This window comes from Streptomyces sp. RLA123 (assembly GCF_056270165.1).
The window spans coordinates 2,697,055-2,754,725 of the sequence record NZ_JBWDOR010000003.1; the positions used below are offsets into that span (position 1 = coordinate 2,697,055).

The window sequence follows — 57,671 nt, forward strand, 5'->3', positions numbered from 1 at the left end:
GCATCAGCGTGCTCTTGCCGCCGCCGGGGAGCCCGGAGACGATCAGGATGTCGCCGGCCGGGTAGCGCAGCCGCCGTACCCGGGCCTGGCCCGCCCGCAGGTCGACCAGCCTGCGCGGGCGCACGGAGTGCCCGGCGCGGACCGCGCCGCGGGGAGGGACCGCCGGCCGGACGGCCACCGGACGGGGAGCGGCCGGTGCCCCGGCCGTCGCATACGCACTCTGCCACCGCACAGTCGCCCTCCCGGTATGACTTTCAAGAAATGGTAAATCCTCGGTATGCGTCTACCCAGGGAAGCAACGCGGTGACGACACGATCGGGACCCGACCGGGACATCGGGGACACGGCCGAGACAAGGCGGAGCGGCCGTGCAATGATGGCGACCTCAATCACATATCGGCCGTTCGAGGCCGCGCGGGAGAGTTCCCCGCTCCCGCCGTGGCGGGCGGGGCGCCGAAGGAGCAAGTCCTCCCTTGAATCTCTCAGGCACAGATACCGCGCGTCCGAGGCACATCTGAAAAGCGGGCGAGCCCTCCCGGTCCGGGGCGGCCGCCCCACCCAAGGTGCAAACCGGGGCTCCTCCGCACGGAGGGTCCAGGTGAACCTCTCAGGTTCCGATGACAGATGGGGAGGGCAAGCCCCCCTCCTGTCATCGCCCGACCTGTCTTTCCATGTCCTTGGGAGCCCGCCCGATGAGTGAACCCCGCCGTACCGCGCTGGACGCCCTGCACCGGTCCCTCGGTGCCACCATGACCGACTTCGCGGGCTGGGACATGCCGCTGCGGTACGCCAGCGAGCGCGACGAGCACACCGCCGTACGGACCCGGGCCGGTCTCTTCGACCTGTCCCACATGGGCGAGATCACGGTCACCGGCCCCGCCGCGGGCGAGGCCCTGGACCACGCGCTGGTCGGCCACATCTCCGCGCTGGCCGTCGGCCGCGCGCGCTACACGATGATCTGTTCGCCCGACGGCGGCATCCTGGACGACCTGATCGTCTACCGCCTCGGTGACCAGGAGTACATGGTCGTCGCCAACGCCTCCAACGCGCAGGTGGTCCTGGACGCCGTGACCGAGCGCGCGGCCGGCTTCGACGCCGCCGTGCGCGACGACCGGGACGCCTACGCGCTGATCGCCGTCCAGGGACCGCAGTCCCCCGGCATCCTGAAGTCGCTGACCGACGCCGACCTCGACGGCCTGAAGTACTACGCCGGGCTGCCCGGCACGGTCGCCGGCGTCTCCGCGCTGATCGCCCGCACGGGGTACACCGGAGAGGACGGCTTCGAGCTGTTCGTCGACCCGGCCGACGCCGAGAAGCTGTGGCAGGCGCTGACCGACGCGGGTGTGGACGCCGGCCTGGTGCCGTGCGGCCTGTCCTGCCGGGACACGCTGCGCCTGGAAGCGGGCATGCCGCTGTACGGGAACGAACTGACCACCGCCCTCACCCCGTTCGACGCCGGCCTCGGCCGGGTCGTGAAGTTCGACAAGCCCGGTGACTTCGTCGGCCGGCAGGCGCTGGCCGCCGCCGCGGAGCGCGCCGCGGCCGAGCCGCCGCGCAAGCTGGTCGGCCTGGTCGCCGAGGGCCGCCGGGTCCCGCGGGCGGGCTACCCGGTGGTGGCCGGCGGCGCCGTGATCGGTGAGGTCACCTCGGGCGCCCCGTCCCCGACCCTGGGCAAGCCGATCGCCATGGCGTACGTGGACGCCGCGCACGCCGCGCCGGGCACCTCCGGTGTGGGCGTGGACATCCGCGGTACGCATGAGCCGTACGAGGTGGTGGCCCTGCCGTTCTACAAGCGGCAGCGCTGAGGTTCCCGCCCGCACACCGGGCACAGCCGTCCCACCTGTCAAGACAGCCGTTCATCAGCACATTCCGTCATCCAGGAGAATTCACGTCATGAGCAACCCCCAGCAGCTGCGCTACAGCAAGGAGCACGAGTGGCTGTCGGCCGCGGACGCGGACGGCGTGTCCTCGGTGGGCATCACCGAGCACGCGGCGAACGCCCTCGGCGACGTCGTCTACGTCCAGCTCCCGGCGGTCGGCGACTCGGTGTCCGCGGGCGAGACCTGCGGCGAGCTGGAGTCGACCAAGTCGGTCAGCGACCTGTACTCCCCCGTCTCCGGTGAGGTCACCGAGGTCAACGAGGACGTCGTCAACGACCCCTCCCTGGTGAACTCGGCCTCCTTCGAGGGCGGCTGGCTGTTCAAGGTGAAGGTGTCCGAGGAGCCCGCCGACCTGCTCTCGGCGGACGAGTACACCGCCTTCACCGGCAGCTGACGCCGCCGCGGCGCCCCCGCCGCCCCGACCTGCCCACCCCGACCTCCGGACGGATGACCCCCCAGATGTCGCTTCTCAACAGCTCCCTGCACGAGCTCGACCCCGACGTCGCCGCAGCCGTCGACGCCGAACTGCACCGCCAGCAGTCCACCCTGGAGATGATCGCCTCGGAGAACTTCGCTCCGGTCGCGGTCCTCCAGGCCCAGGGCTCGGTGCTGACCAACAAGTACGCCGAGGGCTACCCCGGCCGCCGTTACTACGGCGGCTGCGAGCATGTCGACGTCGTCGAGCAGCTCGCCATCGACCGGGTCAAGGCGCTGTTCGGCGCCGAGCACGCCAACGTCCAGCCGCACTCGGGCGCGCAGGCCAACGCCGCCGCGATGTTCGCGCTGCTGAACCCCGGCGACACGATCCTGGGCCTGAACCTCGCCCACGGCGGGCACCTGACCCACGGCATGAAGATCAACTTCTCCGGCAAGCTCTACAACGTGGTCGCCTACCACGTGGACGCCGAGACCGGCCAGGTCGACATGGCCGAGGTCGAGCGCCTCGCCAAGGAGTCCCGCCCGAAGCTGATCATCGCCGGCTGGTCCGCGTACCCGCGGCAGCTGGACTTCGCGGCCTTCCGGCGGATCGCCGACGAGGTCGGCGCCTACCTGATGGTCGACATGGCGCACTTCGCCGGCCTGGTCGCGGCGGGTCTCCACCCCTCCCCCGTGCCGCACGCGGACGTCGTCACCACGACCACGCACAAGACTCTGGGCGGCCCGCGCGGCGGCGTCATCCTGAGCAAGGCGGAGTTCGCCAAGAAGATCAACTCGGCGGTCTTCCCCGGCCAGCAGGGCGGCCCGCTGGAGCACGTCATCGCGGCGAAGGCGGTGGCCTTCAAGGTCGCTGCGAGCGAGGAGTTCAAGGACCGCCAGGTCCGCACCCTGGAGGGCGCGAAGATCCTCGCCGAGCGGCTGACGCAGGCCGACGTCACGGCGGCGGGCGTCTCGGTGCTGTCCGGCGGCACGGACGTGCATCTGGTCCTGGTCGACCTGCGCGACAGCGAGCTGGACGGGCAGCAGGCCGAGGACCGCCTCCACGAGATCGGCATCACGGTCAACCGCAACGCCGTCCCGAACGACCCGCGCCCGCCGATGGTCACCTCGGGTCTGCGCATCGGCACGCCCGCGCTGGCCACCCGCGGCTTCGGCACCGAGGACTTCCGCGAGGTCGCCGACATCATCGCCGAGGCCCTCAAGCCGGGCTTCGACCCGGAGAGCGCCAAGGCGCTCGGCGCCCGGGTCGCCGCACTCGCCGAGAAGCACCCGCTGTACCCCGGCCTGAAGTAACGGCCGTCACCCGGTGTGCGGGACCGCCCGGGCGGGCGGTCCCGCACACTGGACCTTGCGCGCCACACCCGCGCGCGCCATCCGCACCACCCGGCGGCGATCCCGCCGGCCACCCACGGACAACGGGGTCCGTGAACCCGAGGAGTTCTTCACCGTGGCCATTTCCGTCTTCGACCTCTTCTCGATCGGCATAGGCCCGTCCAGTTCGCACACCGTGGGCCCGATGCGCGCCGCCCGGATGTTCGCCCAGCGACTGAAGAACGACGGACTGCTGGTCGGCGTCGCCTCCGTGCGCGCCGAACTCTTCGGGTCCCTCGGCGCCACCGGACACGGCCACGGCACCCCCAAGGCGGTCCTGCTGGGCCTGGAGGGCGACTCCCCCCGCACCGTCGACGTGGACACCGCCGACGAGCGTGTCGAGCTCATCCGCAGCAGCGGCCGCATCAACCTGCTCGGCGCCCACGAGATCCCCTTCTCCGTCGACAACGACCTGGTCCTGCACCGGCGCCGTTCGCTGCCGTACCACGCCAACGGCATGACCCTCTTCGCCTACGACGAGGCCGGCGTGCCCGTGCTGGAGAAGACCTACTACTCGGTCGGCGGCGGCTTCGTCGTCGACGAGGACGCGGTCGGCGAGGACCGCATCAAGCTCGACGACACCGTGCTGAAGTACCCCTTCCGCACCGGCGACGAGCTGCTGCGCCTCACCCGGGAGACCGGCCTTTCCATCTCCGGCCTGATGCTGGAGAACGAGAAGGCCTGGCGCTCCGAGGCCGAGATCCGCACGGGACTGCTGGAGATCTGGGGCGTCATGCAGACATGCGTGAACGCCGGCCTCACCCGCGAGGGCATCCTCCCCGGCGGCCTGAAGGTGCGCCGCCGCGCCTCCGCCACCGCCCGTCAGCTGCGGGCCGAGGGCAGCACCGCGGCGCACGCGATGGAGTGGGTCACCCTCTACGCGATGGCCGTCAACGAGGAGAACGCCGCCGGCGGCCGCGTCGTCACCGCCCCCACCAACGGCGCCGCCGGGATCATCCCGGCCGTGCTCCACTACTACGTCAACTTCGTCGCCCAGGCGTCGACGGAGGCCGAACGGGAGGACGGCGTCGTCCGCTTCCTGCTCGCCGCCGGTGCGATCGGCATGCTCTTCAAGGAGAACGCCTCCATCTCCGGCGCCGAGGTCGGCTGCCAGGGCGAGGTCGGCTCCGCCTGCTCCATGGCCGCGGGCGGCCTCGCCGAGGTCCTCGGCGGCGGCCCGGAGAAGGTCGAGAACGCCGCCGAGATCGGCATGGAGCACAACCTCGGCCTCACCTGCGACCCCGTCGGCGGCCTCGTCCAGATCCCCTGCATCGAGCGCAACGGCATGGCCGCGGTCAAGGCCGTCACGGCGGCCCGGATGGCGATGCGCGGCGACGGACGGCACCACGTCTCCCTCGACAAGGTCATCAAGACCATGAAGGAGACCGGGGCCGACATGAAGGTCAAGTACAAGGAGACGGCGCGGGGCGGGCTCGCGGTCAACGTCATCGAGTGCTAGGGGAACAGGCCCTGACCTGCGAAGTTTCATCTTTCGCAGCTGTCAGGGCCTTCCCTGTTTGCACTGCGGGAAGTCCCCGGTAAGTCCCTCGGGCAGAGCTGAAAGTCCCTGAGGTCCCCAGGAAATCCCTGCACGAGACCTTCCGGCCGGCAGTCAAGGGCACCTCAGTGAGCTCAGCGGCGCACGCGGCACCGCCGGCCTCGATTGGAGCGGCCGGAGTCCGTGCAGTCCACGCAGCCCGAGGTCTCGGCCTAGCACGCACATGCGCGCAAGACCGACATGTCGCGATCGGCGCGACCCTGCGCCGGCAGGGGAAACGGCGCGAGGCGCCCGTACCAGGACCGGGCTCACACGACTCCGGTCGGTCGGCGACAATCTCCGTCGGCAGGGTCGCCCAGGGGGCTGTTCTCCCGGAAGCAGCCTGTCGTCAACCGTCCGACCACGTTGACGACGGACTCCGGGGGCAACCTGGCCGCGACTCACCGCGGTGAGTCATGGGGAGCGAGCGGAACGACGAAGCGCGGGGAACGCCGTCGTCCACGGTGGGGGCGACATCGCGGTCATCACCTGCCAGGGCGGGGACGGAGCAAGGGTGACATTCGCGGGTCACGGCGAAGAGGGGGGCCTGCCGCGGCGGAGAGCGCGATCGCGTCGGACGGGTGCCGCGGGCACCACCACCGCGTGCGGTGCGGCGCACGGCACGCCGACGGACGGCGCCCCCGGTTGCCGGCGAAGCGTGCGCACACCCCGTGATCGCATGGCGGGCGCAGCCGCTGCTGCCCCGGCACCCGCGAGTGCCCTGGTGGAGATCCGGTCGCGGCGACGTCGGCGCGAGCGTTTTCGGTGAATCGGTATGTGTAGGACAAGGAAGGCCCCATGAGCCGCTGGCGCGAGACGTTGGCCAGGCGAGGCGCCGGCGCGAGCGTTCCGCCGCGCAGGCAACCCGCGAGTCGGCCCGGTGACGACCCCGCCCCCCAGGTGCTCGTCGAGGACCACGGCGGACTGCTGGTGCTGCGGACACCCACCGACGACAGCCTGGACCCGGCCGACGTCAGTGACCTGGCCCGCACCATGGCGTCGCCGGACGGCACGGCCACGATCGTCGTCGCCGTGGAGCCGGCCGCGCACAGCGGGCTGTGGCCACGACTCCGCGAGGTACTGGACACCCTCCAGGCGGACGGCACCCGGACCGTGCGTCTGGTGCTCGCCGGGGCCGGCGACGACCGCCCCGGCCGCGCCGCCACGGCCCGGCGTATCGCCGACGCCTGGAACATGACGGTCGAGGCTCCCGACGGACCGGTGGTGGTGGTGCCGGGTGGTTCGGCGTTCGTGCCGCCCGGCACCGGCGGGTGGCGGCGCTTCGTACCGGGGCGGGCGCCGGTGCCGCTCGGGCCGCGCACGCCGACTCCCCGGTGGCAGACCGCGCTTCGCCGGATCTCCGCGACCGCGGTCAGCGGCTGCGTGGTGGACCAGGTTCCGGCAGGTCTGCTGATCCGCCCCGCGGGTTCGGCCGCACCGCGCCCGGGTGACCTCTTCCACACCGTCCCGGTCGATCCCCGGCGGGCCGCCGTGATCGTCGGCGTCCCCTTCGGTGAGGACATCGCGGCATCGGACGTCGTCACCCTGCTGGAGGCCGTGCCGGCCGAGGAGTGCAGCGTGCGCCTCGTGCCAGGAGGGAGAGCCGATCTGCTGCCCCTGGCCCAGTCGGTCGCCTCGACGCTGGGCATCGAGGTCGAGGTCACCACGGGCCTCCCCCTGTTCGCCTCCGACGGACCCATGGGGCGCTATGGAGTGCGCTCGGCGATGGTCGACCCCGACGAGGTGCCGCGGTGGCTGCCGTACGTCGACGCGGTCGTCTGCGCTCCCGCGGGCACGGCGGACCGCCCGCGCCCGCCGCGGCTGCTGCGCTGGTTCGCACCCGAGGGGATCGTCGGGCCCCGCACCGTGGACGGCCCCGCCGCGAACGGGGAGTTCCTCCTGTCTCCCGAGTGGCGTGTCGTGGTCACCAGGGCCGGACTGTGGGTCGGCCCCACCGGTGGCACCCCGGTCCCGCACAGCGACCGGCCGGTGAACCACGACGGTCCCGTGATCGACATCGGTCGCCCCGGCGACCGTCTCACGGCGACGCTGTGGCCCGCCGTGTCCCGTGTGCTCGCGGCGGTGAATCCCGGCGTCCGCGCCCTCACCACGCTCCACGTCCACGCCGCCCCGTCCGACGGCGGCCTTGCGCTGCGGGCCCTGGCGGCGGAGCACAGCCTGCGCGTCATCCGCTTCTCCCCCACCCGAGAGGTACGTCCACCCGCCCCCGGGGAGTCCGGGACCCCTGGGACGCATGTGGGCCCGGCCGCGGAGAGCGCGAGCAGCCCCCAGGGCACACCGCCGAAGCCGCCCCGGCCCCTGGACGAGCGCGGCCCGCTGGGGGCCGCCGAGCACCGCAGGGGCCCCTCACCCGCCCCCCGCGGCACGGCCCCGGCGGCGCCCCTGCCCGGCCCCGCCGCCCCGCCGCCGCGGGCGACGGGGACACCGAGCCGTCCGCCAACCCCGCACGCCCCGCAGGAGGCCGGACACGCCGCCAGGGGCCCCGTCCCGATGTCGCCGCGCCACCGCAGCACGCCCGAAGAACGCAGCGCCTTCCGCGGCTTCGCCGGTGCGGCGTGGGAGCGGCACAGCTCCGCCGTACGCCGGGCGATGACCGAACTGCCCGTACCTCAGGGGCAGGAGAAGAACGCCGTCCACGACGATCTCGTCGCCGTCCGCATGTACCTGGAGCAGACCGACAGTCCGCATCGCCACGCCGAGCTGCGGGAGGCGCTGCGTTCGGGCGAGCCCCGGTCGCTGTCCTGGCTCGCCTGCCTGACTTCCGGGCTGCAGTGGCTCCCGCCCCACCGCGGAGCGGTCCTGCGCGGGGCACCCCACCTCGGCACCGGCCGTATCCCGCGCCCCGGCCAGATGCTCTACGGTGCGGCCCCGGTGGGTGGTCTGCCGATCGGTCAGGCCGATACCGTCACGGGGGCGCCGGCGGCGTACGCGATCTGGTCCCTCATGGGCCGCGCAGCGGGCCCGCTGCGCGAGGGAGCTAACGAGATCGTGTTCGCTCCGGGAACGAAGTACCGGGTGCTCGACGTACGTAGGCGGGACGGCGAGCCACTGGTCCTCCTCCGCCAATTGCCCGACCGGCCCACGGCCGGGACCGCCGACGCTCTGGAGGACGCCGACGAGACCGCGCTGACCCGTCTCGAACAGGCGCTGACGGAGCTGACCTGGGGCACCGGTCCATGGCCGGCGTGCTGCAGCGGAGGCATCGGCGACCACTGAGAGCAGGCACAACCACGTAGCAACGGGCCGGCCGCGTCGGGGCGCCTGGCCGTCCCCGAGTCCCCGGCACACAACGACATACAGGAGCCCGTCCTTGCAGCACCAGAAGTCACCCGCTTCGGCCAAGGCTCCGGCGGTGACCACGCGTAAAGCCACCTCGCTTCCGGTCGTCGACACCGAGGCCGACTCGCTCTTCGCGCCCTCCTCCGTCACGCCGGCGCCCAAGCCGACGTCCGAGCCCAAGCCCGAGCCCAAGCCCGAGCCCAAGCCGACGTCCGAGCCCAAGCCCAAGCCCGAGCCCGAGCCCGAGCCCGAGCCCAAGCCGACGTCCGAGCCCAAGCCCGCGCCCAGGCCCAAGCCCGCGCCCGCGCCCGGGCGCACGCCGGCGCCGGAGCCCACTTCCGCGACCGCGCCCAAGCCCGCGCCTACGCCTACGCCCATATCCTCGTCCTCTGCCGTCCGGTCCGGACCGCCCGCGGACTCAGCCGCCCCAGCCGTGCACCACATCGCCGACAGGGCCGCCGCCGAGCTGAAGTCGGTGCGTGACGACGCGAGGTGGCCGACGTCCGACCAGGATCAGGTCGAGCCCGCGCAACCTGCCGATGCCAAGTCGGCTCGCGCGGCGGAGTCCCGGCCCGGTGCCAGGGCGGCGCGCGTCCCGGAGACGCGGACGGATGCCGGGGCGGCACGTGCGGCGGAAGCTCCCGCCGACGCCCATCCCGCGGTGAGACCCGCACCACCGCAAGGTGACTCGCCGACGGTGTCGGTCGAGGCGGCCGTGCACGCCGCGCTGCGGCGCAAGGCGTCGAGGGAGACTTCCGTCAGGTCGGTGACATCCAGGCTCCCGCAGCGGACGGGACCGGAGCAGCCCGGACCCGGGCACACCGGTCCGACGGGGCCAAAGGCCGCCCGCCCGGGCAGCAGCGCACTGCGCGGGTTGGCCATCGTCGTCTGCGGCGCCGTCGCGGTGGCGACGTTCCTCACACTGCAACGCACCGTCGGCGGTGACGCGAGCCCGCCGCCCGTCGGGTCCCTGGCGGACGGCTCGGCGGGACCGGAGGCTTCACCTCTCCTCGACGCCGGGGCAAGCCCGCTTGCCGGCCGCACTCCGGAAACGAAGCCGTCCCCGTCCGGCGGCACCTCCTCCCCGCACAAGAAGCCCAACGTGCCGGCGTCACCGAGCCACTCCTCGAAGGCGGGAAAACCCACGGCCTCGGCGACACACAGTACCTCTGGCGGTGGCAAGACCGAGCCGCCGACGCCGGGCGAGGTGTCGCCGACGGCCACGGCCACGGCCAAGCCGCCGGCGCCGTTGACGGTGTCGGCCACCAGAGTGCTCAACCGGGGGCAGTCCATCGTCAATGGTCCGACAGCGCTGACGATGAACTCCGGCGGCAACCTCGTTCTGACGTACCGCGGTGCGGTCACATGGGCGAGCGGGACGACGGGGCGCGGCAACACCACGGTGTTCCAGGCCGACGGCAACTTCGTCGTCTACGGCGCGGACACCAGCCCGGCCTGGTCGACCAGGACCGACGGCCACGACGGCGCCGTCCTCGTGATCACGGGCTCGGGCGAGCTCTACATCAGCTACGAGGGCAAGAGGCTGTGGCAAGCGTGACCTTCCGCCCCGGCACGGCGGACAGGGGTTCCGCGAGGGACGTCACGGCCTGGCCGGACCGGCCGCGAGAAGGTCCCGCGAACCGGCCGCCGTGGGGCGTGCGCGGTCAGCCCAGGGCCACCATCAGCGGGGCGTCGCGGCGGTGAGCGTCGCCGGGCAGGTCCCGGTCCCCGAGCACCATCAAGGTGTTGGGGAAGACGGGTGCGACGCCGTGCTCCGCGGCCCAGTCGTTCGTCAAGGGGAGGCCTGCCTTCGGTCTCGCCGAGGAGGATCTCGATCGTGACGGCGTCGGGCGCGATCCTCGAACTGCGTGCGACAGGACGCCGGATACCCGACGACGTCGCCGTCATCGGCTTCGACGACTCGCTCGTGGCACGCCACACCGATCCCCCGCTGACCAGTGTGCGCCAGCCCATCGAGGAGATGGGCCACACCATGGCGACACTGCACCTGGACGAGATCGCCCAGTTCGGCAAGGGCCGCCGGGAAGTCGTCCTGCCCACGCAGCTGGCGGTGCGGCAGTCGGCGTGAGCGCTCCCGGGCGGTGAGTCCGGGCGCGCCGCGACGTGCCGGCCGCGGGCCCGCGGCCGCGCCGCCGGCGGCGCGGCCACCAGGAGGACCCGGACCCTCGCGCGGCACGCGCCGGGCCCCCGCCCGCCCTCGCGGGGAGGCGGGTGCGGAACCCTCCGGCGGCGCACCGCCGCGCTCAGTCCACGATCTTGCGCGGGTTGAAGTTGCCGCCGGGGTCGGCGGCCTCGAAGAGGCCCGACATGACCGCGACGCCCTGCGCCGAGATGTCCTCCTCCAGCCACGCCGCGTGCTCCAGGCCCACCCCGTGGTGGTGCGAGATCGTGCCGCCGGCGTCGATGAACGCCTGCTGGATCGCTTGCTTGACCGTGTCGTACTCGCCGAGCGGGTCGTCGTCGCCGAACACGAAGGCGAAGGTGAAGTAGAGGCACGCACCCGAGTGGTACGAGTGCGACATGTGCGACATCGTGAAGCCCCTGCGGCCGATCTTCTCGTAGGCGCGGTCGGCCGCCTCGTGGACCGCCGCGTGGATGCCGCGCAGCTTCGACCACGGGCCCGCGGTCTCGCTCACGTCGCCGGCGGCGCCGCGGTCGAGCAGGAAGTCCCGAATGTAGGGCGTGTCGAACTTCTTCTGGTCGTAGAGCGCACCGGGCCCCTTGCCGACGCCGATGCCGTGATGCTTGCGCACGATCCGGTCGACGAGCGACTTCTGCAGCTTCGCGTGCGCCTTGCTGCCCTCGAAGCCGATGAAGGACAGGCACATCTCGTCGAGGTTCCAGCCGCGCCTCTTGAGATACGCCATGAGACCGGCCTGAGCGGTCTTCTTGAGGCCCTTGGACTCCTTGCCCGTCGCCAGGGAGAAGCCCGTCTCGTGCGCGTCCGAGATACGGGTGACCGAGGGCGAGGCATCGCTCTCGGCGATCTCCCGCATCGCGGCGAGGCCGTGGTCGAAGTTCTTGAAGAAGTAGGCGTGAATGGCGCGCCTTTCGGGGAGCCGGTGCACCTGCACGGTGACCTCGGTGATGACGCCGAGCCGCCCCTCGGAGCCCACCACCATCTCCCGCACGCTCGGCCCGGTCGACGCGCTCGGGACGGCACGGATGACCAGGACCCCACCGGGCCGCACGACCCGCAGTCCCTTGACCATGTCCGCGATGTCGCCGTACTTGTCCGACTGCATGCCGGACGAGCGCGTGGCGACCCATCCGCCGAGCGAGGAGTGGGTGAATGAGTCGGGGAAGTGCCCCATCGTCCAGCCCTGCCGGTTGAGTTGGGCCTCCAGATCGGGTCCCAGCGCCCCGGCCTGGATGCGCGCCAGGCCGGCGTCGGTGTCGATCTCCAGCACCCGGCCCAGTCGGCCGAGGTCGAGCGAGACGACCGTCCGGGACTCGTCCCGGTGCGGCTCCAGGCTGCCCGCGATGTTGCTGCCGCCCCCGAAGGGGATGATGACGGCGTCCGCCCCGACCGCCGCGTCGACGAGGCCCTGCACCTCCGCCTCGTCGGCCGGGTAGACGACCACGTCGGGACAGCGCGCGATCTCACCGGCACGCAGGCGGACCAGGTCACGCAGGCTCTTGCCGTACGTGTGGACCACCCGGGACAGGTCGTCGACGACGGCGTTCCCGGGTCCGACGATGTCGGTCAAGGCCGTGAGGAGCTCCTGCGGCGCCGTCGGGGCCGGCACCTTCAGCTGCGCGAAGTCGGGCCGCTCGGTGCCCTGGCCCGCCCGCAGATCGAGACCGACGGCGTGGTGCACGAACGGCGCGAAACCGGGCTTGTCCTCGTGATGGAAGCCGACGCCTTCCACGCCCCAGCCCCACCACTTCATGTGCTTCACCTCACCGGTGCGCGGTGCGTCGGTGCGGCGGGCGGTGTCGGTCACGGACGGTCTCCTTGGGATATGCGACGTGGGATGGCGTGCGCGCCGAGGATCCGGTCGGAGTTCTCCTCGGCCAGGATGGCGATCGCCGAGCGGACGCGTTCGCTGAACTCGTTCACCGACTCTCCGGGATGAGTGGTGAGCGGTGCGCCGAAGACGACGCCGACGGGCAGGCGGCCCGGCTGCGGCCAGTTCGATCCGCGGGGATGCGCCGCGTGCGCGCCGATGACCGCGACGGGGAGCACCGGCACCTCGGCCGACGAGGCGAGCGCCGCCGCCCCGGGTTTGAACGCCCCGAGCGATCCGTCGCGCGAGCGGGTGCCCTCGGGAAAGATCAGGAGCGGCACTCCCCGGTTCAGCAACGACCTGGCGCTCACCCGGCGCGTGTTCGCTCCGGTGCGGTCGACCGGGAAGGCGTTGAAGAACAGGGCCGTGAGGCCCCGCCGCCGCCACACGTCGAAGAAGTAGTCCGCGGCCGCTCCCACCGCGAGGTAGCGCGCCAGCCGGCGGGGCAGCGCGCCCATGATGAGTGGCGTGTCGAGGTGCGAGGTGTGGTTGGCGACGACGACATACGTGTCCTCGACGTTCTCCAGGCGCTCGCGCCCGAGTACCGTGACGCTGGTCACGCTCCACACGACGGGCTTCAGCAGCCCCCGCTGCGCGACGAAACGCGCGGCGGCGTGAGAGCGTGAGGTGAAACGGTCGCGCATCGTCGCGGGCATCCGCTTCCTTCCGGTGCGGGCTCGCCGCACTGCTTCTTTCAGTGGGTGGGACTGTCGTTGCGGCCGGACGAGATCTGTCGCGAGACCCACCGCACCGTGCCGCGCGGGAGATGACGCGTGCACCAGATGAGCAGCCGGTACCGAAAACTCGGCATGGAGATCACCCGTCCACGCCGAACGTCGCGAAGAGCCGTCTCCACGAGCCGATCGGCGTCGAGCCAGAGGAATCCGGGAATGCCGGACGACCGGATTCCGGCCCGGGCGTGGAATTCCGTGCGGACCCAGCCGGGACAGAGCGCGGTCACGGTGACGCCCGTTCCGTGCAGTTCGTTCGCGAGTCCCTCGGTGAGCGAGGTCACGAAGGCCTTGACGGCCGAATAGCTCCCCATCGTGACGAAGCCGGCCGTGCTCGACACATTGACGATCGCACCGTGCCCGCGCTCGCGCATGGCCCGTCCGGCGGCGCCGGCGAGCACCAGCACCGTGCGCGCCATGACCTCGATCGCCCGGTCGTGCGGAGCGGTGTCGGTCGAGGTGATCGATGCGTGCACGCCGAACCCGGCGTTGTTCACCAGCATGCCGACCGGACGGGCGGGGTCCTCCAGCCGCGCGGCGACCCGCCGGACATCGGCGCGGTCGGACAGGTCGGCGGGCAGCACCTCGACGGCACGGCCGCGGGATCCGAGCTCGGCCGCCATCCGGCCGAGCCGCTCCCTGTCGCGCGCCACCAGGACAAGGTCCCATCCGCGGTCTGCCAGGGCGCGCGCGAACGCCGCTCCGATCCCCGAGGTGGCACCGGTGACGAGCGCGACTCCCGTACCGCTCAACATGGTTTCACAGGGCATCTGCTCGGCATACGAACTCCCCGCTCTCGGCTGTCACTCGGGGTGGCAAGCGGGTCCGCGCCGTCGAGTCCGGCACCGGCCTTTCGAGCCACCTGGTTGGCAAGCCGGAAAGCGGGCATGACGCACCCTTCCTTCCCGGCTCACTTCGTCCGACCGGGCTCACGCCGATCCTGTGACACGCGTTCTCGCGCACTTTCCTGCGGAAAAGGGAATCGGCGCCCACGTGTCACACATCCGCCGGTTGCCCGGTCGCACGTAACGGCCCCCGTACGTTCCGGGAGCCTGTGCAGGATTCCCCCCACCCCGGCCCCAGAAAGCCCGCGCATGAACTCACACGACGAGGCGACGACCGCGCCGCCCGGGACAGCGGGCTTCGACGTGCGGGAGTTCGCCCGTACGGCACACGGCAGCCACCGCGCAACCCTCGACCTCGAATCGCTCGCCCGGCAGCCGCTCGACGCCGAATCCGCCCGGCTCGTCCGCGCGTTGCGCGACATGGAACGGTCCACACTGCACCGCGTGCGCGACCTGCTCGTGACGGCGACGCACAAGGACGCCCGGGTCACCGCGTTCCTCACCACATGGATATTCGAGAGGTTCTGGATCGCCGACGCCCTCGACGCCGTCCTGGATACCTCTCCCGCCGCCCGCGGCCTCCCTTCGAGCGCCGGCCGGGCGCGGTGGGCGCCGGCGGAGCGCCGTGAGCGCCGTGGCCCGATCCGGCGTTCCCTGGTCGCCGGCGTCACCGGTACGCAGATCGTCGCCGAGCACGTGACGACGAGTCTCGTCGACGAATGGATCACGCGGGCGGCCCACCGTCGGCTGGCCGGGGTGTCCCCCGCCATGGCGTCGATCGTCGACCCCGTGGTGGAGATCAAGCAGCGGCACATCCGCTTCCTCGCCGAGGAGGCGGAGCTGCGGCTCGGCGGCTCGGTCCGCGCCCAGCGCCTCACCCGTCGCGCCCTGCGGCACTCCGCCTGGCCGCTCGGCTCGGTCGACCGCTCGCGGCACGAGCGCACCTTCTTCGAACGCCATGTCTTCGGCGATCAGCGCGGAAGGGCCGAGGCGGGACGTATCCGCGCCATGGTCGAGGCGCTCCCCGGCATCGGTCCCGGTGTCGCGTCCACCGTGGAATCGAGGCTCCTTCCGTGATCCCGCACCGTGCGAAGTCCGAACTCGGCACCGCGCACGTCCTGCTCACCGGCGCGACCGGCTTCGTCGGGCAGGCCGTGCTCGAGCGGCTGCTCGCCGATCACCCCGCCACCCACATCTGGCTGCTCGTGCGCGGAAAGGGCAGACAGACCGGGCAGGACCGGCTCCGGCACCTCCTGCGCAAACCCGTGTTCCGGCGCTGGCGGGACGCCGTGGGGGCCGAGGAGGCCGAACGGGTCGTCCGTGAGCGGATCACCGTGCTCGACGGCAGCATGACCGAGATTCCCGAACTGCCCTCCCGCCTCGACGTCGTGATCCACTCGGCGTCGGTGGTCTCGTTCGACCCGCCCGTCCACGAGGCGTTCGACACGAACGTGGGCGGCGCCGTGAGCCTCTACCAGGCCCTGCTCGCCTCCGGGTCGGACCCGCACGTCGTCCATGTGTCGACCTGCTACGTCGGGGGGCTGCGTCGCGGTGTGGTGGCCGAGGCCAGACTCCAGCACGATGCCGACTGGCGCGCCGAGTGGACCTCGGCGGCACAGGCCCACGAGCGCACCGAGCTCACCTCCCGGGAACCGGCGCAGCTGGAGCGGTTCATGTCCCGCGCCCGCGGCGACCACGGCAAGGAGGGCCCGATCGCGGCGGCCCGGGCGAGCGAGGACGCCCGGCGCGAGTGGGTGCGTTCCCACCTCGTCGACGCCGGACGGCGGCGCGCCCAGAGCCTGGGGTGGACCGACGTCTACACGCTGACGAAGGCACTCGCGGAACGTGCCGCGGAAGACCTCTGGGGCGAGGCCGGACACCGGCTTTCCGTGGTCCGGCCCGCGATCATCGAGAGCGCCCTGCGGCATCCGTTCCCCGGCTGGATCGACGGCTTCAAGGTCGCCGATCCGCTGATCTTCGCCTACGGCCGCGGCCAGCTGCCGGACTTCCCCGGGCTGCCCGACTCGATCCTCGATGTCATCCCCGTCGACTTCGTCGTCAACGCCATCATCGCCGCGGCGGCCGACCCGGCCCCCGCCGACGAGCCGGCGTACTTCCACATCGCCTCGGGCGCGTCGAATCCGCTGCCCTTCCACCGCATGTACGAGAACGTGCGCGCCTACTACCTGCAGCACCCGCTGCCCAAGGACGACGGTTTTGTCGAGGTCCCGACCTGGAAGTTCGGGGGCGAGCGCAAGTTCAACCGGCGTCTCGCGCTGGCGAGGAGAAAGGCCGACCTGTGGGACGCCGGTCTGCGGCTGATGCCGAACGACGAGCGCAAGCGCGCTCTCGCCGCCGAGAACGCCAGGCTGCGCGCCGGCATCGCGACCCTCGGCAACTTCACGGACCTCTACCGCGCGTATGTGCGGACCGAGATCATCTTCGACGACCGCAACGCCCGCGCGCTGAACGACGCCCTGCCGGCGGAGGTGCGCGAGGACCGTGGCTTCGATGTGGCGCGGATCGACTGGGAGGAGTACCTGCAGAAGGTGCACCTGCCGTCCCTGGGCGAGCTGACGGCGGTCTACCGCCGCCGCAAGGCCGCGGCCGCCCGGCCGGCGAACGCCCGCGCGAAACCAGGGCTGCCGCGGCGTACCGACGTGCTCGCGGTCTTCGACCTCGAACGGACCGTGGTCGACTCCAACATCGTCGAGCAGTACCTGTGGGTGCGTACCACGGGCTTCCGCAAGGCGGCCTGGCCGAAGGAGGTCGCGGACCTGCTCACCTCGCTGCCCGGCTACCTCCGCGCGGAGAGGCGCGACCGCGGCGAGTTCATCCGCGCCTTCCTGCGCCGCTACCGCGGCATGCCCGTCGCCCGTCTCGAGGAGGTCGTGCGGCGCGGCTACGCCGACACGATGCTGCGGCACACCAGCGCGGACGCCCTGGCGCGCATCCGCGAGCACCGCGCTGCCGGTCACCGCACCGTCCTGGTCACCGGTTCCGTCGGCCTGCTCGCCGCTCCGCTCGCCGGCCTCTTCGACGAGGTCGTCGGGAGCGCCATGCACGTGAAGGACGGTGTGCTCACCGGCTTCCTCGACAGGCCACCGCTCGTCGACGAGGCGCGGGCCGCGTGGCTGCTGCGGTACGCCGAGGAGGGCGGCTACGACCTCGCGGCCTCCTACGGCTACGGCGACAGCCACTGCGACCTGCCGTGGCTGTCGCTGCTGGGCAAGCCCTCGGCGATCAACCCCGACGCCGAACTGGCCCGCGAGTCGCACAGGAGGAACTGGGACATCCACCGCTGGAAGAGCGGCGGTTCGGGGGTACGCAGCGAGATCGTCGCTGCCCGGGGGGCGGTTCCGGCGCGTACCGACGAGAAGAGTGACTGATGGCATTCGACATAGACAAGTACACGAAGAACTCCACGGCGGTGCAGTGGGCCGACCTCGACTTCGGCGAGTTCGAGCGCGACCCGCTGCCCGAGGGGACGCTGCGCACGCTGCGCTACATGTGCGACATCGAGTACCACACGGTCTGCTACATGCGTGATCTGCTGACGACCCCTTCCCACAACGAGCCCGCGGTGGGCGCCTTCATGACGATGTGGAACCGCGAGGAGTTCTGGCACGGCGAAGCGCTCGCGGCGGTGCTCGAACGCCACGGCGTCCGGGTCGACTTCGACGCGCTCAAGGCGACCCGTCTGAAGCTCGGCTGGAAGGACCGTCTGGGGACGGTGAAGCAGACGGCGATGAGCCGCCTCATCGGAAACGACTTCGTCGCCGTGCACATGGCGTGGGGAGCGGCGAACGAGTGGTCGGCGACCGCGGCGTACCACCGGCTGGCCGCGCTGGAGAGCCACCCGGTGCTGGTACCGCTGCTGAAGCGGATCGCACAGCAGGAGACGAAGCACGTCGCGTTCTACGCCTCGCAGGCGCGTGAACGGCTCGCGGCGAGCAAGAAGGCCCGCGTGTTCGCCCGGTTCGCGCTGGAGAAGGCCTGGGGCCCGGTCGGCTCGGGCGTCATGGCCGAGAGCGAGGTCACATACGTCATGACCCACCTCTTCGCGGGCGCCGAGGGCCGCAGGCTGATCCGCGACATCGACTCGCACATCGCGAAGCTGCCGGGCATGGACGGGCTGCGCATCGTCGAGGACTCCCTGGACCAGCGCGGCATCGCTTCCTGACGCCGTCGCCGGACGGCGCCGCCCTCACGCCGAAGGCCCCTCCGGGTGAACAGCGGTGTTCACCCGGAGGGGCCGGTCCCGGTCGGAGGCGCGCCTCCGGGAATCAGCGGGATCCGGCCGCGGCCCCACGGGCCGCGGCCGGTCCGGCGGTCACATCGCGCTCTGTGCCCCCGGGATCCACATGGGCTCCGACCACTCCGTGCCCGGCGTCCAGAATCCGGCGCCGCCGAGGAAGTCCGCTCCGTGGCCTCCCTCGTGGCCCCAGGTGCCGGAGGAGGGCCAGTGGTCCGATCCTCCGTCGTCGCCGTTGCCGTTGCCGCCGGCCGCGACCGGCCGGTGGTCGCGGCCGGTGGGCTGGAAGCCGACCGTCCAGGTCCGGGTGACCGCACCGTCGGCCGAGGTCACCTTGATGGTGCGGGTGGTGAACCGGTGCCCGCCCGAGAGGACCTGGCTGCCGTCGGTGACCTTCACCCGCGCCCCGGACTGGTCCGGCACGGCGGAGACGGCCGGGATCTTCTTGTTCTTCGGCCAGTCGACGACGTAGGTGGAGACCTCCGGGTCGAACCCGTCGATCGCGGTGCCCCCGACGGTGATCGCCTTGGCGTCGGCGTCGGCGGCCTTGGTGGCGTCCGAGTGGTTCGTCACCTTGACCGAGCCGTCAGAGCGCACGACCACCTGCGCCGCCATCGCCGCCGCCAGGTTGATCCGCTGCCAGCTCGCCCGGCCGTCCGCGGTGAGGTCGAGCGGATAGCCCGAGTCCGTCGCGGTCTGCTCGATGATCTGCGTGCGCTGCCCGGCGGTGAGGTCCGGGAAGGCCGTGATCAGCAGGGCCGCCGCGTCGGACGGTGCCTTGAGCGTCTGCCCGGCCTTGCCCACCTGGGGGAACCCGTAGGTCAGGCGCTGCGTGTACAGGTCGACGTCCTGCGCCGCGCTCAGACCGGCGTAGGGATCACCCGCGCAGGCCGCGAGGGTGTCGCCGTAGCCCTCCTTCGCGCACTGCGCCAACAGCACGTTCTCCATCTCGGTGTGGGCCTGCGTCAGCAGGTTCGCGAAGTCGGGGTCGGCCCACCGGTGGGCCACGGTGGCCTGTCCGGAGATGCGGCCGCCCATGACGTCGAGCGGGTAGTGGAACCCGAGCACGATGCGGTTGTTCCCGTACTCCGAGGTGCGCGCCAGGATCGACGGCGCCAGCTCCGGCAGGAGCGTGGCCAGGATGGTCCCGGCCTCGTAACCGCCGTAGGTGTGGCCGCTGGGGTACGAGCCGCTGGTGGTGAGGCTGCCGTAGGAGCCGTCCTGCGACTCGTAGATGTCGCCGCCGTCGCCGACGAACCCGAGCCGCACGTACGGACGCAGGTAGCCGAAGTGGTCCTTCGCCGAGCCGCCCTTGTCGAGGCCCTGCGTGACACGGGAGAACAGCGCGCCTGTCTTGGGCAGCCGGCCGCCGTTCAGGGCGTCGAGGTAGATCTGGCCGAGCCGGGACCCGAGGCCGTCGGCCATCGTGACGGTGGAGCTGTTCGTCGCGTCGACCTCGGCCCGGTCCACCTCCTTCTGCGTCGCCGCGTTGTTGATGCGCACGGCGATCCGGTCGTTCTCAGCGGTGAGCGGGGTGCCCGAGGGCACCTTGGTGTTCGCGGCGAGGATGCCGGAGTCGAGGTCGCCGATGCCGCCCAGGAGACCGTAGAAGTAGTCGGTCCCGTCGCCGGTCCCCGGCCAGGTGTCCGAGGCGTAGCTCGCCTTGAGCGTCTCGTCCGGGAAGGGCGACGGCTCGTACGCCGGGTCGGTGGCGTCCGCGGCAGGGGTGGTGACCGCCGAGGGGGACCCCTCCGAGTCGTCCGAGGTACCGGCCAGGGTGACCGCGGTGACGGTGGCGGTGTGCGCCTTCGCCTTCCCCGTGGTCGTGAGCAGCGCCGTGTCCGCCGTGGCGGGCAGGTGCGCGGTGGTCCCGTCGGCGAGGGCCACGGTGTAGCCGACGATCGGGAATCCGCCGTCGCCGGCCGCCCGCCAGGTCACGCGGACCTGCTTGCCGTCGGTGAGGACACCGGTCACGGCAGGCCGCTGCGGCTTGCCGCCGTCGGCCACCACAGGTGCCGTGGCGGCACTCGGGCGCGAGGCGCCGAACGCGTTCACGGCCTTGACGCGTGCCGAGTACGACCTGCCGGAACGCAGCCAGGTGAAGGTCGTGCTCCGGACGGCCGGGTCGTCGATCTCGACCCGGTGGCCGTCGCTGAGGGTGATCTTCCAGCCGGTGACCGGGGAGCCCCCGTCGTCCTCGGGTGCGGACCAGGCGACCGTCACGCTCGTGCCGGACGAGGTCGCCGACACGGCGTCGGGCGCTGCCGGCACCGTCCTGGGCTTCGTGGTGAGCGCGGCCATGGCGCGGCCCAGCGCGTCGTACCGGGCGGTGAGGGCCTGGTCCGTGGACGTGTCGTCCGCGACCGCGGCCTTCGCCGCGGCGAGGGCGTTGGTGAACGCCTTCCACGACGCGTCCGTGTAGCGGGTGTTGTCGAGGGCCGACGCGGTCGCGGCCAGGGCTTCCAGCTTCAGCCTCGGCAGAGGGATCAGCTGGCCCGCGGCGAGGGTGAGGCTGCGCGTCTGTCCGTCGACCTCGGGCTGCGTCGTGCCGTCGGCGCCGACGAGGGCGCGTGCGGCCTCGAGTTCACGCAGGTACACGCCGAAGTCGACCGTGTCGTAGCGCCCCGCGTCGCCGGAGAGCCCCCCGAACTGGTCGATCGCCTTCAGCAGGGCGGACTTGTCCGTGACGGCGGGCGTGTCGACGTGGTCGAAGGTGATCCGGCCCAGGTTCGCGACGTACGGGTGCGAGGAGTCCGGGTTCGTCGTCAGCCGCAGATAGACGGTGTGCGTGCCGGTGATCGCCTTGGGCAGCGTGAGGCTCGTCGTCCCTCCCGACGACCACGCGCTTCCCGTCACCGGCAGCGACATGGTCGCGTACGGCGTGCCGGGGTTGGCCGCGTCGAAGGAGTCCAGGTACAGCTGGACGGCCGAACCGGTGCCGCAGCGAGCGGAGTTGTTGACGTAGGTGATCGTGACGGTGCTCTTCGCGGAGCTGCCGAAGTCGATGTCCCCGTAGTTGAGCCAGGCTCCGTTGTAGGTGCCGCCGAGGTCGGTGGCCGAGCCCGCGCCGGTCCAGCCGACCGGCTCGCTCTTGAGCCCGCCGCCGCTGTTGGAGCGGAACGCTGTGGCGTCGAAGCCCACGGGGGCGTCGGCCCTGCGCGACAGGGTCAGCGAGTGGACGTTGGCCACGTAGGGCTGGGCGCTGGTCTGCGTGCTGGAGACGAAGTCGGCGTACACGTCCTGGACGCCGGTGAAGACCTTCGGGTCCAGCTGCACCGTCGTGGTGGCGACGGTGCCCCAGCCCGATCCGCTGTAGTCGAGCGGGACGGAGACGGTCTTCGGACCGTCCTTCGAGCCGAGGTGCAGCTCGATGTGCGAGTCCGACGCCGCCCGCGACTGGGGCTTGTCATAGCTGACGCTGACGGTGTCGGCGCCGTCGCGCAGATTCGTGCCCGTCCACTGGGCCCACGCGCCGTTCGTCACGTTCTCGAAGATGCCGTTCGACAACGTGAGCGGGAGCGAACCGTCGCCGGTCGCGGTGCTGTTCACCGCGGTCAGCGTGGCGAGCGTGGTCGAGGGGGACGAGGAGATCCCGTTCGGCGAGAACTGGTACCAGTCGAGGTTCGACACCCACTGCTGGCCGGACGGGGCGTGGAAGACGAACGTCGCGCTCTTCGCGCCCAGCAGGGCGCCCGGGTCGGTGATGGCCGCCTGCACCGTGGCGTAGAACTGCCAGCCGCCGGTTCCGGGAAGCGAGGCGGTGGCCACGACCGGGCCGTCCGCGGCGCCCGCGTGGATGTCGACGCTGCTCGGCTTGGCGTTCGCCGGCTGCGAGTTCGCGTGGCGGACCGAGATGCTCCGCGGGGCGACCCCGCCGAAGTCCAGCTTGCCGTACCGCTCCCATGCTCCCTCGGTGACGCCACCGAGGTCGCCGTCCGAGTAGTACGCCTCCTTCACCAGGCTGGGGCCCTCCATCTGGTCGGGGGCCTCGGCCTGGAGGACGGCGTAGCCGCCCTCGTCGATGGTGAGCGCGTCGACGGCGGACTGCAGCGCGTCGGCCGCGGCCATGATCGTGCCCGTCGCGGAACCGCTGTCGGCGGATACGGTCCGCGCGCGCTCCAGCGCCGACCGGAACAGGTTCCAGGAGCCGTCGGAGTAGTTGCCGCTGCGCACCAGGGACGCCTGGTCGACGAGTGCGCCGAGCGCCTTGCGGTGCACCGCGGCGGCGGAGATGAGCAGCGGGTCGGTCGGGGAGATCCCGGTGCCGGTCACCGTCGAGGCCCGCACGCCGTGGGCGAAGGCCGCGTCGGTGAAGGTGATGCCGACGCGGGCGTCGGCCTTCGTGGTGCCGGTGAGCGACAGTGTCGCCGTCCGCTTGTCGCTGACGCGGAGATCAGCCGTGACACCCGCCGGCAGGCCGGTCACGCTCGCCGCCCCGGCCTTGGTGAGGCTGGTTCCCTTGCGGGCGTCGAACGAGGCCGGTCCGTCCAGGATGAGCTGCACGCTGCCGTCGACGGTGCCGTCCGCGGAGGTGGCGACGCCTGCCGGGCGGGCGGAGACGACGGTGTCGCCCTTGTCGCCTCCCGTGCCGCCGTCACCGGTGTCGCCCCCGTCGGTGTTCAGCGAGTACGCGGGCTTGGTCTTGGCGCCCCACTGGGAGGGCTTGGAACCCATGGTGAGGTCCAGGGTTCCGCCGGAGATGATCTGCGCGTAGTCGAGCCACGTGTTGTCGAACCGCTTCCCGTCGAGGGTCGCGCTCTGCACGTAGTAGTTGCTCGGCGAGACGCCGTCGGCCTTGACCGTGAACCGGCTGCCGTTGGCGTAGCTGATCGTCGTGGAGTCGAAGAACGGGCTGCCGATCTGGAACTGGCTGGAGCCGGCGGTCACCGGGAACAGGCCCAGGGCGGCGCCGACGAACATGGTCGACATGGTGCCGGCGTCGTTGTCCATGGTCGGCAGGAAGCCGTTCGGGGACAGCTTGTAGACCTGGGTCCTGACCGGCGGGGTGAACTGGCCGCCGGAGCTGGGGGCCTCGTTCGTGGAGCCCGTCGCGATGTAGCGGTTCCAGGTCGTGCCGGTGTAGATGGCGCGCACCCACTTCTGCGTCAGGCTCGGCTCGCCGACGTAGTTGAAGAGGTACGGGGCCTGGAGGTCGATCTCGTTGGCGTTGGAGTGCAGCATGGTCGAGCCGTCGTCGGCGGTGGAGTCCTCGCCGAACATGTGCTCGATCGCGGCCTTGCCGGCCTTCGCGCCGCCCATGGCCTCGATGAGGCCGCCCATGTCGTACGCGTCGTACCAGTGGTACTGCCAGAGCGTGCCCTGGTAGAGGCCGGCCGCCTCGAACTTCTCGTAGTCGGCGCTCTGCCAGTCACCGTTCGCGGCGCGCGGGGTGAGCAGACCGACCTTGGTGCCGTCGGCCGCGGTCCAGGCGCCGGACTTCACGAGGTTGTCGATCGCCATGGTGGACTGGGCACGCAGCTTCTTCGCGTCGTCCGTCCTGCCGAGTGCGTCGGCGATGACGGACAGCGCCCACTGGTCGTAGCCGCGCTGCACGGTCGTACCGGGGTCACCGGTGACGTACCCCTGCCGCAGCTGCGCGCCCGTGTAGAAACCGCTGTACGACAGCAGCGCCGGGTACGCCTCGTCGAGCCGGTCGAAGTTCTTGTAGCCCTTCGACAGCGCGTCGGCGACCAGCACGGCCGAGCGCTCCCAGCGCACGGTCGGGACCGAGTGGGTGAGGCTGCCGAGGCTCTTGCCGGAGGTGCGCGTGTCGGCGAACAGCTCGACCAGCGACTGGATCATGTCCCGGTAGGTGGCCGGGTCGATGTAGGCCTCGACGGAGTACTTGCGGAAGTCGTCCCAGGTGGACCAGCCGTCGTAGTACGTGAAGCCGTTCGCCTTGTGCACCGCCCCGTCCGCGCCGCGGTACGTGCCGCTGGTGCTGGTGGCGTTCACCGGAGCCGCGTACATGCGGTACAGGTGCGTGTAGAACTCCTTGGTGAGCGTCGACCCGGGGTCGGACTTCGCCGAGGAGCGCACGTCGACGGCGCCGAGCGCGCTGTTCCAGTCCGCCTTCGTCCGGGCGCGCGCCTGGTCGAAGGTGAGGCCGCCCACCTCGTTCTGCTGGTCGACGGCGGCCTGTTCCGCGCTGATCGGCGACAGCGTGATGCGCAGTTCGACGTCGCCCGCCGCGGACGGGGCGAAGCCGAGGACGGCGCCGGTGTCGGAGCCGTCCTGCGTGGTCGCGCCGCTCAGCTTGCCGTCGTTGCCCCAGCTCTTCAGGGAGGTCACGGGGACGTTCGTGGTGGCGTCGTAGTACAGCTTGTACGCGGCGCCGTTGAACGACCCCGCGATGAGACCGGTGATCGACGTGGTCCCGTCCGGGAGCGTCGTCGCCTTCATCGTCGAGCGGGTGCGGCTGGTGTAGTTGTTCGCGAGGTCGAGGACGAGCTCGGGATTCGACCCGGCGGGGAAGCTGTACCGCTCGAGCGCCGTGCGCGTCGTCGCGGTCATCTCGGCCTTGATGGTGCCGGAGTCCTGCTTCACCGACGACGCGGTCCCGGAGATGGCCCCGAGGCCCACCTGGTAGGAGCCGGGCGTCGCGCTCTCGTCGTCGTGGCTGTACGCGTGGGCGTACGTGCCGGCGGCGGGGCGGCTGTCGTACTGCACGGAGGTCGGGACGACGAGCAGGTCGCCACCGCCACCGGAGCCGCCGACGCCGTCGAGGTTCGTCGCCGTGAAACCGGCGATGTGGTCCTCGTTGTGGTCGTACCCGGTGTGGTTGCGGCTCGGCGTGGTCAGGGGGTTGACCTTGGCCAGGCTGTGGGGCGCCTCGGCGCCCGGCAGGTCGTTGCCGTCGTCGCCGGCGGTCGACACGAACGGGTCGACGAGCTTGGTGTAGTCCGTGCCGCCGGGCGTCCCGGTGGACCCCGTGGACGAGGTCGCGGCAGGCACGGCCGCGGCCGTGCCGGCACCCGCCAGCGCGGCGAGGCCGAGGGTCCCGGTGAGCAGCGCGGCGACCGTCGAGCGCAGTGGCGAGCGACGCCGGCGGGTGGTTCCCGGAGGAATCACGCGGGGCAAGGGGGGATGGGATCTGATGGGCACGTAACCTCTCCAGCGTCGCAATACGCACGCCCGGTCCGGCCTTATTCAGAAGACAACGTTGTCAAGCCGAACACCGGGCGTGCAACCCAGAGCGAGACGGCAGCGGACGCACGGGATCACCCCGCCGCGTTCACGACCGTCCGCCATCACACACGGGCAAGGCGTACGGCCGGCAAATGGCATTCGTACAGTCTGTGCGTGCCCGGTGCCGCGAAGACGACGCGGCACCGCCGAGCGGACGTCAGATCCCCCTCCCCGGTGCGGTTCCGTCCCCGCCGGGTGAGACCTGGTCCGGCGGTGCGCCAGGGGGCGGCCGAACCCGGCCGCCGCCCCGGGCGTGCTCCTCCCCCGCGCCGGGAACCGGCCGGAACCGGAGCCCGCACCGGGCACCGGGGACGCGTCCGGATGGGGGAGGGCCGGGTGCCCAGGGCAAGGCCGCCGGGGCGGGCGGCGGTTGGCGGCGCTGAGGGTCGGTCATCGCTGCCGGCCGCTCAGCGCCCGTCGGCTCGCGTACTGCCCCAGAGGGGACGTCGTCATGGCTGAGTTCGCGCGGCGCGCCAGCAGGGGGAAGCGCACCGCCGCCGCAGGTCTCGCCGTTACCGGCATGGTGCTCAACGGGGCGATCGCGTCCGTCACCGCGCAAGCCGCGGCGCCGGCGTTCCCGGACGACATCACGATCCACCCGGAGCGGGACGTCGTCCGTCACCGTCGAGGTGCGGCGCCCGGGCGCCGGGACGGTCGGTTCGGGCCACCGGCACGATGGCCTCCGCCGCCTCGCTCGCGGCGGGCAATCCCGCCCTCGGTGCCGGTGGCGGGCTCCAGATGACACCCGGCATCCGGGCCGCTGACGTGGCGTCGGTCAGGCGCGGCGGCGCTGTGGCCGCCGATGCCACGGCACTCGATCTCGGCGTCACCGGTGGCACCCTGACCACGCCGACCACCCTGGTCCTCCTCGGGGCCGCGGGGCTTCCGGTGGCGCGGGCCGCGGGCGCGCCGCCGAAGCGCCGCGCTGACAGCCGCCGGCCGCACCGGCGGCCGCACCGGCGCTCCGGCGGGCCGGGCGGGGCCCGGCCTCGCGCCGTCGTGCCCCGCGGGGGCATACTCGGGCCCCTCGGGCGGATCGGCGCCCGTGGGCAGTGGGAGGTACGCGATGGTGTCGTCGTCGGGGACGGAGCCGCGGAGGGTCACGATCCATGACGTCGCCCGGTCCGCCGGGGTGTCGCGGCAGACCGTGTCGCGGGCGCTGAACGACAAGGACGAGATCGACGGGCTGACCAAGCAGCGCGTGCTCGACGCCGCGCGCGAACTGGGCTACCGGCCGAGCCGGTTCGCCCGCGGTCTGGTGCGGCAGGACACCACCACCATCGGGCTGGTGATCCCGGACCTGCTCAACCCGTTCTTCACCGAGGTCGCCGCGGCCGCACTGGAGGCGGCACGCGCCCGCGGCTGGCACGTCGTCGTGTACGACACCGGGGACCGCGCCACGGAGGAAATCGGCACGCTCCAGGTGATCTGCTCGCAAGTGGACGCGGTCGTGGGGTACTTCAACAGCTCGGAAAGCGAAATCGAGCACTTCACCCGGGGCATGCCGGTGGTGCTCATCGGCCGTGAGCACCACACCGCGCGGTTCAGCTCGATCCGGGTCGACGGCGAGGCCGGCTTCCACGCCGCGGTCGCGCACCTGGTGGGCCGGGGCCACCGCCGCATCGGCATGCTCGACCACGACGGCCGCGCCGAACCCAGCGTCCGCCGGGAATGGTTCGCGGCGGCCGCGGCGGCCCACGGGCTCGGCACGGACGCGGTGATCGGCGCCGCGCAGTCCGCCGAGGGCGGCGCAGCGGCTCTGCGGGCGCTGCTGGGCCGTCACCCCGATGTCACGGCGGTCCTCACCTTCAACGACATCATCGCCATGGGCGCCCTGCGCGAGGCGCGCCGCACGGGCCGCGACGTCCCGGGCGACTTCGCCGTGATCGGCTTCGACGGCCTTCAGCTCGGTACGTTCGTCGAGCCCGCGCTGTCCAGTCTCGCCCTGGACACCCGGCGGCTGGGCGCGCTCGCCGTCGACCAGGCCGCCCGCCTGCTGTCGGGCGGCGATCCGCTGGCCGCCGAGGAGCTCGTCGTCCGGGCCGAGTTGCTGCTGCGCGACTCCGCCTGACCGGCGCGCGCTCAGACCACCGCCCGCGCCCCGACGACGGCCACCGCCAGGACGTAGCCGGCGGTCGCCAGCAGCACCAGCCGGGTCCGCGTCGCCTCGCTCCACTCCGTCCGCGACAACAGCCAGGCCAGCGCCGGCAGGACGAGCACGGCGTGCAGGCTCACGGCGTGCAGCGGCTTCAGCGGGGCCGTGGAGTGGTAGGCGGCCTCCTGGTGACCGGTCCGGGTGAGGTACACGCCGCGGGCGATCATGGCGGCGCCCGAGGCCAGGCCGACCAGCAGGATCGCGAAGCCTGAGCGCAGGGCGAGGGCCATGCCCGCGGGCCCGGCGGGACGGTGCCGGAAGGCCGCGACGGCGAAGGCGGTCAGCACGACGACCAGGACGCCGCCGCCCACGGCCAGCGTCATGGAGACCGCGGTGTCGAAGCCGGTCTCCATGTCGAGGTGCGAAGGCACCCGCCGCCACGCCTGGAGCGTGATGCCTCCGACCTCGACGACGCAGTCGGCCGCGAACACCGCGAGCAGCACGGCCCGCCGGCGCTCCCCGGTCCTCAGGTACGAGGTGACCCAGGCGACCGCCATCAGGGTCAGCCCGAAGGAGACGCCGAAGGTGGCGGGCTTGCGCCAGGAGACCGGGCCGTACCAGGGGCCCCCGTCGACGGCGAAAACCGCCAGGTGGAACAGGCCGGAAAGGACCAGGAGCGCGCCGGTCGCGTACGACACGCGCTCGGCCGCGCGCGGGACGCGCAGCGCCGGCCGCGGGCTGAGGGTGGTGGTCGCCATGGCCCCAGCCTGGTGGGTGCGTCGCGGCCGGTCGTCCCCCGGCCGGAGGCCGGCCGCGTACGCCGCAGGGAGCAGTCGCGCCGTACCCCGGGTGTCAGCGGTGCGCCGCGTGCACGATCCCCGTCGAGGACGCGATGCGGTCGAGCAGGTACACCGCCCCGACGCAGACGGCGATCCACGCGCAGAGGATCACGACCCCGCGGGTGAGACCGTCGTTGTGGAAGTACGCGAGCCCGTCGAGCGCGCGGACGCCGACCCCGGCCGGCATGACCGAGGCGAGGGGTTCCAGCCAGCCGGGGAGGAAGTCCGGCGGGAGGACGCCGCCGCTGGTGGCGTTGCCCATGACGAGCATGAAGATGGAGCCGAGGAGGACGCCGACCGGGCCGAAGATCCTGATGAGCATGACGGTCGCCGCGGCGACGGCGCCGGCCATGAGCGTGATGACGCCCATGATGCCGAAGAAGGAGCCGGGAATGGCACCGAAGGCGGTGCACGCGATCAGCGCGGTGGCCAGGCCGCCGACGACGGCGAAGAGCGCGAGGCTCAGGACACGCTGGCCGAACGAGAGTCTCGGCGCCACCTGGTAGGTCATCTGCCCGAACAGGAAACCGGCCAGGACCAGGCCGAACGAGGCGTAGAAGACGGACAGCCCTCTGCTGTCGCCGTCCGACAGCGGGAGGATGTCGATCACCGGGATCTTGTGCCCCGCGCCCTTCGGCACCGCCGCCAGCGGCGCCACCAGGGCGGAGACCGCCGGGCCGTTGGCGCCGGCGTAGACGACCTTGGGCTTGCCGCCGTCGGACAGGTAGGCCGCGTAGGCCTGGCGGTGTTCGACGGCCGACCGGGCGGAGGCCTCGTCGGGGTAGCGGTCGACCTGGAACGCCTCGGGCGCGATGCGCTGGAGCCTGACGTCGAACAGCGCCGCCGAGTGGTCCGAGGCGGCCACCGCGACGGGGAGCCGGTGCGCCGTGGGGGTGTGGAACGCGGCGAGGAAGACGCTGACGAAAGCGAGACCTATGACCAGCACGGTGAAGACGGGCTTGATCACCGCGGGCGTACCCGTCATCCCCGGCTTGGCGGGCGGCGCGTCGGTCTGCGGTCCGGGAACATGCCGGTGCCGGTGATGGTGCGGCGGGTCCTCCACCGGCGGATGAGCATCGTGCAGGAACGCGGTGTCGGGCACGGCGGCCTTCCTCCCATAATGTAAGCTGACTTATATAAGCTAACAGACAACAACACGGAAGGACGGTCCGGTATGCCCGTCGGCGACCCGGGTGAGCGCGTCGGCTATCTGATCTGGCAGCTCTCGCAGGCGTACTGGCAGCTGCTGGAGCAGGCACTTCGCCCGCTCGGCCTGACACAGACGCAGTACAGCGCCCTGGTCCGGCTGACCATGGACGGAGCCGTGTCGGGCGCGGAACTGGCACGCCGCTGCGGGGTGACCGCGCAATCCATGGGGGTCGCGGTGCTGGGCCTGGCCGACCGCGGGCTCGTCGAGCGGCACGCGCATCCGACGCACGGGCGGATCATCGAGATCAGCGTCACACCGGACGGTGAGACCTTGGCCGAGCAGGCGCAGGAGGCTGTGCAGCCGTGCGAGCAGGAGGCCCTGGCCCCCTTCACGGAGAACGAGAAGTCGCAGCTCAAGGCGGATCTGCGACGGATGCTGCGGTCGCTGAACCCGCACGCGCTGCCGTACTCGTAGCGGACCGGGGGTTCGCCCGGCACCGTCGACCGCCGATGACGGCCCGGAGGCGGTACGGCCGGGCCGGGCGGGCCCGAGGTGCGCGCCCCCGGACCGGGAGCCCGCCGGTGGGGTGACGCGCACACGGCGGCGCACGTCACGGGAGGGACGGCACGCCGCACCGCGGCAAGGATGGCCCGATGACCGCAACCGCTGGGACCGATCGCCATGCACCGGCGAACCGGACCGGGTGATGGGCCGCGCCGTGGTGGACGCGGTCCTTCGTGGAGCTCGACCCCCGCACCGGCACGGCCAGGGCGGTACGGGCCGGCCACCAGCCGCCCGTAGGTGCGCCACGCCTGCGGGCGCACCGAGATCCTGGACCTCCCCGGCGGCGTCCCCCACGGCGTCGACGACCGGGCCTCCTACCCGGTCACCGCGCTGCGGACACCGGCCGGTTCGGTGCTCGCGCTCTGCACCGACGGCCTCGTCGAGCAGCCCGAGACCGACATCGACACCGGCATCGAGCGGCTGCGCCGCGCACTCGCCTCACGCCCGGGCGACGCGCCCCTGGAGGGGACCGCCGAACGGCTCATCCAGGAGGCGGGCCGGCGCCATGCCCGCCCCGACGACATCGCGCTCCTCCTGGCCGTCCGCCCGTCCCCTCGACGGGCGGACGGGCGGGCGGAGGCCCCTCCCCGTTGCGGCGGTCAGATCCTGGCGGTCACGTACTCCTTGCCGGCCGCGTTCTCGACGACGACCTCAAAGATGTCGTCCGAGAGCACGGCCGCCGAACCGTCGAGGCTCACACCGCGCTCCTCGCCGGTCCGGGGAACCACCCAGCTGCCGGCGATCTCCCGATGCCCGTCCTTGCCGACCACCACGAGCCGGCAGCGCTCCCCCGCCGGAACCCCGCTGACCGACGCGTTGAGCCGGACCCAGGCGCCGGCCGGGGTGACCCGCACCGTCATCCGGGCCTTGGTGGCCGGATCGGTGACCGACGCGACCTTGACGCCGGGTTGCGCGCTGACCCCCGGAGGCCCGGCCTCGTCGGTCGTGCCGGCGTTCTGCCCGATCACGACACCGCCGAGGATCAGCACCGCCGCGGCGGCCGCCGCCGCCGCTCCGGCGGCCGTCCATCGGCGCCGCTGCACCCCGGTGCGCTCGGAGCGCAGCTGCCGCAGCGTCCGCTGCAGCAGCAGATCACCGTCCTCCGGCGGGCCGTCCAGGAAGGCCTCCGGGGGGACTTCACCGAGCACGCGCTCCATCTCGCGGAGCTCGTCGACCTCGGCCCGGCAACGGCCGCAGGTCGCGATGTGCTCCTCTGCGGCACGCATCTCCTCGTCGTCGAGGGCACCGAGGACATAGGCGGTGAGCGTCCCGCTGTCGTGCTGCTCTTCCGTGCTCATGCCGCCACCTCCCGCAGCGCGACCGGCTTCTTGGTGTAGAACTCCCGCAGTGCCTTGAGGGCGTAGTGGGACCGGGACTTGACCGTTCCCGGCGGTATCCCGAGGGTCACCGCCGCCTCGGCGACGCTCTGCCCCCTGAAGTAGATCTGGTACAGCACGTCCCGGTGGTCCGGGGAGAGCCGGTCGAGAGCCTCCATCACCACCATGGAGTCGACCACCGCGTCGGCGTGGTCGCGCTCGACCGGCGGGGTGGCCGGTGACTCGGCCACCTCCTGGGGCCGGGCCGCCTTGGCGCGGTACCGGTCCGTGATGATGTTGCGGGCCACGGTCAGCAGCCACCCCCGCACCGAACCCTTGCCGTTGACCAGCGCGTCCGGGTGTCGCCAGGCGCGGATCAGGGTCTCCTGGACGACGTCCTCGGCCGCGGCTCGATCGCCGGTGAGCCGGGTCGCATACGCGAGCAGGGCTTTGCCGTGTTCCTCGTAGAGCGCCCGTATGAGCGCCTCGTCACTCGTGCCCTTGCTCTGACGAGTGCGCGACCACAATGCCGCCATCCACTCACTCCGTCCTCTCCCGATCCGTGTCGCAGATCCCTCAGGGCGGACACGAGACGGGGAGCGGGCGAGTTCAGGTGACCCGCACCACATCGGGGGCTGCACCCCCTTGTGCCCGGTACAGCGAAGCGGCGCGGCTCCTCTGATGGCCTGACGGAGTGGCAGGAGGCCATAACAGCTCATAACGTTTTTTTCCGGGTGGCTGCGGAGGCCGCCAGGAAGGCAGGTGCGGCAGTCATGACACTTCGTCGGCCCCTCGCGGCCGCGGTCGCCACGACCGCGGCCGTCGTGGGGCTGTGCAACGTTCCCGGGGTCGAGGCCGCGGACACCCCGCTCCTGGTGCGGCCCGGGGAGTCCATCCAGGCGGCGGTCGACCGCGCTCGGCCGGGCGACATCATCGAGATCGCGCCCGGGACCTACCCGGGCAGCGTCAACATCACCAAGCCCCGGCTGACCCTGCTGGGCGCCGGTCGCGGGACCGTGATCACCCCGAGCGAGAAGGGGACGGAGAACGCCTGCGCCGCGGCCGGTCACGGCATCTGCGTCACCGGTACGGAGCAGAGCCCGCTGACCTATGTGCGGCTGCGGTCGCTGACGGTCTCCGGGTTCAGGAAGAACGGGGTCGACGCCGCCTGGACCGACCGCATGGAGGTGAACCGGGTCACCGCACGCGCCAACGGACAGCAGGGCATCAGCCAGCAGCGCTCGGTGCGCGCCGTGTTCCGCGACAACGTCGCGGAGAACAACGGCGAGTCGGGGATCTTCCTGGCCAACGCGGTGGACGCCGAGGGCGGCGCCCTGGACACCAAGCACACCCTGATCGCCGACAACGAGCTGTCCGGCAACCGGATCGGCCTCGTGCTGCGCCGGGTGCGGACCGTGGACGTCGAGTACAACGACATCACCGCCAACTGCGGCGGCGTCTTCGTCGTCGGCGACGAGGGCGTGCCGCGGGCCGGGTCGCTCACCGTCTCGCGCAATCTGGTGGCGGCCAACAACAAGTACTGCCCGGCGAACGCCCGGCTGCCCTTCATCCAGGGCGCCGGCATCGTGCTGACCGGCGCCGAGAAGACCCAGGTGATCCACAACAGGGTCGTGGAGAACATCGGGACCTCGCCGATGTCCGGCGGCATCGTGCTCTTCCGCAGCGTGGTGGGCGCCCCCAACACCGGCAACTCCGTACGCGACAACACCGCCATGGGCAACAGCCCCGCCGACCTGGCCGCCGAGGACCAGGGCAAGGACAACGTGTTCAGCGGCAGCACCTGCCGCGTCTCCCAGCCGAAGGGCCTGTGCTGACGATGAGCCTGACCGAGACCACCACCACCGACACCCCCGCACAGGGCGCGATGCGCCTGCGCGAGCTCGTCTTCGGCGCGGCCTGCGCCGCCGCCGTCCGGGCCGCGGCCCGGCTCGGCGTCGCCGACGCGCTCGGCGACCAGCCGGCGACCTGCGACGAGCTCGCTGCCGTCGTGGGCGCGGAGCCGCGCCCGCTGCGCCGGCTGATGCGCGCGCTGTCCTCCTACGGTGTCTTCGAGGAGCGGTCCGACGGCCGCTTCGCGCACACCGACATGTCGCGGATGCTGCGCAAGGACACCCCCAACAGCCTGCACTACATCGCCTTGTGGTGCACCGAGCCGTGGACGTGGGAGGCCTGGCCGCGGCTCGACGAGGCGGTGCGGCACGGCCGCAACATCTTCCCCGACATCTACGGCAAGGAGTTCTTCGACTACCTGCACGACGACGCGCAGGAGAGCGCCAAGGTCTTCGACCGGGCCATGACGCACTCCAGCCGCCAGTCCGCGCAGGACATCGCCGATCTGCTGGACCTGACGGGGATCTCCTCGGTCGCCGACATCGGCGGCGGCCAGGGCCACGTGCTGGCGGCGCTGCTGGAGAAGCACCCCGAGGTGCACGGTTCGCTGCTCGACCTGCCCAAGGTCGTCGCGGGCGCCGACCCGCGGCTGCACAAGGGCGGCGAACTCGCCTCCCGCGCCCGGCTGCTGCCGGGCGACTGCCGGGTGGAGATCCCGGTGACCGCGGACATGTACATCATCAAGAACATCCTGGAGTGGGACGACGAGAGCACCCGGCGCACGCTGCGCAACGTCGTGGCGGCCGGCCACCCCGGGGCCCGGGTGATCGTCATCGAGAACCTGGTGGACGACACGACGTCCATGCGGTTCACCACCGCGATGGACCTGATGCTGCTGATGAACGTCGGCGGTCAGAAGCACACCCGCGACAGCCTGACCGGGCTGATGACCGAGGCGGGCCTCGCCGTCGGCGAGGTCACCCCGGTCAACCCGTTCCTGCACGCCATCCACAGCACCATCGGGCGGGTGTGAACCCGGCTCAGCCGGTCATCTCCCGCACCAGCGAGGTGGTGTGACGGCCCGCCCGGAACTCCGGGCGGGCCAGCACCGTACGCAGGAACTCCGCCGTGGTGCACACGCCCTCGCCGCGCACCCGCAGCTCCTCCAGGACGCGGTCCATCCGGGCCAGCGCCCGCTGCCGGTCCGGTGCCCAGACGACGGCCTTGGCCAGCAGCGAGTCGTAGTCGGGCCCGATCCGCCAGCCCGGGTAGGCGTGGGTGTCCACCCGGACGAAGGGCCCGCCGGGCGGCACGAACTCGGTCAGCAGCCCGGGGGTGGGGGCGAAGTCGCATGCCGGGTCCTCGGCGTTGACGCGGCACTCCACGGCCACCCCGCGCGGCACGATGTCCTCCTGGCGCAGCGTCAGCGGGTGGCCGGCGGCGATCAGCAGCTGCTCGCGCACCAGGTCGACGCCGGTGACCATCTCGGTGACCGGGTGCTCCACCTGGAGCCGGCAGTTGACCTCCAGCAGATAGAAGTCCCGCTCCGGGGTGAGGACGAACTCGAAGGTGCCGACGCCCTCGTAGCCGACCGCCGTCGCACCGCGCACGGCGGCGTCGCACATGGCGCCGCGCAGCCGGGCCGGGAGGTCGGGGGCGGGGGTCTCCTCGACGAGCTTTTGGTGGTGGCGCTGGACGGAGCAGTCGCGCTCGCCCAGATGCACCACGGCGCCGTGCCGGTCGCAGACGACCTGTACCTCGACATGGCGGGCACCGTCGACGTACCGCTCCAGGTAGAGCCGGTCGTCGCCGAAGACGGCGCGGGCGTGCGCCCTGGTGTCGCGGAAGGCGTCCAGCAGCTGGTCCGGGTCGGTGACGACGGCCATGCCCCGTCCGCCGCCGCCCGCGACGGCCTTCAGGATCACGGGGTAGCCGGCCTGCTGCGCGGCCTCCTTCGCCTCGGCGGGACCGTCGAGCGGTCCGGGGCTGCCGGGCAGCACGGGCAGGCCGGCCCCGGCCATCAGGGCCCGGCAGGCGGCCTTGTCGCCGAGCCGCGCGAGCACCTGCGGCGAGGGGCCGATGAACGTCAGCCCGTTGGCCTCGCAGATCTCCGCGAAGTCCGGGTCCTCGGACAGGAAGCCGTAGCCGGGGTGGACGGCCTGGGCCCCGGTGCGGCGGGCCGCCTCGATGACGGCGGGGATGTTGAGGTAGCTCGACCGCGCGGGGGGCGGCCCGATGTGCACGGCCTCGTCGGCGAACCGGACGACCGCCGAGTCACGGTCAGCGGTGGAGTACACCGCGACGGTGCGCAGGCCGAGTTCGCGGCAGGCGCGGGCGACTCGCAGCGCGACCTCACCGCGGTTGGCCACCAGTACGGTGGAGAACACGGCGTTCACTCCCCTCCCGCGTCCGGGGTGCGCCCCGCCGCCTCTGCCGGCTCCACGGCGATCAGCCCCTGGTCGTACTCCACGGGCTGCGCGTCCCCCACGACGATCTCCACCACCCGCCCGGCGACGTCCGACTCGACCGTGCTCATCATCTTCATGACCTCCAGGACGCCCACCGGCTGACCGGGGCCGACGAGGTCGCCCACGGAGACGTAGGGCGCCGCCCCGGGTTCCTGGGCGCGGTAGAAGGTGCCCACGGTGGGGGCGCAGACATAGTGCAGGGCCCCGGCCGGTGGCTCACCGGGCTCCTCGGGCCGCGCCGCGGACTCCTGCGGGAGGTCCTGTGGGGGGTCCTGAGGGGTGACGTGCGGCGCCGGGTCGGCGGCCTCGGGCCGTTCCTGCTCCCGGGGGTCGGGCCACTCGATCTCGACCGAGGTCTGACCGTGCCGCAGCCGGATGCGCCGTGGCGGGGTCGGGACCGATGTGGCCAGTTCTGTCGCGCTGCGGCACACGGCGTCGAGCACCGGGTGCGCCGGTTGCGCGGTGGGGGCCGAACCGTTCAGGTTCCGGCCCACGCCGGCGGTGTGGGCGGGCAACTTGTTGTCGCCGTGGAGCGTCATGGTGCTGCCTCCTCCTCCAGTCGTCCGAAGCGGGAGCACTCGGAGAGCCCGGGACCTTGGTGGAACCGGTGGAAGCGGTCCCGGCGTTCGGCCAGCAGCCGCTCGGGCTCCCGGGTGCGCAGTTCGTCCAGAGCGGCCGAGACCGCGCCACCGACATAGGCGGCCGCGGCGGCGTGGTCCGCGTGGGCGCCGTCCGGCGGCTCGGGGACCACGCCGTCGACGATGCCGAGGCGCAGCAGGTCCCGGGCGTGCAGCCGCAGCGCGGCCGCGGCAAGGGGCGCGGCCCGCGTGTCCTTCCACAGGATCGCGGCACAGCCCTCGGGACTGATGACCGAGTAGATGCCGTTGGCGCTGACCAGCACCCGGTCGGCGACGCCCAGCGCGAGAGCGCCGCCGCTGCCGCCCTCGCCGGTGACGACCGCCACCACGGGCACCGGCAGCCGGGACATCAGCCGCAGGTTCTCGGCGATGGCGAGTGCCTGACCGCCGCTCTCGGCCTCCGGCCCGGGGTCGGCGCCGGGAGTGTCGATCAGGGTGACCACGGGCAGTCCGAGCTTGGCCGCGGTGCGCATCAGGCGGGCGGCCTTGCGGTGGCCGGCCGGACCGGCCATGCCGAAGTGCCGCCGGCGGCGGCCGTCGAGGGTGGGGCCGCCCTTGTGGTGCCCGATCAGCATGACCGGGTGCCCGTCGAGCAGGCCGGGTCCGCCGATCACGGCCGGGCAGTCCGCGCCGAGCCGGTCGCCGTGCAGTTCGTGGAAGTCCTCCAGCAGGTGCGCCGCGTAGTCGGCGGCGGTCGGCCGCCGGGGGTGGCGGGCCAGCCGCACGGCCTCCCAGGCGTCGCGTTCGGGCAGGGCCTCCACGTCGCGGACGACGGGCACGGGGGCCCGGCGGGCCACGGCCGGACGGGGTGCGCCGGGGCGGAGGCCGAGCAGCCGGGACAGCACGCCGCGCAGTGCGGCACGCGGCACGACGTCGTCGACGAGACCGTGCGCGAGCAGGAACTCGGCGGTCTGGAAGCCCTCGGGCAGTTGCCGCCCGGTCGTCTGCTGCACGACCCGGGGCCCGGCGAAGCCGAGGCGGGCGCCGGGTTCGGCGAGGATGACATCGGCGAGGGTCGCGTACGACGCGGCGACCCCGCCGTAGGTGGGATCGGTGACCACGGAGAGGACCAGCACCCCGGCCTCGTCGAGTTCGGCGAGGACCTGCGCGGTCGCCGCCATCTGCATCAGGGACAGCGCGCCCTCCTGCATCCGGGCCCCGCCCCAGGCGGTGACCAGCAGCAGAGGGACGCGATGGCGCAGGCTGGTGCGGGCGGCCGCGGTGATCCGGGCGCCCACGCCGAGGCCCAGACTGCCGCCCAGGAAGCGGAAGTCCATGACGGCGGCGACCACCGGCCGGCCGCCGATCGTGCCGCGCACGCACACCACGGCCTCGTCCAGGCCGGTGTTCTCCCGGGCGTCCCGCAGCCGCTGCGCGTAGGGCCGGGTGTCGGTGAAGTCCAGAGGGTCGTGCGCAGGCGGCCGCTCGCCGCCCTCGGGGACGAGCGGCGCCTGCGAGCCCGGGTCCAGCAGCTGTTCCAGCCGCTGCCGGGCGGTGAGCCGGCCGTGCGCGCCGCACTCGGGGCAGACGCGCAGCATGCGGGCGTAGCGCTTGGTGTACACGAGCGCCTCGCAGCGTTCGCAGCGCACCCACTCCGGCTCGGTGGTGGCCATGTCAGCCGCTCCGCTCCCAGCGGTAGAACTCCCGGGCCATGGCGTCCTTCGGCTCACGCCACGTCTCGGGGTTGTACGGCAGCACGAAGGACGACAGCCGGTCGCTGATGTCGCGGAAGGCGGGGTGGTCCTTGTGCCGGGCGACCTCAGGGCCGGGCGGCCGGTCGGCCTCGACCAGGTGCAGGTAGACGTCGCCGAACTGGAAGAGGCTGCGGCCGGTGACCCCGATCAGGCCGGGGAGTTCGCCCCGGTCCGAGTCGGCGAAGACCCCGGCGACCTGGTCCTCGGCGCCCGGCTTGATCCGGGCGACGATGAGCGAGCGGTAGGTGCTCATGCCCGCCCCTCGCCGTCCCGGTGCCGCTTGACGATGCGCTCGCGGATCAGCTCCAGCTGCACCTTGGAGTTCTCGTTGATGCGGTTGGTCATCGCCTCGTCGTCGAGCGGCGCGCCGGGCTTCATCGAGAAGTCCTGGACCCAGCGCATCCGGACGCCCTCGGGCGCGTCCTGGTACGACCAGTGGATGTCCATGTACTGGAACGGTCCGGTCTCGACCCGGTGCGCGCGTACCGTGCGCGAGGCGCGGTCCGCGGTGCGCTCGGAGACCCAGCTCCAGACCTGCCCGTTCTCGTCGGGGTGCATCGTCAGGCGGAAGACGACCCGGTCGCCGTCGCGCTCGACGATCTCCGCGGAGGCGTACTCGCTGAAGAGCTGCGGCCAGTTCTCCACGTCGTTGGTGATGTCCCAGACGAGGTCGAGCGGGGCGGGGATGGTGATCTCGTTCTCGGTGTGGCCGGACATGAATCAGACTCCTGCCTTGAGTGAGTTGTTGATGACGTCGATGAAGGCGCCGGGGTTCTTGCACGAATCGGCGTCGCCGGCGATCGACACGCCCCGGTCGTTCTCCAGGGCGCCGACGATTCCCAGCAGGCCGAGCGAGTCCAGGCCGTACTCGGCGAAGGGCGTGTCGGGGTGACCGGCCAGCATGGCCGGTTCCACGGTGATGCCCGCGCTGGACTTCATCAGAGCGGCGAGTTCGCCGTACGTGAGTTCCTTGGACATGAAGCGCACTCTCCTTGGATGGACGGGACGAGCCCTACACCCGGACCACGAGGGCCGAGTTGGAGCCCATGAGGCCGCGGCTGAGGACCAGCGCGGTGCGCAGGTCCGCCGGGCGGGGCCGGCCGGTGACCAGGTCGAGGTCGTGGCAGATGTCGGTGACGTTGGGGGTCGGGGGGATCACCCCGTGCCGCAGGGCGAGCACGGCGGCGGCCACATCGAGCACCGGGGCGCCGCAATAGGCGCGGCCGATGCCGGTCTTGGGCGCGGTGACGGGGACGCGGGCGGCCCACGGCCCCAGTGCGTCGCCGAGTGCCAGCACCTCGGCCCGGTCGGCCTCGACGGTGCCGAGCGCGTCGGCGAAGACGACGTCGATGTCGTCGGGTGCGCAACTCGCCTCGGCGAGGGCGTCGCGGATCGCCCTGGCCAGGCCCTCGCGGGACCTCTCCCACTGGGAGGCCCCGGTGAAGGTGGCGCCGTGCCCGGCGATGACGGCCCGGACATCGGCGCCGCGGCGGGCGGCGTGCTCGGCGTCCTCGACGACGAGCATGGCGCCGCCCTCGGCGGGGGCGAACCCGCGGGCCCGGTCGGTGAAGGGCAGGTAGGCCCGGTCGGGTTCGGCCTCCAGGCTGAGTTCGGTGTAGCCGAGCTGGCACACGCCCGAGTACGGCGCAAGCGGCGCCTCGGCGGCGCCGACGACGACGGCCCGGGTGCCGGTGCCGCGGGTGATGTTGCGGCAGGCGTGCGCGATGGCGTCCAGGCCGCCGGCCTCGTCGCTGGCGACGACGCCGCAGGGACCCTTGAATCCGCCGCGGATGGAGATCTGGCCGGTACTCGCCGCGTAGAACCACGCGATGGACTGGTAGGGGCCGACGAAGTGCGGCCCCTTTCCCCACAGGTGCTGCAGTTCGCGCTGGCCGAACTCGCCGCCGCCGGAGCAGGCCGCGGTCACCACACCGATGTCGAACGGGGCGTTCTCGTCCGGACGCAGGCCGGAGTCGGCCACCGCCTGGTCGGCCGCCGCCATCGCGAAGTGGGTGAACCGGTCGGTCTGGACGGTGTAGCGGTCCTCGACGACCGCGGAGACGTCGAAGCCGCGTACCTCTCCGGCGACGCGCAGCGGAAGGTCCTGGCAGCCCTCGCGGCTGACCGAGTCGAGAACGGCGACGCCCTCCTGGGTCGCCTTCCAGAAGGCGTCGGCACCGATGCCGTTCGGCGCGACCACGCCGATGCCGGTGACCACCGCTTGCGTTCTCATCGCTGGCTCCCCTCCGGTCGGTTGAGGACCACCGCGGACTGGAAGCCGCCGAAACCGCTGCCGACGGACAGCACGGTGCGCAGCTTGAGTTCGCGGGCGGTGCGCGGGACGTAGTCCAGGTCGCACTCGGGGTCCGGGGTCTCGTAGTTGGCCGTCGGCGGGACCACGCCGTGGGCGAGGGCGAGGGTGCAGGCGGCGAGTTCGATCGCGCCGATGGCACCGAGGGAGTGGCCGACCATGGACTTGATGGAGCTCATGGGCGTGGAGAAGGCGTGATGGCCCAGCGAGCGCTTGACCGCGGCGGTCTCGTGGCGGTCGTTCTGCTTGGTGCCGGAGCCGTGGGCGTTGACGTAGTCCACGTCCCGGGGGTCGAGCCGCGCGTGGTCCAGGGCGCGGTCGATGGCCTCGGACATCTCCAGGCCCTCGGTGGTGAGACCGGTCATGTGGTAGGCGTTGCCGTAGGTGGCGTAGCCGCCGATCTCGCAGTAGATGCGGGCCCCACGGGCCCGCGCGTGCTCCAGGTCCTCCAGGATGAGGACCGCTCCGCCCTCGCCCATGACGAAGCCGTCGCGCCGGGCGTCGAAGGGCCGGGAGGCGTGGGCCGGGTCGTCGTTGTTGGGCGAGGTGGCCTTGATGGCGTCGAAGCAGGCCACCGTGATCGGGGATATCGGGGAGTCCGAGGCGCCGGCGATGACGATGTCGGCGCGTCCCTCCTCGATGGTGTGGAAGGCGTAGCCGACCGCGTCCAGGCCCGAGGTGCAGCCGGTGGAGACGGTCTGCACGGGCCCGCGGGCGCCGTGCCGCTCGGCTATCTCGGAGGCGAGCGCGCTGGGTGCGAACGCCCGGTGGAGATGGGCGCCGGCCTTGGTGTGGTCGACGTCCCAGCGGGCGCCGGAGGCGCTGACGCGTATGTAGTCCTGTTCGAGCCGGGTGGTGCCGCCGACGGCGGTGCCGAGCGACACCCCGACGCGCCACGGGTCCTCGTCGTCCAGGTCCAGTCCGGCGTCGCGCAGCGCCTCGGCGGCCGCGACGAGCGCGAACTGGACGTACCGGTCGGCGCGTTCGGTGTCCTGCGGGCTCAGTCCGCAGGCCGCGGGGTCGAAGTCGACCTCGGCGGCTATGCGGGACCGGAAACCCGTCGCGTCGAAGAGCGTGATCCCGCGGGTCGCCGTACGGCCGGCCGTCAGAAGCTCCCAGAACGCGGGGACCCCGACACCGCCGGGGGCGACGACACCTGCCCCGGTGACCGCCACCCGGCGGGTCATGACGCCGGGCCCTGGTGTGTGTCGCAACCCCTGACGGACCCGGTGGCCTCGGTGGACTCGGTGGCCTCCGTGTCGACGTGGCCGAGTTCGGGGCGCGGGGCGAGCGGGCCGAGGTGGAAGACGAGCCGTGCCTCGGTGCTGCCGACGTTGCGGAACCGGTGCCGGACGTACGGGGGGATCATCAGGCCCTGCTCGGGCCGGAGCGGGCACGGCACCCCGTCCAGGTCGACCTCCAGGGAGCCGCACTCCACGTACACGAACTCCTCGGAGTACGGGTGGTAGTGCTCGCCGATCCGCTCGCCGGGCTGCACGAGCGCCACGCCCATGAAACCGCTCGTGGCGCCGACCGCGGTCGGGGTGAGCATCGCCCTCAGGTCGCCGCCGCGGCGGCGGTTGGGCGCGGTGTCGCCGAGATTCACGATCGTCGGGGTGAACGGAACGTCCCGGTTGCTCCGGTCGTTCGTCAGCAGGTCATCCATGCTTCTCTCCTCCGGCCGGGCCGGCCCTGGGCGTACCCGGGGCCGGCCGGTACCTGCCGGTTGCGGTGGCGGGTGTGGGGGGTGGGTCAGGACGCGGGCGCGTTCACGGGGGCTCGCCGGTCGGTGAGCATCCGCATGTCGCACTCGTTGAGGAACCGCTTGAGGCCCAGGTCGCTGGAGACGTCCAGGTCCGGCCCGACGTCCAGCAGTCGGGCGAGCACGCTCGCCTTGTGCCGGCCGGCGGCCCCGACCGCGATCAGGGGCGCCTCCTCGACCGGCATACGCAGGTCGATCAGTCGGACGACGATGTCCTCGCGCAGATAGACGGTGCTCCGCGCGAGCGGGCCCTTCTGGTCCTCCACCGCCTGTTCGTCCTGCGCCGCCAGCATCTTGGCGACGGTGGGTCCGCAGCCGTCCTTGGCGGGGTAGAACAGGGCGTGCCGGCGCAGGGTCTCCGGCCGGTCGGCGCCCTTGGCGACGTGGTGCACGGCCGGCAGTGCCGCGCGGGCGAAGAACTCCCGTGCGGAACTGGGGTCGCTGAGGTCGCGGTGTGCCTCGAGGTAGGGGTTGATGGCCTCCTCGACCGCCTGCACCTCCGGCTGCCGCGCCACGTGGCGCAGCGCCCGGATCAGGTCGCCTTCCACCTCCACCGCACGCACGACACGGTTGCCGTGCATGAACAGCGAGGTGCGGTGCAGCCGCGTGGTCTCGTCGACCTGCGCCTGCGGTGAGGTGTAGCCGGCGAGGATGTCGGCGACCGCCGACTCGCTGCCGGGCTTCACGGTGAAGGTGATGGCGTGTCGGTTCAGCCCGTCGCCGACCCTCGGCACCGACTGCAGGAGTCCCGGCTCGTACGAGGTACGGGTCTCCCGCAGCACGCCGAAGCGCAGCGAGCGGGTGTCCTTCACGCAGCCGTGCATCGGCTGCACCATCTCCAGATGGGTCGGGCTGTCCACCCATGCGAGGAAGTGCAGCGCACTGTCCCACTCACTGGTGATCAGCCATTGCGAGGGATTCTCGATCGACTGGCAAAGCTGGTCGCTGACGTGCCCGGGCACGGCAGCGACATGGCGGCACATTTGGTCATACGCGTCAAGAAACCGCTGCTCGGCACCGTCCTCGACATCCAGCATGAGGACGACGCGCAGGCGAGTGCCATCGAGCGCGGACTGCGAGACCTTTTCGGCCAGGGGTGTCATATTCCACCTCTTTCGAGAGCGAGCAACCCCGAGGTCCGTCGTCCATTGATCGTGCTGTGGTGGCCCAACCGGTGCGAGATATGTGATCCGATTGGGTGATGGGCGCAAATACGCTCCGTTATCGGGCATCAAGGGAGCTATGACTCCACAGGCCGAAGACCGGGTCCCGGTCCTCATCGTTGGAGGCTCCCTCGTAGGGCTCTCCACCTCAGTCTTCCTGGGCCGTCTCGGCGTCCGGCACCTCCTCGTCGAGAAGCACCCGGGAACGTCCATCCACCCCCGCGGCCGCGGCAACAATCTGCGGACCATGGAGGTGTTCCGAACCGCCGGCGCCGAGCAGAAGATCCGGCAGGCGGCCTCCGTACTCGCCGACAACCACGGCATCCTCCAGGCCGAGTCGCTGACCTCAAACAACGCCGAGTGGCTCTTCCGGGACATCGACCCGGGCGGCCGGCTCGCCGGGATCAGCCCCAGCGGCTGGTGCCTGTGCAGCCAGAACGACCTGGAGCCGGTGCTGCTGAAGTACGCCCGCGAGCTGGGCGGCGAGCTCGCCTTCAGCACCGAGATGCTCTCCTTCGAGCAGGGTGGCGACGGCGTCACCGCCGAATTGCTCGACCGGGAGACCGGCGCGCGCCGCACGGTGCGGGCGGACTACCTGGTCGCCGCCGACGGCCCGCGCAGCCCCGTGCGCGAGCACCTGGGCATCGGCCACAGCGGCCGGGGCGACCTGTTCGCCAACATCAGCGCCACGTTCCGGGCCAAGCGCCTGGCCGACGCCGTCGGCGACCGGTACTTCATCGCCTGCTATCTGACCAACCCCGAGGCCGACGGGGTGCTGCTGCCCGTCGACAACGAGGAGAACTGGGTCTTCCACGCCCCCTGGCACCCCGAACACGGCGAGAAGATCGAGGACTTCACCGACCAGCGGCTCATCGCCCACATCCGCGCCGCGGTGGGCGTGCCCGATCTGGAGATCGAGATCACCGGCCGGGCGCCCTGGCGGGCCGCCGAGCGCGTCGCGGACTCCTACGGCCGCGGCCGGGTGCTGCTGGCGGGCGACTCCGCCCACGAGATGTCCCCGACCGGCGCCTTCGGCTCCAACACCGGTATCCAGGACGCCCACAACCTGGCCTGGAAGCTCGCAGCGGTCGTCGACGGCTGGGCCGGCCCCGGGCTGCTGGAGACCTACGAGGCCGAGCGGCGCCCGGTCGCGGTGGCGACCAGCGAGCGGGCCTCGGCCCGTTCCGCCGAGCACGCCCACCCCGGGTACGCCCCGCCGGCCGGCGGCGGCCCGCAGAAGGGCGTCCTCGTGGTCGCCCTCGGCTACCGTTACCCCGAGGGCGCGTTCCTCGGGGGCGACTCCGGCCGCCCGGTCGTCCCGGAGGACTTCCGCCCGGTCGCGGAGCCCGGCGGGCGCGCCCCGCACCTGTGGGCGACGACGCAGGACGGCGAGCGGCGCTCGACGCTGGACCTGTACGAGCGCTCCATGGTGCTGCTCTGCGGTGACGGCGCCGAGGGCCGGGCATGGCACGAGGCCGCCCGTACGGCCGGCGCGCGCCTCGGCGTACCGGTGGCCGCGTACCGCCTCGGCGACTCCGCCGATGCCGACCTGACCCCGGAGGGCGACACGGACTGGGCCGCCCTGCACGGCATGTCGCCGCGGGGCGCGATCCTGGTCCGCCCGGACGGCTTCGTCGCGTGGCGTGCCGAGGACGCCGTGGACGACCCCGAGGCCACCGTGGCCGGGGTGCTCACGACGGTGCTGCGGCGCGGCTGACCGCCCGCCGGACAGGGGCCCCGCGGGGTCCGGGACCCCTGTGGTTCCGGACCCCGCGGGGCCCGCGTTCGTCCCGGGAGCGGTGACCGGCCGCGGCCGGTCACCGCTCCGGGGTGTCGACCCGTCAGCCTGTCGGCTCCGTCGCCCCGGCCGGGACACCCGGCTCCGGCACGCCGGTCCAGGCGGGGGCGGGCCAGCCGCGCCAGGGGGCGTAGGAGGGGTTGGCCACGCACTTGGCGGTGATCTCGGTCCGGGTCGCCCGGTCCACCGGGCAGCCCCTGACGATGAACTGTCGCGCGATGCCGCCGGGGAAGGCGATGCCCGTCTGCGGCGCGCGCACCGTGCGGGTGCCGATGGTGGCGTTGACGTCGATGCCGCCGGGGGCGTCGATCCAGTAGTGGTAGGCCGTGTCCTGCCGGCGGTAGGCCTCGCGGTCGTACGTCGCCTCCACGTAGGGCGCGGGCTGGGCGCGCTGCGCGTAGGACGGCAGGTCGTACTGGCCGTGCGTGTCGGCCGGGCGCAGACCCTCCTTGAACACGACGGCGGGCGGCCGGTCGTCGGACCGGTACAGGGCATGGCAGTCGGCGCGCCAGGCGGGCTCGTCCGGACGCATCCTGGCGAGGTCCACGTCGACGTCCGCCGCCGCGTAGAGCCGGTCGGGGACGAGGGGGCACCACTCGGCGGCGTCGGCGAGCCCGGGGGCGACGGCGTCGGCGGTGGCGCACAACGGGAGGGCGAGGGCGCCCAGCGGAAGCGCGGCGGCGCTCAGCCGGCGCAGCATACGCAGTGTGATCATGTGCTCACGATCACCCCGCTTCGGCCCGGCACCGGGGATGCTCACCCGTTCGTCGGCGTGTCCGTACGGCGGCGCCGGCCGCCGCGGCCGCCCATGCAAAAGAGGCCCCCTGCGCGCCGTTGTTCGGCGGGGCGGGGGCCTCTCATCCGTCGTGGAACCAGGGGTGTGATCCAAGACGTCCTGGAACGACCGAGCCGGGTCAATGGGGTCGTTTCGTCATGACTATACGCCATTCCCCACCACAGACCTCACGATGTGGGCGTGAGATGGGCCACCGACCTTGCAAACGCAGGCGTGAAGTTCACTTTGCGTTCAACGTTCCATGACGCGCATTTCGAACCACGTGGTCTTTCCGCGCGGCAGCAGATCCACGCCCCAGCGGTCGGCGAGCTTGTCCACCAGGAAGAGCCCGCGGCCGCTGATGTCCATCTCGCGCACCGGCATCAGACAGGGCAGCGCCCGGGACGGGTCGCGCACCTCCACCCGGATCCAGCCGCGGCGGCGCAGCATGCGCAGGCCGAAGGTGCGGGCCCCGGTGTGCCGTACGGCGTTGCCGACGAGTTCGGAGACGAGTAACTCCACGACGTCGTCGAACTGCGGCAGGCCCCACAGCCGCAGCACCGAGAGCGCCAGCCTGCGGGCCGTCGCCGCGGACTCCGGGCGCGAGGTGAGACGCACCTCGTCCACGGACGGGTTCCCCACCAGATCGAGGGATGTCGCCGCCAGTTCGTCGGCCGCCGTGGGCGGCCGTCCCGCAATCGGGATCGTCACCCGTTGCGGCTGTTCCGATGCTCCCTGCTGCCCCGCCATGCCCTCATGATGACCGCCCCGGACGGCGGTTCGGGGCGGATCGGGGGAATTGGCCGGGCGGAATGGGATATTCCGAGTAGCTGTTTTGACATATGTCAAGGGCAAAAGTGGATCTCGGGCAACGCCCTTCACCTGCGGGAACCGCACCGTCACAGCGGCTGTTCCACCCATCCGGCACAGGTCGCCTTAAGGTCCGCTTAAGGTTGCCTTAAGGCGACCGGACCGGTTCCGACGGTCACTCAACCGGGTGGGTCCTAACGGAACTTCGCCTTGCCGGGACCCTCCTCGACGAAGCTGCGCATGCCCGTCGTCCGGTCCTCGGTGGCGAACAGCCCTGCGAAGAGGTTGCGTTCGATCGTCAGGCCGGTCTCCAGATCGGTCTCCAGGCCGGCGTCCACCGCCTCCTTCGCGGCGCGCAGCGCCAGCGCCGGGCCGCGCGCGAGACGCTCCGCCCAGGCGCGCGCCTCGGTGTACACCTGCTCGGCGGGGACCACCTTGTCCACCAGACCGATCGTCAGCGCCTCGGCGGCCGCCACCATGCGGCCGGTGAAGATGAGGTCCTTGGCCTTGGACGGCCCGACCAGCCGGGACAGCCGCTGGGTGCCGCCGGCGCCCGGGATCAAGCCGAGCAGGATCTCCGGCTGGCCGAGCTTCGCGTTCTCCCCGGCGATCCGGATGTCGGCGCACAGGGCGAGCTCACAGCCCCCGCCGAGCGCGTACCCCGTGACGGCGGCGACCACCGGCTTGGGGATCCGGGCGACCGCCGTGAAGGAGTCCTGCAGCGCGCGGGCCCGCACGGCCATGGCCTCGTAGTCCATGGCCTGCATTTCCTTGATGTCCGCGCCCGCCGCGAACACCTTCTCGCCGCCCCAGATCACCACGGCGCGGACGTCGTCGCGCCGGGCCGCCTCCTCGGCGACCTCGCGGAGCCGGTCCTGCGTCGCGACGTCCAGCGCGTTCATCGGGGGGCGGTCCAGGCGAATGGTGCCGACACCCTCGTCGACCTCGAGATGTACTGTCATGGCCGACGAGGGTATCCGTGAACGCGCGTTTACGCTGCGACGTGCCTCACGGGCACGGCACCCGGTGTCAGGAGGCGGCGGTCCACTCGCTCCACGGCATGTTCCAGCCGTTGAGCCCGTTCCACCACTGCACCGTCTTGTCCTTGGAGTTCTTCACCTCGACGACGTCACCGATCATCGAGTTGTTGTAGAACCAGCCGGACGGGCTGCTGCTGCTGCCGCCGCGCACGTCCTGCAGACCGACGCAGCCGTGGCTGACGTTGGCGTTGCCGAAGGTGGACGGGCTGGCCCAGTAGTTGCCGTGGATGAACGTGCCCGAGGTGGTCAGGCGCTGCGCGTGCGGCACGTCCTTGATGTCGTACTCGCCGCCATAGCCCACCGTGTCGCCGTTCATGCGGGTGACCGGGTAGCGCTCGGTGATGACCATCTTGCCGTTGTAGGTGGTCGTGCCGGGGCCGCCGGAGGTGATCGGGACGGTCTTGAACAGCTTGCCGTCGCGGTAGACCTTCATGGTGTGCTTGGCGGCGTCGACGATGCTGACCTGGCTGCGGCCCACCGTGTAGTGGACGTCCTTGGCCTGGGTGCCGTAGACACCGTCCGCGCCCTCGACGCCGTTCAGCCGCAGGGAGAGCGTGACCTTGGTGCCCTTCGCCCAGTACTTCTCCGGGCGGAAGTCGATGCGCTGGTTGCCGTACCAGTGGCCGGCGACGGGAACGGACGGGCTCGCGGTGACCTTGATGGCCTTCTCGACGGCCTTCTTGTCCTTGATGGCGCGGTTGAAGTTGAGGGAGACCTCCATACCGGTGCCGATCGTCTGACCGTCCTCCGGGGTGAAAAAGCCGATGAAGGTGTCCTTCGGGGTGACCGTGGTGAAGCTCGCGTGCTTGGCGGACTCGCGTCCCGAACCGTCCTTGGCTATCGCGTCCACCGTGTACTTGGTCGAGGCGCCCAGCGTCTCCGAGGGCTCCCAGCCGGTGCCGTCGGCGGATATCTCCCCGTCGACGGGGTCGCCCTTGGCCGTCTTCACCACGACCGAGGTCAGCTTGCCCTTGCCGGCGCTGACTTTCAGCGCTCCGGTGGTGGCCACGTCGTCCGCGCCGTCCTCCGGTGCGATCGTCACGACGGCCTGCGACTCGGTGGTGTCACCGGTGCCGCCGCCCGGCGACGCCGACGCCCCCGGCTTGGCGCCCTTGTCGCCGCCGTCCTTGCTGTCTCCGCTCGCGCTGCCCCCGCAGGCGGTGACGAGCAGCAGCATTGCCCCCATCGCCAGAGCCAAGGTGCTGCGCTTGGCGCCCGGCGCTCCCTGTATCGCCTTCAACTCTCTTCTCCCCATGCCCGGCCGTGCCCGTGTGAGTCCCCCTCACTCTTCAGTCAGCCAACCACAGGAAAGCGGCCCGGCAGGTCCCGGTATTGTCACCGTTCCGTCCCGATCACCGGGCCCTGCCGGAGCGGTAGTTCAGCCGTCGGCCAGCCACTGCCGCCAGGACAGGTTCCAGCCGCTCAGCCCGTTGTCCGGGGCGACGGTCCGGTCGTGGGAGTTGACCACCGTGACCATGTCCCCGACGAGGGTGTGGTCGAAGAACCAGCCCGCCGGGGTGGCGTCCGCGCCGCCCTTCACGTCGTAGAGGCCGACGCAGCCGTGGCTGGTGTTCGCGGAGCCGAAGGTGCCGGGCGGCGCCCAGTAGCTGCCGTGCACGAAGGTGCCCGAGCGGGTCAGGCGCAGCGCGTGCGGGACGTCCGGGATGTCGTACTCGCCGCCGAAGCCGACGGTGTCCCCGTTCATCCGGGTCAGCCGCAGCTTCTCGGAGACGACCATGGCGCCGTTGTACGTCGGGTTGTCGGGCGCGCCGGCGGAGACCGGCAGGACGCGGAACACCTGCCCGGCCCGGCGCACCGTCATGGTGTGGGTGGCCGCGTCGACGACGCTGGTCTGGTCGCGGCCGACGGTGAAGCGCACGTCCTTCTCCTGCACCCCGTACACCTCGGGCGCCGCCTCCACGTCGCGCAGCCGCAGCGCGAGGGTGACCTCGGTGCCGGGCTGCCAGCGGTAGCGGGGCCGGAAGTCCAGGCGCTGGTCGCCGAACCAGTGCGGCTCGACGGCCACGGCCGGCTCGGACGTGACGGCGACGGCGCGCTCGACGGCCGCGCGGTCGGCCACCGGGCGGTTGAAGTCCAGGGACACGATCATGCCGGTGCCCACGGTCTGGCCGTCCTCGGGCGTGAAGTAGCCGACCAGGGTGTTCCGGGGGACAAGGGTGGTGAACACCGCGTGTTTGGCGGCGCGCCGGCCGTCGCCGTCCACCGCTACCGCGTCCACGGTGTACTTCGCCGACAGCGCCAGGCGGTCGCGCGGCTGCCAGCGGGTGCGGTCGGCGCTCAGCACGCCGTCGATCCCCGTCCCCTCGCCGTCGGCGACCCGCACGGAGGTGAGCCGGCCGTGCTCCGCCTCCACGGTGAACGGATCGTCGGGACGCACCTCGCGCGCCCCGTCGCCGGGCGTGATCCGGATCTGGGCCCGGGACAGCTTCGGAGCCTGGTCACCGGCCCCACCGCCCTCCCCCGGGGCGAACCCCAGACCGCACGCCGTCAGCACCGAGACCAGCCATATGGCGGCGGTCAATCCCACCCCCGCGCGCACAGCGCGCCGCACCGCAGTCGTCACGCAGGGTCAACGACCGGGCGGCCGCGGGGAAACGTGCCGGCGCCGCCAAGACGGCCCTGATCGAGATGGGCCGCAAGCACGGGCGGGACATCCGCCTGGTGCATCCCGCGCACACCACCATGGACTGCGCGGCGTGCGGAGCGAGAACCGGGCACGCACTTCCACTCTCGGAACGTACCTGCACCCGCACCGCGTGCGCAGCCGTCTCGCCCAGGGACAAGAACTCCGCCCGCGTGATGCTCGTCCGGGCTGGACTCGACCCGGCTGGTGCCGATCGTGCAAGCGCTGGCGGACCGCTGGTCCCCAGCCAACGTGAGCCAGGAATCCCCGTCCCTCAGGACGGGGAGGATGTCCAGCGTGTGACGTCGTGCGGGGAACGGGAAAGTAAAGCGGGAGGGCGCAACGCGCGCACGGGAGGGACACCGTGCCGCGAGGGTCCTGGCCGGCGCGGCCAGGACCGGCCGTCCCCCGAGCTGCAGGAGGCAAGCACGTGTCAGAGACGCGCCAGGACGATACGGCCGAGCGGGCCGGCATGCTGCGCCCGGTCGGCCCCCCGATCGCTCCCCTGTCCGTGCCCCTCCCCCGCCCGCACTCCGAACCGGCGGCCGCCGAGCCGGAGCCCGCGCGGGAGGTCTGGCCGGGCAGCCCGCAGCCGCTGGGGGCCCGCTTCCATCCCGGCCCGGACGGGCGGCCGGGCACCAATTTCGCGCTGTGGGCGGGCGGTGCCGAATCCGTCGAGCTGTGCCTGTTCGACGACGACGGCGCCGAGACCAGGATCCCGCTGACCGAACTGACCCATGAGATCTGGCACGGCTTCGTGCCCGGCGTCCTGCCGGGCCACCGCTACGGCTACCGCGTGGGCGGCCGCTGGGACCCGTGGACCGGCGCCCGCTGGAATCCGGCCAAGCTGCTGCTCGACCCGTACGCGCGGGCGGTGGACGGCGACTTCACGCTCCCGCCGGAGGTCTACGGCCACGTCCGGGACTGGCCCGAGCGCGCGGTCGCCGACACCGTGCGCGACAACCGCGACTCGGCCCCGCACGTGCCCAAGGGCGTCGTGGTGGACGACGACGACTCCTGGGTGGACGACCGGCGCCCCAAGACGCCATGGGCCGACTCCGTCATCTACGAGCTGAATGTGCGCGGTTTCACCATGCGCCACCCCGGCATCCCGCCCGAGCTGCGCGGCACGTACGCGGGGCTCGCGCACCCCGCGGCGGTGGAGTACCTGGCGGGCCTCGGCGTGACGGCCGTCGAGCTGCTGCCGGTGCACCAGTTCGCGCACGAGGACCACCTGTTGCGCCGTGGCCTGCGCAACTACTGGGGCTACAACTCCGTCGGATACTTCGCCCCGCACGCCGGCTACGCCGCCACCGGGAGCCGCGGGCAGCAGGTCGGCGAGTTCAAACGGATGGTGCGCGCGCTGCACGACGCGGGCATCGAGGTGATCCTCGACGTCGTCTACAACCACACCGCCGAGGGCAGCGAACTGGGCCCGACCCTGTCCCTGCGGGGCATCGACAACCGCGGCTACTACCGGCTCCAGGCGGACCCGCGCCGCTACGCCGACTACACCGGCTGCGGCAACACCCTGCACGTCGTGCAGCCGCAGGTGCTGCGGCTGATCACCGACTCGCTGCGCTACTGGGTCACCGAGATGGGCGTCGACGGCTTCCGCTTCGACCTGGCGGCGGCGCTGGCCCGTTCCATGCACGACGTCGACATGCTCTCCCCCTTCCTCGCCGTCATCGCCCAGGACCCGGTGCTGCGCCGGGTCAAGCTGATCGCCGAGCCGTGGGACGTCGGCTCCGGCGGCTACCAGGTGGGCGCCTTCCCGCCGTTGTGGACGGAGTGGAACGACCGCTACCGCGACACGGTGCGCGATTTCTGGCGGGGCACCCACCACGATGTGCGCGACCTCGGCTACCGGCTGTCGGGCTCCAGCGACCTGTACGCCTGGGGCGGCCGCCGCCCGTACGCCTCGGTCAACTTCATCACCGCGCACGACGGCTACACCCTGCGCGACCTGGTCAGCTACGAGAGCAAGCACAACGGGGCCAACGGCGAGGACAACCGGGACGGCACCAACGACAACCGCTCCTGGAACTGCGGGCACGAGGGCGAGACCGACGACCCGCAGGTGACGGCGCTGCGCCGGCGGCAGCTGCGCAACATGCTCGCCACCTTGCTGCTGTCCACCGGGGTGCCGATGCTCACCGCGGGGGACGAGGCCGGGCGCACCCAGGGCGGCAACAACAACGCCTACTGCCAGGACAACGAGATCGGCTGGATGGACTGGTCGCTGCTGGAGGATCCGGCCTGGGCGGCGCTGCGCGACCTGACCGCCCGTCTGATGCGGCTGCGCCGACGGCACCCGGTGCTGCGCCGCAGGGCCTTCTTCTCCGGGCGTCCGCAGTCCGACAACGGTCTGCGGGATCTGGCCTGGTTCACCGCGCGGGGGCGGGAGATGACCGACGGGGACTGGCACGGGGCGACCTCGACGCTCGGGATGTACCTGTCCGGGGCGGATATCCCGCACCGCGACCAGCGCGGGCTGCCGGTCCGGGACGACAGCTTCCTCGCCGTCCTCCACGGCTCGTACCGCCCGGTCCGGTTCACCCTGCCGGGCGCGCCGTGGGCGGCGGAGTACGAACTGCTGCTGGACACCTCGCTCGAGGACCAGGAACAGGCGCCGGGCACCCGGTACCGGGCGGGGGACGTCCTCACGGTGCCGGGGCGGACGGTGCTGCTGCTGCGGGTCGTCTGAGGGACGAGACATTGCGGCGAAGGTGTGGACTCGGCCAATTGGTCCAGTCCACACTGGTCGTCCGTGACCTCCGCACCCCCGCCCTCCCCGCCGTACGCCTCCGACCGCACCGCGAAAGCCGCCCCCGGGGACCGCCTGTGGTCACGGGGGTTCGGGCTGTACTTCACCGCCCGCAGCGTCGCCATGCTCGGCGACTCGATGCTGCCCGTGGCCCTGTCGGCCGGACTGCTCCAGCACGGGTACGGCGCGGGCGACATCGGTTACGCCATGGCCTCGTTCACCGCGTGCTTCGCGGGACTGGTCGTGTTCGGCGGGGTGCTCGCCGACCGGTTCAGCGCCCGTACTCTCATGATCGGCGCGGACCTGGTGCGGGTCGTCACCCAGTCCCTGGCCGCCGCCCTCTTCTTCGCGGGGCACGTCGTGCTGTGGCAGATCTGCCTGATCGGCGCGGTCAACGGCGTGGCGGGCGCCATGTTCCAGCCAGGGGTGGCCAGTACGGTCCCGCAGGTCGCCCGGGACGTCCAGGAGGCCAACGGGGTCGTCCGCACGGCCGAGGCGCTGATGGCGCTGGCCGGCCCGGCGCTCGCCGGCGTGCTGGTGGCGTTCGCCTCCTCCGGCGGGGTGTTCGCCGTGCACGCCGGGACGTACGCGGTGAGCGCCGTCTGCCTGCTGCTGCTCCGGCTGCCCGGGCGGACCGCGCGCGGGCAGCAGGACGCCGTCCGGCGCGGCAGCTTCCGGGCCGACCTGGCCGAGGGGTGGCGGGAGTTCCGGGCCCGCACCTGGATGTGGTCGGTGATCGTCGTCTGGATGGCCTTCATGATCATGGTGATGGGCCCGGTGACCCCGCTGGCGGCCGGGGAGATCCTGCCCGCACACGGCCCGAAGGCGTACGGCCTGGTCAGTTCCGCGCTGGGGGCGGGCACCGCGCTCGGCGGGCTGCTGGCGATCCGGCTCCGGCCGGCCCGGCCGCTGCGGGGCGGAGCCCTCGCGCTGTTCGGGTTCGCGCTCTACCCGGCGGCCGTCGGCGCGTGGCTGCCGGTGCCGGCGATCGCGGCGGCGGTGCTGGTGGCCGGGACGGCCTGGGCGTTCTGGAGTGTGATGTGGGCCACCAGTGTGCAGACGCAGGTGCCCGGCGAGATCCTCAACCGGATCCACGCCTACGAGGTCGCGGGATCGGTCGCCATGCTGCCCGTCGGCCAAGCCCTGGCGGGGCCGGCGGCCGGGGTTTTCGGGGCCCGTCCCGTCCTGCTGGCCGGTGGCGTGGTGACGGTAGGGGTCTGCGTGGCGCTGCTGTCGGTGCCCGCCGTGCGGGACCTCGGCCGAAAATCCGGATGAACGTTGTCAGTGGTCACACGTAGTCTCTGAAACGATGCCTGAGTCGACCATCCAACCCGCGCCCGACCGTCCCCGATCCGCCGTCCGCTCCCTGCTGCGCCTGTGGCCGTACGTGAAGCCGGTCAGCCACCGGCTGTTCGGCTCCGCGGGGGTGGCCGTGGTCGCGTCGTGCCTCGCGCTGCTCATCCCGCTCGTCCTGAAGTGGATCGTGGACGGCCCGGTCGTCGACCACGACCCCTCCGGCGTCTGGCTCGGCGGCGGCGTCGTGCTGCTGCTCGGTCTCCTGGAGGCAGGGCTCTTCGGCATACGGCGCTGGCTGGTGGCCCGGCCGATGGCGGGGCTGGAGGCGACCATGCGGGCGGATCTGTATCGGCGGCTGCAACGCCTTCCGGTGGCCTTTCACGACCGCTGGGGCTCGGGACAGCTGCTCTCGCGCGCCACGAACGACCTGCAGATCCTGCGGATGTTCCTGACCTTCCCCATGGTCTTCCTCGCGGTCAACGGCGCGACGATCGTGGCGGGCTTCGCCATCCTGTTCTTCCAGCAGTGGTCGCTCGGGCTGATCCTGCTCGTGCCGGTCGTACCGCTGGTGTTCCTCTGCGCCTACTTCGAGGCGCGCTATCAGCAGGCGTCCCGGCTCGCCCAGGACCAGGTCGGCGACCTGACCACGCTGGTCGAGGAGTCCGTGCTCGGCATCCGCATCATCAAGGCCTTCGGCCGGCACCGCAGCCAGGCCGAGGCCTTCCGCCGCCAGTCCCGCGAGCTGCGCGGCACGGAGCTGCGCAAGGCCCGGCTGCTGGCGGACCTGTGGATGGTCATCATGGGCCTGCCGGACGTGGCGCTCGGCGCGGCGCTGGTGCTGGGCGCGATGCAGGTGGCCGACGGCGACCTGTCCGCCGGCACGCTGGTGGCCTTCCTGTCCACCGCCCTGGCGCTGCGCTGGCCCGTGGAGTCGCTGGGCTGGCTGCTGTCGTTCAGCAACGAGGCGGCCACCGCCGCCGACCGCGTCTTCGAGGTGCTGGACTGCGAGCTGCCCCCGGAGACCGGTACCGGCTCCGGGCCGGAGGTGACGGCCGGCAGTGGCGACGGCATCCGCTTCTCCGGTGTCCGCTTCCGCTATCCCGACGCCCCCGAGGGCACTCCCGACCTGCTCACCGGCATCGACCTGCACATCCGCAGCGGCGAGACGGTCGCCCTGGTCGGCTCCACGGGCAGCGGCAAGACCACGCTCACCTCGCTGATCCCCCGGCTGTACGAGCCGACCGGGGGCCGCATCACCCTGGACGGCGCCGACGCCGCGGGGCTGAGCCGGTCCGCGCTGCGCCGCGTCGTCGCGACGGCCTTCGAGGAACCCACGCTCTTCTCCGCCAGCGTCCGGGAGAACGTCCTGATGGGCGCCCCCGACGCGGACGAGGCCGATCTGCTGCGGGCTCTGGAGATCGCCCAGTGCGACTTCGTCCACAAGCTCCCGCAGGGTGTGGAGACCCAGGTCGGCGAGCAGGGCCTGAGCCTGTCCGGAGGCCAGCGGCAGCGCCTCGCCCTGGCCCGCGCGGTGGTGGGACGGCCCCGCTTCCTCGTCCTCGACGACCCGTTGTCCGCACTGGACGTCCACACCGAGGCCCTTGTCGAGGCCGCCCTGCGCCAGGTGCTCGCCACGACCACCGCCCTGGTCGTGGCCCACCGGCCCTCCACGGTGATGCTCGCCGACCGCGTCGCCCTGATGGCCGGCGGCCGGATCACCGCCGTCGGCACCCACCACGAACTGCTCGCCGCGTTCCCGGAGTACCGCCGTCTGATGTCCGGCCAGGACGAGCCCGCCACCGTCCCCTCCGGGGGAGGCACGGCCGGATGACCCCGTCCCGCACCGGCCGCAGCACGATCCGATCCCAAGGGAGCAGCGCACGATGACCTCGGTCACGGAGTCACAGCCCTCCACCGGCGAACCCGGGGAACCGGGCGAACCCCGGGAACCCGGCCGTCCCGGTGAGCCCGCCGAGGATTCCCGGCCGGCGGCCGGGGACGATCCCTTCGACCGGGACACCCTGCCGGCGCCCCCCGGGGCGTCACGGCAGCTGCTGCGCGATCTCGTCGGCCCGCACCGCGGGCGGGTCTGGTTCGCGGCCGTGCTGCTGCTCCTGCAGCAGGCCGCCGTGCAGGCGGGCCCGCTCATCGTGGCGGTGGCCATCGACCGGGCGATCCCGGCACTGCGCCGGCACGACCACGGACCGCTGATCGCGGTGGCGGTGGCCTACATCGGGTGCGCCGTCGCGGGCGGACTGCTCCAGCGCACGTTCATCCGGAGGGCAGGGCTGATCTGCCAGGACGTTCTGGTCGAGCTGCGCAGCCGGATCTTCCGGCATGCCCAGGCGCTGGGTCTGGACTTCCACGAGCGCTACACCTCGGGCCGGATCATCGCCCGCGCGACCTCCGACGTGGAGTCGATCCGCGAGCTGCTGACCGAGGGCCTGCAGGAGCTGCTCAACGTCGGCCTGTCGGTGCTCTACATCTCCGCGGTGCTGCTGTGGCTGGACTGGCCGCTCGGGCTGTTCACGCTGGCGAGCGGAGTGCCGCTGGTGTTCACCGTCCGCGCGTTCCGCCGACGTTCCGCCCGTGTGTACACGCGGCGCTCGGCCGCGACCGCCGCGGTCATCGTGCGCTTCACCGAGACCATGAACGGCATCCGGCCCGTGCAGGCGTTCCGCCGCGAGCCCGCCAACGACGAGGCCTTCGGCGAGCTGAACGCCACCCACCGCAAGGCCAACGGCGACGCGATCCTGGAGATGGGCCGGTTCACCGTCTCCTCCTGGCTGATCGCCAACACCTCGGTGGCGCTGGTGGTCCTGTGGGGCGCGTACCGCGTGGCCTCCGGCTCCCTGGAGCTGGGCGTGCTCGCGGCCTTCGTGCTCTACCTGCGCCGGCTGTACGCGCCGATCGACCCGCTCGGCATGTTCCTCAACTCCTACCAGTCGGCCGCCGCCTCGCTGGAGAAGATCGCCGGCCTGCTCGCCCAGCGGCCCTCGGTGCCCGAGCCGGAGGTGCCGCGGGTCCTGCCGCCCACGGAGGCGGAGATCCCGGGCCGCGAGGTCGTCTTCGACGATGTCCGCTTCGCGTACCGCACCGGCGGCGAGGTGCTGCC

General features: G+C 72.3%; 43 protein-coding genes, 3 pseudogenes and 2 riboswitches (2 of these 48 only partly in view). Of the genes and pseudogenes, 21 read left to right on the forward strand and 25 right to left on the reverse strand.

Features of this window, described 5'->3' with window-relative positions; all coding sequences use genetic code 11:
• Positions 1 to 232, reverse strand: partial view of an AAA family ATPase gene (locus RV983_RS12035; RefSeq protein WP_475985789.1) — the start only. 458 nt of this gene lie to the left of the window's left edge; 232 of the gene's 690 nt are visible here — the first part of the coding sequence; it begins with the start codon at positions 230 to 232; its stop codon lies off the left edge, out of view.
• A 172-nt stretch (positions 233 to 404) separates the two neighbouring features.
• A riboswitch (glycine riboswitch) is annotated at positions 405 to 507 on the forward strand.
• A 1-nt stretch (position 508) separates the two neighbouring features.
• A riboswitch (glycine riboswitch) is annotated at positions 509 to 633 on the forward strand.
• A 58-nt stretch (positions 634 to 691) separates the two neighbouring features.
• Here RV983_RS12035 and gcvT point away from each other — a divergent pair.
• The 6 genes from gcvT (at position 692) to RV983_RS12065 (ending at position 10,083) form a co-directional block, all read left to right on the forward strand.
• Positions 692 to 1,804, forward strand: coding sequence for a glycine cleavage system aminomethyltransferase GcvT (gene gcvT, locus RV983_RS12040; RefSeq protein ID WP_475985790.1), 1,113 nt, complete (start codon positions 692 to 694; stop codon positions 1,802 to 1,804).
• A gap of 88 nt (positions 1,805 to 1,892) precedes the next feature.
• Entirely contained in the window at positions 1,893 to 2,273 is a 381-nt protein-coding gene (gene gcvH / locus RV983_RS12045) for a glycine cleavage system protein GcvH (RefSeq protein WP_360909670.1), read from the forward strand.
• Positions 2,274 to 2,338: 65 nt separating this feature from the next.
• Positions 2,339 to 3,610: a serine hydroxymethyltransferase gene (glyA, locus tag RV983_RS12050; protein WP_475985791.1), complete on the forward strand. Its 1,272-nt coding sequence runs from the start codon at positions 2,339 to 2,341 to the stop codon at positions 3,608 to 3,610.
• A gap of 154 nt (positions 3,611 to 3,764) precedes the next feature.
• Complete coding sequence (locus tag RV983_RS12055; RefSeq protein ID WP_475985792.1) at positions 3,765 to 5,147, forward strand: L-serine ammonia-lyase; 1,383 nt, start codon at positions 3,765 to 3,767, stop codon at positions 5,145 to 5,147.
• Positions 5,148 to 6,023: 876 nt separating this feature from the next.
• Positions 6,024 to 8,462, forward strand: a complete 2,439-nt coding sequence (locus RV983_RS12060) for a hypothetical protein (RefSeq protein ID WP_475985793.1) — start codon at positions 6,024 to 6,026, stop codon at positions 8,460 to 8,462.
• A 136-nt stretch (positions 8,463 to 8,598) separates the two neighbouring features.
• Positions 8,599 to 10,083 carry a hypothetical protein gene (locus tag RV983_RS12065; protein WP_475985794.1) on the forward strand — a complete coding sequence of 495 codons (1,485 nt, stop codon included), beginning with the start codon at positions 8,599 to 8,601 and terminating at the stop codon, positions 10,081 to 10,083.
• A gap of 106 nt (positions 10,084 to 10,189) precedes the next feature.
• Here RV983_RS12065 and RV983_RS12070 read toward each other — a convergent pair whose 3' ends face one another.
• A complete protein-coding gene (locus tag RV983_RS12070) occupies positions 10,190 to 10,321 on the reverse strand; it encodes a hypothetical protein (RefSeq protein WP_475990581.1) in 132 nt (43 codons plus the stop codon).
• 35 nt (positions 10,322 to 10,356) lie between these two features.
• Here RV983_RS12070 and RV983_RS12075 point away from each other — a divergent pair.
• Positions 10,357 to 10,614 (forward strand): annotated as a pseudogene (locus RV983_RS12075) (substrate-binding domain-containing protein); the annotation flags it as partial.
• A gap of 175 nt (positions 10,615 to 10,789) precedes the next feature.
• On the opposite strand, the gene RV983_RS12080 reads toward RV983_RS12075, so the two are convergent.
• From RV983_RS12080 to RV983_RS12090, 3 genes are read right to left on the reverse strand one after another with little or no spacing between them, the layout of a single operon-like run.
• Positions 10,790 to 12,493: an FAD-binding oxidoreductase gene (locus RV983_RS12080; protein ID WP_475985795.1), complete on the reverse strand. Its 1,704-nt coding sequence runs from the start codon at positions 12,491 to 12,493 to the stop codon at positions 10,790 to 10,792.
• Complete coding sequence (locus tag RV983_RS12085) at positions 12,490 to 13,212, reverse strand: lysophospholipid acyltransferase family protein (RefSeq protein WP_475985796.1); 723 nt, start codon at positions 13,210 to 13,212, stop codon at positions 12,490 to 12,492. Before RV983_RS12085 ends, RV983_RS12080 begins: the two co-directional genes overlap by 4 nt.
• Before the next feature lie 38 nt (positions 13,213 to 13,250).
• A complete protein-coding gene (locus RV983_RS12090) occupies positions 13,251 to 14,042 on the reverse strand; it encodes an SDR family NAD(P)-dependent oxidoreductase (protein ID WP_475985797.1) in 792 nt (263 codons plus the stop codon).
• 339 nt (positions 14,043 to 14,381) lie between these two features.
• Between RV983_RS12090 and RV983_RS12095 the strand changes: the two genes are divergently transcribed.
• From RV983_RS12095 to RV983_RS12105, 3 genes are read left to right on the forward strand one after another with little or no spacing between them, the layout of a single operon-like run.
• Positions 14,382 to 15,209, forward strand: coding sequence for a hypothetical protein (locus RV983_RS12095; protein ID WP_475985798.1), 828 nt, complete (start codon positions 14,382 to 14,384; stop codon positions 15,207 to 15,209).
• Positions 15,206 to 17,521: an SDR family oxidoreductase gene (locus RV983_RS12100; protein ID WP_475985799.1), complete on the forward strand. Its 2,316-nt coding sequence runs from the start codon at positions 15,206 to 15,208 to the stop codon at positions 17,519 to 17,521. Before RV983_RS12095 ends, RV983_RS12100 begins: the two co-directional genes overlap by 4 nt.
• Positions 17,521 to 18,315 carry a ferritin-like domain-containing protein gene (locus RV983_RS12105; protein WP_475985800.1) on the forward strand — a complete coding sequence of 265 codons (795 nt, stop codon included), beginning with the start codon at positions 17,521 to 17,523 and terminating at the stop codon, positions 18,313 to 18,315. Before RV983_RS12100 ends, RV983_RS12105 begins: the two co-directional genes overlap by 1 nt.
• Before the next feature lie 150 nt (positions 18,316 to 18,465).
• Here RV983_RS12105 and RV983_RS12110 read toward each other — a convergent pair whose 3' ends face one another.
• Positions 18,466 to 25,458, reverse strand: coding sequence for a glycoside hydrolase domain-containing protein (locus tag RV983_RS12110; protein WP_475990293.1), 6,993 nt, complete (start codon positions 25,456 to 25,458; stop codon positions 18,466 to 18,468).
• A 1,183-nt stretch (positions 25,459 to 26,641) separates the two neighbouring features.
• Between RV983_RS12110 and RV983_RS12115 the strand changes: the two genes are divergently transcribed.
• Positions 26,642 to 27,646 (forward strand): LacI family DNA-binding transcriptional regulator, encoded by a 1,005-nt coding sequence (locus tag RV983_RS12115; RefSeq protein ID WP_475985801.1) that lies wholly within the window; start codon positions 26,642 to 26,644, stop codon positions 27,644 to 27,646.
• Between the two features lie 11 nt (positions 27,647 to 27,657).
• Here RV983_RS12115 and RV983_RS12120 read toward each other — a convergent pair whose 3' ends face one another.
• Both RV983_RS12120 and RV983_RS12125 read right to left on the reverse strand, forming a co-directional pair.
• Positions 27,658 to 28,428 (reverse strand): hypothetical protein, encoded by a 771-nt coding sequence (locus RV983_RS12120; protein WP_475985802.1) that lies wholly within the window; start codon positions 28,426 to 28,428, stop codon positions 27,658 to 27,660.
• Between the two features lie 94 nt (positions 28,429 to 28,522).
• Positions 28,523 to 29,611, reverse strand: a complete 1,089-nt coding sequence (locus tag RV983_RS12125) for an ABC transporter permease (protein ID WP_475985803.1) — start codon at positions 29,609 to 29,611, stop codon at positions 28,523 to 28,525.
• A 72-nt stretch (positions 29,612 to 29,683) separates the two neighbouring features.
• Between RV983_RS12125 and RV983_RS12130 the strand changes: the two genes are divergently transcribed.
• Positions 29,684 to 30,133, forward strand: coding sequence for a MarR family winged helix-turn-helix transcriptional regulator (locus RV983_RS12130; protein WP_475985804.1), 450 nt, complete (start codon positions 29,684 to 29,686; stop codon positions 30,131 to 30,133).
• Positions 30,134 to 30,460: 327 nt separating this feature from the next.
• Positions 30,461 to 30,703, forward strand: a pseudogene (locus RV983_RS12135) (SpoIIE family protein phosphatase); the annotation flags it as partial.
• Between the two features lie 119 nt (positions 30,704 to 30,822).
• On the opposite strand, the gene RV983_RS12140 reads toward RV983_RS12135, so the two are convergent.
• Positions 30,823 to 31,521 carry a zf-HC2 domain-containing protein gene (locus RV983_RS12140; RefSeq protein WP_475985805.1) on the reverse strand — a complete coding sequence of 233 codons (699 nt, stop codon included), beginning with the start codon at positions 31,519 to 31,521 and terminating at the stop codon, positions 30,823 to 30,825.
• Positions 31,518 to 32,075 (reverse strand): sigma-70 family RNA polymerase sigma factor, encoded by a 558-nt coding sequence (locus RV983_RS12145; protein WP_475985806.1) that lies wholly within the window; start codon positions 32,073 to 32,075, stop codon positions 31,518 to 31,520. The genes RV983_RS12140 and RV983_RS12145 overlap by 4 nt, the downstream gene beginning before the upstream one ends.
• Positions 32,076 to 32,312: 237 nt before the next feature.
• Here RV983_RS12145 and RV983_RS12150 point away from each other — a divergent pair, with 237 nt between their 5' ends.
• Together RV983_RS12150 and RV983_RS12155 are read left to right on the forward strand one after the other, a co-directional pair.
• Positions 32,313 to 33,374 (forward strand): right-handed parallel beta-helix repeat-containing protein, encoded by a 1,062-nt coding sequence (locus tag RV983_RS12150; RefSeq protein WP_475985807.1) that lies wholly within the window; start codon positions 32,313 to 32,315, stop codon positions 33,372 to 33,374.
• Between the two features lie 2 nt (positions 33,375 to 33,376).
• Positions 33,377 to 34,423, forward strand: a complete 1,047-nt coding sequence (locus tag RV983_RS12155) for a methyltransferase (protein ID WP_475985808.1) — start codon at positions 33,377 to 33,379, stop codon at positions 34,421 to 34,423.
• Between the two features lie 7 nt (positions 34,424 to 34,430).
• On the opposite strand, the gene RV983_RS12160 is transcribed toward RV983_RS12155, so the two are convergent.
• From RV983_RS12160 to RV983_RS12205, 10 genes are all read right to left on the reverse strand, one after another.
• Positions 34,431 to 35,777, reverse strand: a complete 1,347-nt coding sequence (locus tag RV983_RS12160; protein WP_475985809.1) for an acetyl-CoA carboxylase biotin carboxylase subunit — start codon at positions 35,775 to 35,777, stop codon at positions 34,431 to 34,433.
• Between the two features lie 5 nt (positions 35,778 to 35,782).
• Entirely contained in the window at positions 35,783 to 36,397 is a 615-nt protein-coding gene (locus RV983_RS12165; protein WP_475985810.1) for an acetyl-CoA carboxylase biotin carboxyl carrier protein, read from the reverse strand.
• The gene (gene accA / locus RV983_RS12170) at positions 36,394 to 38,109 is read right to left on the reverse strand and encodes a carboxyltransferase subunit alpha (protein WP_475985811.1); all 1,716 of its coding nucleotides are present in this window, start codon (positions 38,107 to 38,109) and stop codon (positions 36,394 to 36,396) included. Before accA ends, RV983_RS12165 begins: the two co-directional genes overlap by 4 nt.
• Before the next feature lies 1 nt (position 38,110).
• Complete coding sequence (locus RV983_RS12175) at positions 38,111 to 38,443, reverse strand: TcmI family type II polyketide cyclase (protein ID WP_475985812.1); 333 nt, start codon at positions 38,441 to 38,443, stop codon at positions 38,111 to 38,113.
• Entirely contained in the window at positions 38,440 to 38,907 is a 468-nt protein-coding gene (locus RV983_RS12180; protein ID WP_475985813.1) for an SRPBCC family protein, read from the reverse strand. The genes RV983_RS12175 and RV983_RS12180 overlap by 4 nt, the downstream gene beginning before the upstream one ends.
• 3 nt (positions 38,908 to 38,910) lie before the next feature.
• The gene (locus RV983_RS12185) at positions 38,911 to 39,168 is read right to left on the reverse strand and encodes an acyl carrier protein (protein WP_475985814.1); all 258 of its coding nucleotides are present in this window, start codon (positions 39,166 to 39,168) and stop codon (positions 38,911 to 38,913) included.
• Positions 39,169 to 39,202: 34 nt separating this feature from the next.
• Entirely contained in the window at positions 39,203 to 40,423 is a 1,221-nt protein-coding gene (locus RV983_RS12190; RefSeq protein WP_475985815.1) for a ketosynthase chain-length factor, read from the reverse strand.
• Positions 40,420 to 41,688, reverse strand: coding sequence for a beta-ketoacyl-[acyl-carrier-protein] synthase family protein (locus tag RV983_RS12195; protein ID WP_475985816.1), 1,269 nt, complete (start codon positions 41,686 to 41,688; stop codon positions 40,420 to 40,422). Before RV983_RS12195 ends, RV983_RS12190 begins: the two co-directional genes overlap by 4 nt.
• A complete protein-coding gene (locus RV983_RS12200) occupies positions 41,685 to 42,167 on the reverse strand; it encodes a cupin domain-containing protein (protein ID WP_475985817.1) in 483 nt (160 codons plus the stop codon). The genes RV983_RS12195 and RV983_RS12200 overlap by 4 nt, the downstream gene beginning before the upstream one ends.
• 86 nt (positions 42,168 to 42,253) lie before the next feature.
• The gene (locus tag RV983_RS12205) at positions 42,254 to 43,366 is read right to left on the reverse strand and encodes a SchA/CurD-like domain-containing protein (protein ID WP_475985818.1); all 1,113 of its coding nucleotides are present in this window, start codon (positions 43,364 to 43,366) and stop codon (positions 42,254 to 42,256) included.
• 139 nt (positions 43,367 to 43,505) lie between these two features.
• Here RV983_RS12205 and RV983_RS12210 point away from each other — a divergent pair, with 139 nt between their 5' ends.
• Positions 43,506 to 45,143, forward strand: coding sequence for an FAD-dependent monooxygenase (locus RV983_RS12210; protein ID WP_475985819.1), 1,638 nt, complete (start codon positions 43,506 to 43,508; stop codon positions 45,141 to 45,143).
• A 124-nt stretch (positions 45,144 to 45,267) separates the two neighbouring features.
• Here the strand turns inward: RV983_RS12210 and RV983_RS12215 are convergent, their stop codons facing one another.
• The 5 genes from RV983_RS12215 to RV983_RS12235 form a co-directional block, all read right to left on the reverse strand.
• Complete coding sequence (locus tag RV983_RS12215; protein WP_475985820.1) at positions 45,268 to 45,939, reverse strand: scabin-related ADP-ribosyltransferase; 672 nt, start codon at positions 45,937 to 45,939, stop codon at positions 45,268 to 45,270.
• A 312-nt stretch (positions 45,940 to 46,251) separates the two neighbouring features.
• On the reverse strand, positions 46,252 to 46,749 hold the full coding sequence (locus tag RV983_RS12220; protein WP_475985821.1) for an ATP-binding protein: 498 nt from the start codon (positions 46,747 to 46,749) through the stop codon (positions 46,252 to 46,254).
• A 254-nt stretch (positions 46,750 to 47,003) separates the two neighbouring features.
• On the reverse strand, positions 47,004 to 47,771 hold the full coding sequence (locus tag RV983_RS12225; RefSeq protein ID WP_475985822.1) for an enoyl-CoA hydratase/isomerase family protein: 768 nt from the start codon (positions 47,769 to 47,771) through the stop codon (positions 47,004 to 47,006).
• Between the two features lie 67 nt (positions 47,772 to 47,838).
• Positions 47,839 to 49,026 carry a L,D-transpeptidase gene (locus RV983_RS12230; protein WP_475990294.1) on the reverse strand — a complete coding sequence of 396 codons (1,188 nt, stop codon included), beginning with the start codon at positions 49,024 to 49,026 and terminating at the stop codon, positions 47,839 to 47,841.
• Between the two features lie 201 nt (positions 49,027 to 49,227).
• Positions 49,228 to 50,397, reverse strand: a complete 1,170-nt coding sequence (locus tag RV983_RS12235; RefSeq protein ID WP_475985823.1) for a L,D-transpeptidase — start codon at positions 50,395 to 50,397, stop codon at positions 49,228 to 49,230.
• 74 nt (positions 50,398 to 50,471) lie between these two features.
• Between RV983_RS12235 and RV983_RS12240 the strand changes: the two are divergent.
• The 5 genes and pseudogenes from RV983_RS12240 to RV983_RS12260 all read left to right on the forward strand — a co-directional run.
• Positions 50,472 to 50,762 (forward strand): annotated as a pseudogene (locus RV983_RS12240) (zinc ribbon domain-containing protein); the annotation flags it as partial.
• Between the two features lie 203 nt (positions 50,763 to 50,965).
• Complete coding sequence (glgX, locus tag RV983_RS12245) at positions 50,966 to 53,200, forward strand: glycogen debranching protein GlgX (RefSeq protein WP_475990295.1); 2,235 nt, start codon at positions 50,966 to 50,968, stop codon at positions 53,198 to 53,200.
• A 135-nt stretch (positions 53,201 to 53,335) separates the two neighbouring features.
• Entirely contained in the window at positions 53,336 to 54,535 is a 1,200-nt protein-coding gene (locus tag RV983_RS12250) for an MFS transporter (RefSeq protein WP_475990296.1), read from the forward strand.
• A 34-nt stretch (positions 54,536 to 54,569) separates the two neighbouring features.
• On the forward strand, positions 54,570 to 56,387 hold the full coding sequence (locus RV983_RS12255; protein ID WP_475985824.1) for an ABC transporter ATP-binding protein: 1,818 nt from the start codon (positions 54,570 to 54,572) through the stop codon (positions 56,385 to 56,387).
• Between the two features lie 52 nt (positions 56,388 to 56,439).
• A protein-coding gene (locus RV983_RS12260; protein WP_475985825.1) for an ABC transporter transmembrane domain-containing protein crosses the window boundary here: on the forward strand, positions 56,440 to 57,671 show its 5' portion. Its footprint extends 673 nt past the window's final position; only the first 1,232 of its 1,905 coding nucleotides appear in the window; its start codon is at positions 56,440 to 56,442; the stop codon falls past the right edge of the window.

Excerpts from the sequence above, each read along its gene's own strand:
- gcvT (WP_475985790.1), top strand. The coding sequence starts at position 692 with ATGAGTGAACCCCGCCGTACCGCGCTGGACGCCCTGCACCGGTCCCTC.
- gcvH (WP_360909670.1), top strand. The coding sequence starts at position 1,893 with ATGAGCAACCCCCAGCAGCTGCGCTACAGCAAGGAGCACGAGTGGCTG.
- glyA (WP_475985791.1), top strand. The coding sequence starts at position 2,339 with ATGTCGCTTCTCAACAGCTCCCTGCACGAGCTCGACCCCGACGTCGCC.
- RV983_RS12060 (WP_475985793.1), top strand. The coding sequence starts at position 6,024 with ATGAGCCGCTGGCGCGAGACGTTGGCCAGGCGAGGCGCCGGCGCGAGC.
- RV983_RS12085 (WP_475985796.1), bottom strand. The coding sequence starts at position 13,212 with ATGCCCGCGACGATGCGCGACCGTTTCACCTCACGCTCTCACGCCGCC.
- RV983_RS12090 (WP_475985797.1), bottom strand. The coding sequence starts at position 14,042 with ATGTTGAGCGGTACGGGAGTCGCGCTCGTCACCGGTGCCACCTCGGGG.
- RV983_RS12095 (WP_475985798.1), top strand. The coding sequence starts at position 14,382 with ATGAACTCACACGACGAGGCGACGACCGCGCCGCCCGGGACAGCGGGC.
- RV983_RS12105 (WP_475985800.1), top strand. The coding sequence starts at position 17,521 with ATGGCATTCGACATAGACAAGTACACGAAGAACTCCACGGCGGTGCAG.
- RV983_RS12115 (WP_475985801.1), top strand. The coding sequence starts at position 26,642 with ATGGTGTCGTCGTCGGGGACGGAGCCGCGGAGGGTCACGATCCATGAC.
- RV983_RS12120 (WP_475985802.1), bottom strand. The coding sequence starts at position 28,428 with ATGGCGACCACCACCCTCAGCCCGCGGCCGGCGCTGCGCGTCCCGCGC.
- RV983_RS12130 (WP_475985804.1), top strand. The coding sequence starts at position 29,684 with ATGCCCGTCGGCGACCCGGGTGAGCGCGTCGGCTATCTGATCTGGCAG.
- RV983_RS12140 (WP_475985805.1), bottom strand. The coding sequence starts at position 31,521 with ATGAGCACGGAAGAGCAGCACGACAGCGGGACGCTCACCGCCTATGTC.
- RV983_RS12145 (WP_475985806.1), bottom strand. The coding sequence starts at position 32,075 with ATGGCGGCATTGTGGTCGCGCACTCGTCAGAGCAAGGGCACGAGTGAC.
- RV983_RS12150 (WP_475985807.1), top strand. The coding sequence starts at position 32,313 with ATGACACTTCGTCGGCCCCTCGCGGCCGCGGTCGCCACGACCGCGGCC.
- RV983_RS12155 (WP_475985808.1), top strand. The coding sequence starts at position 33,377 with ATGAGCCTGACCGAGACCACCACCACCGACACCCCCGCACAGGGCGCG.
- RV983_RS12165 (WP_475985810.1), bottom strand. The coding sequence starts at position 36,397 with ATGACGCTCCACGGCGACAACAAGTTGCCCGCCCACACCGCCGGCGTG.
- accA (WP_475985811.1), bottom strand. The coding sequence starts at position 38,109 with ATGGCCACCACCGAGCCGGAGTGGGTGCGCTGCGAACGCTGCGAGGCG.
- RV983_RS12175 (WP_475985812.1), bottom strand. The coding sequence starts at position 38,443 with ATGAGCACCTACCGCTCGCTCATCGTCGCCCGGATCAAGCCGGGCGCC.
- RV983_RS12180 (WP_475985813.1), bottom strand. The coding sequence starts at position 38,907 with ATGTCCGGCCACACCGAGAACGAGATCACCATCCCCGCCCCGCTCGAC.
- RV983_RS12185 (WP_475985814.1), bottom strand. The coding sequence starts at position 39,168 with ATGTCCAAGGAACTCACGTACGGCGAACTCGCCGCTCTGATGAAGTCC.
- RV983_RS12190 (WP_475985815.1), bottom strand. The coding sequence starts at position 40,423 with ATGAGAACGCAAGCGGTGGTCACCGGCATCGGCGTGGTCGCGCCGAAC.
- RV983_RS12195 (WP_475985816.1), bottom strand. The coding sequence starts at position 41,688 with ATGACCCGCCGGGTGGCGGTCACCGGGGCAGGTGTCGTCGCCCCCGGC.
- RV983_RS12200 (WP_475985817.1), bottom strand. The coding sequence starts at position 42,167 with ATGGATGACCTGCTGACGAACGACCGGAGCAACCGGGACGTTCCGTTC.
- RV983_RS12205 (WP_475985818.1), bottom strand. The coding sequence starts at position 43,366 with ATGACACCCCTGGCCGAAAAGGTCTCGCAGTCCGCGCTCGATGGCACT.
- RV983_RS12210 (WP_475985819.1), top strand. The coding sequence starts at position 43,506 with ATGACTCCACAGGCCGAAGACCGGGTCCCGGTCCTCATCGTTGGAGGC.
- RV983_RS12215 (WP_475985820.1), bottom strand. The coding sequence starts at position 45,939 with ATGATCACACTGCGTATGCTGCGCCGGCTGAGCGCCGCCGCGCTTCCG.
- RV983_RS12220 (WP_475985821.1), bottom strand. The coding sequence starts at position 46,749 with ATGGCGGGGCAGCAGGGAGCATCGGAACAGCCGCAACGGGTGACGATC.
- RV983_RS12225 (WP_475985822.1), bottom strand. The coding sequence starts at position 47,771 with ATGACAGTACATCTCGAGGTCGACGAGGGTGTCGGCACCATTCGCCTG.
- RV983_RS12230 (WP_475990294.1), bottom strand. The coding sequence starts at position 49,026 with ATGCTGCTGCTCGTCACCGCCTGCGGGGGCAGCGCGAGCGGAGACAGC.
- glgX (WP_475990295.1), top strand. The coding sequence starts at position 50,966 with ATGCTGCGCCCGGTCGGCCCCCCGATCGCTCCCCTGTCCGTGCCCCTC.
- RV983_RS12255 (WP_475985824.1), top strand. The coding sequence starts at position 54,570 with ATGCCTGAGTCGACCATCCAACCCGCGCCCGACCGTCCCCGATCCGCC.